56 protein-coding genes and 5 tRNA genes (1 of these 61 running past the window's edge) are annotated in these 57,671 nt (G+C 46.6%); 32 read left to right on the top strand and 29 right to left on the bottom strand.

Annotated elements, in window-relative coordinates:
• The 4 genes in view from lgt to rppH are tightly spaced (at most 38 nt apart) and all read right to left on the bottom strand, a layout consistent with a single transcriptional unit that may run on beyond the window.
• Positions 1-795: the 5' portion of a prolipoprotein diacylglyceryl transferase gene (lgt, locus tag LZU85_RS11320; protein ID WP_237287118.1), read on the bottom strand. 21 nt of this gene lie to the left of the window's left edge; the window shows 795 of its 816 coding nt (coding positions 1-795); its start codon is at positions 793-795; its stop codon lies off the left edge, out of view.
• Between the two features lie 38 nt (positions 796-833).
• Complete coding sequence (locus LZU85_RS11315) at positions 834-1,625, bottom strand: TSUP family transporter (RefSeq protein WP_176298078.1); 792 nt, start codon at positions 1,623-1,625, stop codon at positions 834-836.
• 6 nt (positions 1,626-1,631) lie between these two features.
• Entirely contained in the window at positions 1,632-3,878 is a 2,247-nt protein-coding gene (gene ptsP / locus LZU85_RS11310; protein WP_176298079.1) for a phosphoenolpyruvate--protein phosphotransferase, read from the bottom strand.
• 2 nt (positions 3,879-3,880) lie between these two features.
• Positions 3,881-4,399, bottom strand: a complete 519-nt coding sequence (rppH, locus tag LZU85_RS11305; protein ID WP_176298080.1) for an RNA pyrophosphohydrolase — start codon at positions 4,397-4,399, stop codon at positions 3,881-3,883.
• A gap of 618 nt (positions 4,400-5,017) precedes the next feature.
• On the opposite strand from rppH, the gene mutH reads away from it, so the two are divergent.
• Complete coding sequence (mutH, locus tag LZU85_RS11300; RefSeq protein WP_176298081.1) at positions 5,018-5,701, top strand: DNA mismatch repair endonuclease MutH; 684 nt, start codon at positions 5,018-5,020, stop codon at positions 5,699-5,701.
• Here the strand turns inward: mutH and LZU85_RS11295 are convergent.
• Positions 5,688-5,999 (bottom strand): DUF6482 family protein, encoded by a 312-nt coding sequence (locus LZU85_RS11295; RefSeq protein WP_176298082.1) that lies wholly within the window; start codon positions 5,997-5,999, stop codon positions 5,688-5,690. The two genes, mutH and LZU85_RS11295, sit on opposite strands and share 14 nt — an antisense overlap.
• Before the next feature lie 197 nt (positions 6,000-6,196).
• On the opposite strand from LZU85_RS11295, the gene LZU85_RS11290 reads away from it, so the two are divergent.
• Positions 6,197-7,231 (top strand): NADP(H)-dependent aldo-keto reductase, encoded by a 1,035-nt coding sequence (locus LZU85_RS11290; RefSeq protein ID WP_237287117.1) that lies wholly within the window; start codon positions 6,197-6,199, stop codon positions 7,229-7,231.
• Between the two features lie 39 nt (positions 7,232-7,270).
• Here the strand turns inward: LZU85_RS11290 and LZU85_RS11285 are convergent, their stop codons facing one another.
• From LZU85_RS11285 to xerD, 7 genes are all read right to left on the bottom strand, one after another.
• Entirely contained in the window at positions 7,271-7,522 is a 252-nt protein-coding gene (locus LZU85_RS11285; RefSeq protein ID WP_011078612.1) for a hypothetical protein, read from the bottom strand.
• Between the two features lie 513 nt (positions 7,523-8,035).
• The gene (vpsR, locus tag LZU85_RS11280; protein WP_176298084.1) at positions 8,036-9,370 is read right to left on the bottom strand and encodes a cyclic-di-GMP-binding transcriptional regulator VpsR; all 1,335 of its coding nucleotides are present in this window, start codon (positions 9,368-9,370) and stop codon (positions 8,036-8,038) included.
• A gap of 209 nt (positions 9,371-9,579) precedes the next feature.
• Positions 9,580-11,112 carry a lysine--tRNA ligase gene (gene lysS, locus LZU85_RS11275; protein ID WP_237287116.1) on the bottom strand — a complete coding sequence of 511 codons (1,533 nt, stop codon included), beginning with the start codon at positions 11,110-11,112 and terminating at the stop codon, positions 9,580-9,582.
• A gap of 32 nt (positions 11,113-11,144) precedes the next feature.
• Positions 11,145-12,243, bottom strand: a protein-coding gene (prfB, locus tag LZU85_RS11270) for a peptide chain release factor 2 (protein ID WP_176298086.1) whose coding sequence is annotated in 2 segments (ribosomal slippage) — positions 11,145-12,167 and positions 12,169-12,243 — 1,098 coding nt in all. Because the reading frame shifts where the segments join, the coding sequence is not laid out codon by codon here.
• A gap of 143 nt (positions 12,244-12,386) precedes the next feature.
• Positions 12,387-14,126 (bottom strand): single-stranded-DNA-specific exonuclease RecJ, encoded by a 1,740-nt coding sequence (recJ, locus tag LZU85_RS11265; protein WP_237287115.1) that lies wholly within the window; start codon positions 14,124-14,126, stop codon positions 12,387-12,389.
• A gap of 51 nt (positions 14,127-14,177) precedes the next feature.
• Positions 14,178-14,963, bottom strand: a complete 786-nt coding sequence (gene dsbC, locus LZU85_RS11260; protein WP_193784589.1) for a bifunctional protein-disulfide isomerase/oxidoreductase DsbC — start codon at positions 14,961-14,963, stop codon at positions 14,178-14,180.
• Positions 14,964-14,989: 26 nt separating this feature from the next.
• Entirely contained in the window at positions 14,990-15,907 is a 918-nt protein-coding gene (xerD, locus tag LZU85_RS11255; protein WP_176298089.1) for a site-specific tyrosine recombinase XerD, read from the bottom strand.
• A 159-nt stretch (positions 15,908-16,066) separates the two neighbouring features.
• On the opposite strand from xerD, the gene fldB reads away from it, so the two are divergent.
• The gene (gene fldB, locus LZU85_RS11250; protein WP_011078619.1) at positions 16,067-16,585 is read left to right on the top strand and encodes a flavodoxin FldB; all 519 of its coding nucleotides are present in this window, start codon (positions 16,067-16,069) and stop codon (positions 16,583-16,585) included.
• Positions 16,586-16,696: 111 nt separating this feature from the next.
• Here fldB and brnQ read toward each other — a convergent pair whose 3' ends face one another.
• Positions 16,697-18,010 (bottom strand): branched-chain amino acid transport system II carrier protein, encoded by a 1,314-nt coding sequence (gene brnQ / locus LZU85_RS11245; RefSeq protein ID WP_176298090.1) that lies wholly within the window; start codon positions 18,008-18,010, stop codon positions 16,697-16,699.
• 308 nt (positions 18,011-18,318) lie between these two features.
• Here brnQ and LZU85_RS11240 point away from each other — a divergent pair, with 308 nt between their 5' ends.
• Both LZU85_RS11240 and srmB read left to right on the top strand, forming a co-directional pair.
• The gene (locus LZU85_RS11240; RefSeq protein ID WP_224638735.1) at positions 18,319-19,038 is read left to right on the top strand and encodes a tRNA1(Val) (adenine(37)-N6)-methyltransferase; all 720 of its coding nucleotides are present in this window, start codon (positions 18,319-18,321) and stop codon (positions 19,036-19,038) included.
• A 108-nt stretch (positions 19,039-19,146) separates the two neighbouring features.
• Positions 19,147-20,373, top strand: a complete 1,227-nt coding sequence (gene srmB, locus LZU85_RS11235) for an ATP-dependent RNA helicase SrmB (protein WP_176298092.1) — start codon at positions 19,147-19,149, stop codon at positions 20,371-20,373.
• Positions 20,374-20,445: 72 nt separating this feature from the next.
• Here the strand turns inward: srmB and yaaA are convergent, their stop codons facing one another.
• Positions 20,446-21,222, bottom strand: a complete 777-nt coding sequence (gene yaaA, locus LZU85_RS11230) for a peroxide stress protein YaaA (protein ID WP_043877069.1) — start codon at positions 21,220-21,222, stop codon at positions 20,446-20,448.
• 104 nt (positions 21,223-21,326) lie between these two features.
• Positions 21,327-22,757 (bottom strand): alanine/glycine:cation symporter family protein, encoded by a 1,431-nt coding sequence (locus LZU85_RS11225; RefSeq protein ID WP_224638736.1) that lies wholly within the window; start codon positions 22,755-22,757, stop codon positions 21,327-21,329.
• Positions 22,758-23,466: 709 nt separating this feature from the next.
• On the opposite strand from LZU85_RS11225, the gene LZU85_RS11220 reads away from it, so the two are divergent.
• Positions 23,467-23,652: a DUF3545 family protein gene (locus LZU85_RS11220; RefSeq protein WP_013572406.1), complete on the top strand. Its 186-nt coding sequence runs from the start codon at positions 23,467-23,469 to the stop codon at positions 23,650-23,652.
• 76 nt (positions 23,653-23,728) lie between these two features.
• Here the strand turns inward: LZU85_RS11220 and LZU85_RS11215 are convergent, their stop codons facing one another.
• The 3 genes from LZU85_RS11215 to nfo all read right to left on the bottom strand — a co-directional run bounded on the left by LZU85_RS11215 (position 23,729) and on the right by nfo (position 26,255).
• On the bottom strand, positions 23,729-24,280 hold the full coding sequence (locus tag LZU85_RS11215; protein ID WP_176298094.1) for a hemerythrin domain-containing protein: 552 nt from the start codon (positions 24,278-24,280) through the stop codon (positions 23,729-23,731).
• Positions 24,281-24,391: 111 nt separating this feature from the next.
• Positions 24,392-25,072 carry a uracil-DNA glycosylase gene (gene ung, locus LZU85_RS11210; protein ID WP_045618395.1) on the bottom strand — a complete coding sequence of 227 codons (681 nt, stop codon included), beginning with the start codon at positions 25,070-25,072 and terminating at the stop codon, positions 24,392-24,394.
• A 301-nt stretch (positions 25,073-25,373) separates the two neighbouring features.
• The gene (gene nfo / locus LZU85_RS11205) at positions 25,374-26,255 is read right to left on the bottom strand and encodes a deoxyribonuclease IV (RefSeq protein ID WP_237287114.1); all 882 of its coding nucleotides are present in this window, start codon (positions 26,253-26,255) and stop codon (positions 25,374-25,376) included.
• A gap of 324 nt (positions 26,256-26,579) precedes the next feature.
• Between nfo and grcA the strand changes: the two genes are divergently transcribed.
• A complete protein-coding gene (gene grcA, locus LZU85_RS11200; RefSeq protein ID WP_176298096.1) occupies positions 26,580-26,957 on the top strand; it encodes an autonomous glycyl radical cofactor GrcA in 378 nt (125 codons plus the stop codon).
• Positions 26,958-27,081: 124 nt separating this feature from the next.
• Here the strand turns inward: grcA and mscS are convergent, their stop codons facing one another.
• The 4 genes from mscS to epd all read right to left on the bottom strand — a co-directional run bounded on the left by mscS (position 27,082) and on the right by epd (position 31,814).
• Positions 27,082-27,945 (bottom strand): small-conductance mechanosensitive channel MscS, encoded by an 864-nt coding sequence (gene mscS, locus LZU85_RS11195; protein ID WP_176298097.1) that lies wholly within the window; start codon positions 27,943-27,945, stop codon positions 27,082-27,084.
• 291 nt (positions 27,946-28,236) lie between these two features.
• Positions 28,237-29,313: a class II fructose-bisphosphate aldolase gene (gene fbaA, locus LZU85_RS11190; RefSeq protein WP_011079477.1), complete on the bottom strand. Its 1,077-nt coding sequence runs from the start codon at positions 29,311-29,313 to the stop codon at positions 28,237-28,239.
• Positions 29,314-29,462: 149 nt separating this feature from the next.
• Positions 29,463-30,623: a phosphoglycerate kinase gene (locus LZU85_RS11185; RefSeq protein ID WP_011079476.1), complete on the bottom strand. Its 1,161-nt coding sequence runs from the start codon at positions 30,621-30,623 to the stop codon at positions 29,463-29,465.
• 150 nt (positions 30,624-30,773) lie between these two features.
• Positions 30,774-31,814 carry an erythrose-4-phosphate dehydrogenase gene (epd, locus tag LZU85_RS11180; protein WP_176298098.1) on the bottom strand — a complete coding sequence of 347 codons (1,041 nt, stop codon included), beginning with the start codon at positions 31,812-31,814 and terminating at the stop codon, positions 30,774-30,776.
• A gap of 197 nt (positions 31,815-32,011) precedes the next feature.
• Between epd and LZU85_RS11175 the strand changes: the two genes are divergently transcribed.
• Complete coding sequence (locus tag LZU85_RS11175) at positions 32,012-32,248, top strand: hypothetical protein (protein WP_176298099.1); 237 nt, start codon at positions 32,012-32,014, stop codon at positions 32,246-32,248.
• A gap of 51 nt (positions 32,249-32,299) precedes the next feature.
• Here LZU85_RS11175 and tkt read toward each other — a convergent pair whose 3' ends face one another.
• Positions 32,300-34,294, bottom strand: coding sequence for a transketolase (gene tkt, locus LZU85_RS11170; protein WP_237287113.1), 1,995 nt, complete (start codon positions 34,292-34,294; stop codon positions 32,300-32,302).
• Positions 34,295-34,622: 328 nt separating this feature from the next.
• Between tkt and metK the strand changes: the two genes are divergently transcribed.
• From metK to ruvX, 8 genes are all read left to right on the top strand, one after another.
• Positions 34,623-35,777 carry a methionine adenosyltransferase gene (gene metK / locus LZU85_RS11165; RefSeq protein ID WP_011079472.1) on the top strand — a complete coding sequence of 385 codons (1,155 nt, stop codon included), beginning with the start codon at positions 34,623-34,625 and terminating at the stop codon, positions 35,775-35,777.
• Between the two features lie 252 nt (positions 35,778-36,029).
• Positions 36,030-36,824: a DUF2189 domain-containing protein gene (locus LZU85_RS11160; protein WP_011151188.1), complete on the top strand. Its 795-nt coding sequence runs from the start codon at positions 36,030-36,032 to the stop codon at positions 36,822-36,824.
• A 73-nt stretch (positions 36,825-36,897) separates the two neighbouring features.
• Positions 36,898-37,404: a SprT family zinc-dependent metalloprotease gene (locus tag LZU85_RS11155; protein WP_103200083.1), complete on the top strand. Its 507-nt coding sequence runs from the start codon at positions 36,898-36,900 to the stop codon at positions 37,402-37,404.
• A gap of 100 nt (positions 37,405-37,504) precedes the next feature.
• Entirely contained in the window at positions 37,505-38,200 is a 696-nt protein-coding gene (locus tag LZU85_RS11150; RefSeq protein WP_237287112.1) for an endonuclease, read from the top strand.
• Positions 38,201-38,311: 111 nt separating this feature from the next.
• Positions 38,312-39,043, top strand: coding sequence for a 16S rRNA (uracil(1498)-N(3))-methyltransferase (gene rsmE, locus LZU85_RS11145; RefSeq protein ID WP_237287111.1), 732 nt, complete (start codon positions 38,312-38,314; stop codon positions 39,041-39,043).
• Positions 39,044-39,057: 14 nt separating this feature from the next.
• The gene (gshB, locus tag LZU85_RS11140) at positions 39,058-40,011 is read left to right on the top strand and encodes a glutathione synthase (protein WP_237287110.1); all 954 of its coding nucleotides are present in this window, start codon (positions 39,058-39,060) and stop codon (positions 40,009-40,011) included.
• A gap of 52 nt (positions 40,012-40,063) precedes the next feature.
• Positions 40,064-40,627 carry a YqgE/AlgH family protein gene (locus LZU85_RS11135; RefSeq protein ID WP_176299744.1) on the top strand — a complete coding sequence of 188 codons (564 nt, stop codon included), beginning with the start codon at positions 40,064-40,066 and terminating at the stop codon, positions 40,625-40,627.
• Positions 40,628-40,648: 21 nt separating this feature from the next.
• Positions 40,649-41,071 carry a Holliday junction resolvase RuvX gene (ruvX, locus tag LZU85_RS11130; RefSeq protein ID WP_011079464.1) on the top strand — a complete coding sequence of 141 codons (423 nt, stop codon included), beginning with the start codon at positions 40,649-40,651 and terminating at the stop codon, positions 41,069-41,071.
• Between the two features lie 39 nt (positions 41,072-41,110).
• Here ruvX and tyrS read toward each other — a convergent pair whose 3' ends face one another.
• The 4 genes from tyrS to LZU85_RS11110 all read right to left on the bottom strand — a co-directional run bounded on the left by tyrS (position 41,111) and on the right by LZU85_RS11110 (position 45,573).
• Positions 41,111-42,391, bottom strand: a complete 1,281-nt coding sequence (gene tyrS, locus LZU85_RS11125; RefSeq protein ID WP_237287109.1) for a tyrosine--tRNA ligase — start codon at positions 42,389-42,391, stop codon at positions 41,111-41,113.
• Between the two features lie 108 nt (positions 42,392-42,499).
• Complete coding sequence (locus LZU85_RS11120; protein WP_176299742.1) at positions 42,500-43,297, bottom strand: helix-turn-helix transcriptional regulator; 798 nt, start codon at positions 43,295-43,297, stop codon at positions 42,500-42,502.
• A gap of 113 nt (positions 43,298-43,410) precedes the next feature.
• Positions 43,411-44,517, bottom strand: coding sequence for a PilT/PilU family type 4a pilus ATPase (locus tag LZU85_RS11115; protein WP_176299741.1), 1,107 nt, complete (start codon positions 44,515-44,517; stop codon positions 43,411-43,413).
• Between the two features lie 18 nt (positions 44,518-44,535).
• Entirely contained in the window at positions 44,536-45,573 is a 1,038-nt protein-coding gene (locus LZU85_RS11110; protein ID WP_176299740.1) for a type IV pilus twitching motility protein PilT, read from the bottom strand.
• 24 nt (positions 45,574-45,597) lie between these two features.
• Here LZU85_RS11110 and LZU85_RS11105 point away from each other — a divergent pair, with 24 nt between their 5' ends.
• From LZU85_RS11105 to hemW, 7 genes are read left to right on the top strand one after another with little or no spacing between them, the layout of a single operon-like run.
• Complete coding sequence (locus LZU85_RS11105; RefSeq protein ID WP_237287108.1) at positions 45,598-46,308, top strand: YggS family pyridoxal phosphate-dependent enzyme; 711 nt, start codon at positions 45,598-45,600, stop codon at positions 46,306-46,308.
• Positions 46,309-46,342: 34 nt separating this feature from the next.
• Positions 46,343-47,161, top strand: coding sequence for a pyrroline-5-carboxylate reductase (gene proC, locus LZU85_RS11100; RefSeq protein ID WP_039554700.1), 819 nt, complete (start codon positions 46,343-46,345; stop codon positions 47,159-47,161).
• A gap of 41 nt (positions 47,162-47,202) precedes the next feature.
• Positions 47,203-47,760: a YggT family protein gene (locus LZU85_RS11095; protein ID WP_013571095.1), complete on the top strand. Its 558-nt coding sequence runs from the start codon at positions 47,203-47,205 to the stop codon at positions 47,758-47,760.
• Complete coding sequence (gene yggU, locus LZU85_RS11090; RefSeq protein ID WP_017789833.1) at positions 47,760-48,050, top strand: DUF167 family protein YggU; 291 nt, start codon at positions 47,760-47,762, stop codon at positions 48,048-48,050. Before LZU85_RS11095 ends, yggU begins: the two co-directional genes overlap by 1 nt.
• 42 nt (positions 48,051-48,092) lie before the next feature.
• Positions 48,093-48,524 carry a DUF4426 domain-containing protein gene (locus tag LZU85_RS11085; RefSeq protein ID WP_011079457.1) on the top strand — a complete coding sequence of 144 codons (432 nt, stop codon included), beginning with the start codon at positions 48,093-48,095 and terminating at the stop codon, positions 48,522-48,524.
• A gap of 10 nt (positions 48,525-48,534) precedes the next feature.
• Entirely contained in the window at positions 48,535-49,137 is a 603-nt protein-coding gene (locus LZU85_RS11080) for an XTP/dITP diphosphatase (protein ID WP_047108899.1), read from the top strand.
• Positions 49,138-49,146: 9 nt separating this feature from the next.
• Positions 49,147-50,319: a radical SAM family heme chaperone HemW gene (gene hemW, locus LZU85_RS11075; protein ID WP_237287107.1), complete on the top strand. Its 1,173-nt coding sequence runs from the start codon at positions 49,147-49,149 to the stop codon at positions 50,317-50,319.
• A 133-nt stretch (positions 50,320-50,452) separates the two neighbouring features.
• Here the strand turns inward: hemW and glsB are convergent, their stop codons facing one another.
• Together glsB and trmB are read right to left on the bottom strand one after the other, a co-directional pair.
• Positions 50,453-51,373 carry a glutaminase B gene (glsB, locus tag LZU85_RS11070; protein WP_237287106.1) on the bottom strand — a complete coding sequence of 307 codons (921 nt, stop codon included), beginning with the start codon at positions 51,371-51,373 and terminating at the stop codon, positions 50,453-50,455.
• 126 nt (positions 51,374-51,499) lie between these two features.
• Positions 51,500-52,219: a tRNA (guanosine(46)-N7)-methyltransferase TrmB gene (gene trmB, locus LZU85_RS11065; protein WP_224657194.1), complete on the bottom strand. Its 720-nt coding sequence runs from the start codon at positions 52,217-52,219 to the stop codon at positions 51,500-51,502.
• Positions 52,220-52,384: 165 nt separating this feature from the next.
• Here trmB and mutY point away from each other — a divergent pair, with 165 nt between their 5' ends.
• The 9 genes from mutY to LZU85_RS11020 all read left to right on the top strand — a co-directional run bounded on the left by mutY (position 52,385) and on the right by LZU85_RS11020 (position 57,669).
• A complete protein-coding gene (gene mutY, locus LZU85_RS11060) occupies positions 52,385-53,437 on the top strand; it encodes an A/G-specific adenine glycosylase (protein ID WP_017789828.1) in 1,053 nt (350 codons plus the stop codon).
• Between the two features lie 21 nt (positions 53,438-53,458).
• The gene (locus LZU85_RS11055) at positions 53,459-53,731 is read left to right on the top strand and encodes an oxidative damage protection protein (RefSeq protein ID WP_011079450.1); all 273 of its coding nucleotides are present in this window, start codon (positions 53,459-53,461) and stop codon (positions 53,729-53,731) included.
• Positions 53,732-53,810: 79 nt separating this feature from the next.
• Positions 53,811-54,950, top strand: a complete 1,140-nt coding sequence (mltC, locus tag LZU85_RS11050; RefSeq protein ID WP_237287105.1) for a membrane-bound lytic murein transglycosylase MltC — start codon at positions 53,811-53,813, stop codon at positions 54,948-54,950.
• Positions 54,951-55,051: 101 nt separating this feature from the next.
• Positions 55,052-55,127: transfer RNA gene (locus LZU85_RS11045), tRNA-Phe, on the top strand.
• 51 nt (positions 55,128-55,178) lie between these two features.
• A tRNA-Thr gene (locus LZU85_RS11040) sits at positions 55,179-55,254 on the top strand.
• A gap of 39 nt (positions 55,255-55,293) precedes the next feature.
• Positions 55,294-55,369: transfer RNA gene (locus LZU85_RS11035), tRNA-Asn, on the top strand.
• A 233-nt stretch (positions 55,370-55,602) separates the two neighbouring features.
• A complete protein-coding gene (locus tag LZU85_RS11030) occupies positions 55,603-57,228 on the top strand; it encodes a methyl-accepting chemotaxis protein (protein WP_237287104.1) in 1,626 nt (541 codons plus the stop codon).
• A 234-nt stretch (positions 57,229-57,462) separates the two neighbouring features.
• Positions 57,463-57,538, top strand: a tRNA-Phe gene (locus LZU85_RS11025).
• Between the two features lie 58 nt (positions 57,539-57,596).
• A tRNA-Thr gene (locus tag LZU85_RS11020) sits at positions 57,597-57,669 on the top strand.
• The last annotated feature ends 2 nt before the right edge of the window (positions 57,670-57,671 follow it).

Raw genomic sequence — 57,671 nt, 5'->3', positions numbered from 1 at the left:
TTGATAGTGGCCACGTTTATAAGCCCAAGCCATCAGCGCCAATCCACCAATGATCATTGGTGACGAGAGGATTTGTCCCATCGAAATAAAACCACCAAACAGACCCAGTTGCGCATCTGGCTCACGCACGTATTCAACGAGGAAACGGAATGTACCATATCCCGCTAGGAATAAACCAGATACAGATCCTAAAGGTCTAGGTTTGCGGATAAACCAGTTGAGGATAAAGAACAGCACCACCCCTTCTAATGCCATCTCATACAATTGCGAAGGGTGGCGTGGTAGTGGTCCGCCTGTTGGGAACACCATCGCCCAAGGCACATCGGTCACTCTGCCCCAAAGTTCACCGTTCATATAGTTGCCTAAGCGCCCTACCCCTAAACCAAATGGCACTAACGGAGCAACGAAATCCGCCACTCCGAAAAAGGTTCGACCATTTTTCTTCGCGTACCAGAGCATAGCCGTAATGACACCCAGCAAGCCGCCATGGAAAGACATACCACCAGTCCAGACTTTAAAGAGGTAGATCGGATCGGCGAGGAAGAGATCGAAGTTATAGAACAGTACGTAGCCAATGCGACCACCCAGTACAACGCCAAGAAATCCAGCGAACAGCAAATCCGAAACTTGTTCACGCGTCCAGCCACTGCCCGGTTTGTCTGCTCGACGATTAGCAAGCCACATCGCAAACAGAAAACCAAATAGATACATCAACCCGTACCAACGAACTGAAATCGGTCCTATCGAGAAAAAGACGGGGTCGATATTAGGAAAAGGCAGGTAACCCTGAGACATAATAAGTACTCTTAATCATCAACTTAAAAATAACGCGGCTAGACTAACATGCTGAGCGCGACAAACATTAAAAACAATGCAAAGATTTTTTTCAGCTTTGCCGTTGGAAGCGTGGTGGCCCAGCGAGCACCAATGCGAGTGGTGAGCATAGAAGTGCCAGCAATAGCAAACAAAGCGGGTAAATAAACGTACCCTACACTGTAATCAGGTAATGAAGCGACGCTGTAGCCATGCAGGATGAAGCCCGTCATACCGGCAATCGCAATTACACAACCACAGACTGAGGAGGAACCCACCGCTTTGCGCATTTCAACGCCATGACGATTAAGAAACGGCACGGAAAGTGAACCACCGCCAATTCCTGCAAGACTCGATACGACACCAATGCCTGTGCCATATAGCATGGTGACCGGACTGCTAGGCATATCACGTGTTGCTGTCACGCGAATAGAGCGAAACATTTGCAAAGCGAGGAATAACACAATGATGCCAAACACGCGCGGCAGATATTGTGTCGGGATCCACTCAGCAATATTGGCACCGACAAAGCCACCAATCACCACTCCGGGCATCAACCACTTCACCACGAAGATATCCACATTTCCCAGTTTAAGGTGATTGAATGCCGAAGAACCAGAAGTGACGATAATGCTCGCCAGAGAAGTGGCTAGCGCCATATGCATACTGAGTTCTTGTGGAATACCAGCCCAAGGCAACAAATACAGAAGCGCGGGAACAACAATTAAACCACCACCAATGCCCAGCAAACCAGCCATGACACCCACAAAGCCACCTAATACCAGTAGCACACTCAATAGTTCAATTGTCACAGCAACCTACTTCTTACCTGCACGGATAAATCCGGCAAAATCATGATGAATAAAAAACTCTCGCATCAACTGTTGGATCTCTTTTCCATGAGATAGAGACAACGCTTGCTGCGATAAACTTTGAAGCTCACTGAGCTGACTATGGCGGATGAGATATTTAATGCGCGCAACGTTCGAGGTGTTCATACTCAAACTCCGGTAGCCCAACCCGATTAAGAGCAAAGCGCCAAAAGGATCTCCCGCTAACTCACCACAAATACAAACGGGTAAATTATTGTGCCCACACTGCTGATAGATCTGCTGTAGCGCTTGCAATACCGCCGGATGCAATGACTCATAGACATCCGAAACTCTGGCATTGTTCCGGTCAACTGCCAATAAATATTGCGTTAAGTCGTTCGTCCCCACCGAGACAAAATCCACGCGTTGAGCTATCGATGGAATCAAATAGACCATAGAAGGTACTTCAATCATCACGCCGATTTCAGGCTGCATCACGCGCTCATCCAGCAAAACCACCTCATGGTAAGCCTGCTGAATTAGGCGGATAGCATCCTCCAGCTCTCCAATCCCTGAGATCATCGGCAACAAAATACTGAGGTTATTGTGCTCTGCGCTAGCACGTAGCATAGCCCTCAACTGAATAAGGAAGATATCAGGATGGTCAAGGGTAAAGCGAATGCCACGCCACCCCAAAAATGGGTTGTCTTCTTCTATTGGTAAATAAGGTAAAGGCTTATCTCCACCAATATCCAACGTACGCATCACCACTCTTTGATTTGGGTAGCTACTCAAGATGGCTCGATATTGCTGATACTGCTCATCTTCAGATGGAAAGCGATGTTGCAACAGAAAAGAGATCTCCGTGCGATACAGCCCAACACCATCCACCCCAGAGTTAATGGCTATATTGCTGTCGGCGCTCAAGCCCGCATTGAGTAATACCTCGACATCGACGTTATCCAGAGTTTTCGCTGGCAGAGCAAGCTCCTTGTTCACCATCGCGAACAATTCACTCTCTTCCGTTACAAGGCTGCGGTACTCACGCAAAATCTGGCGATTAGGCTGAACATAAATCTCGCCGGAGTAGCCATCGACGATCCCTTGCTTGCCATGCACCTCTTCCAGATTCAGGTTTGCCCCCATGACCGCGGGCACCCCTAGCGCTCTGGATAAAATCGCAGCGTGCGAATTCGCTGCTCCCTCTAACGCAACCACGGCCAATAGGTACTTTTTCGGTACAGACGCTAAAAGTGAGGCGGTGAGTTCATTGGCAACCAAAATCACAGGGCGCTCTATTCTTGGCTGTTCTTGCTCACTGTTGTGTAAAAAAAACAGTAAACGCTGACCCAACTCACGAATGTCATGCGCTCTTTCTCTCAGGTAAACATCAGACATTCGTGCAAAACGGTTAGAGTAACTCTCCACCACTTGTCGTAATGCCCAATCAGCACGATCACCTCGCTCCACGTGTTTTTTCAGATCGCTGCGCAACATGGGATCGTTCAGCAAGTGCGTGAATAAATCGAAAATGGCCAGCGCTTCTTTATTAATTTCGCTATCGAATTTCTTTCGCATACGACGGAAGTCGGCGAGTGCTGCTTCTATAGCCACCAGCAGCCATTCATGCTCTCGCTCTTTATTGAGTGTCGAGGCAGGGCAAACTTCCGACAATATTGGTTGTGAATTGTCGTACCAGAACTCACCAATCGCGACCCCACTTGAAGCGGCAATGCCCTGCACTGCGGCAGGTTTAGATGCCAATGACCAATGGCCAAGACTTTGTGCATGCGCAATGATGACAGCTAGCTGAGCAGATAAAGTGACCAGGAAGGATTCTTCCATCTCGCTGAAAAGTCGTGGTGTTTTCTGCTGGATAACCAGTACGCCCAATACTTTTTTACGATGAATGATCGGCGCGCCTAAAAACGAGTGATACGTTTCTTCGCCTAACTGAGGAAAATATTTGAACGCGGGATGCTTCGAGGCTTCGGCTAAGTTAAGAGGCTCGGCACTGCGCTTTACCAGCCCAACCAAGCCTTCCTCAAACTGGATGTGAATGCTATCGCCATGAAAGGTCAACCCTTGTGTTGCCATCAACTCAAGCCTTTGCATTTCTTCATTGGCTAAATAGACGGTGCAACACTCGGTATTTAATGCTGTGCAGGTTTCTCGTACTAGGGTGTTCAATGCTTGGTGCACATCCTCGACACGAGAAACTTTTTCAACTATCTCCCTGAGTTGACTCAGCATAGCTATCCTCTTCGTTTAGTCTTTTTACCTTTTAATTTACGTTCGCGAAAAGGCATGGCTAACGATGCAAATTCCTTCATCGCACGACGATATACGTCTCGCTTAAATGAAACCACTTGGCGAACAGGGTACCAATAACTCACCCAACGCCAACCATCAAATTCAGGAGAGCTTCCTTTTTGCATATTGATCTTGGATTCATCACACTCAAGACGCAAAAGAAACCATTTCTGCTTTTGGCCGATACAAACAGGCTTAGAGTCCCAACGAACCAGTCTCTTTGGTAGCTTATATCTTAACCAATGACGACTGCTCGCTATAATCTTAACGTCTTTATGCGTTAAACCGACTTCTTCATACAACTCTCGAAACATTGCTTGCTCCGGAGTTTCCCCATCATCAATTCCCCCTTGAGGAAATTGCCATGAGTGTTGCCCGTATCGCTTAGCCCAGAAGACCTGACCATGGTTATTACAAATCACTATACCAACATTTAGCCGGTAACCATCGCCATCTATCACTGGCTAACCTCTAAAATAAGTTTTTTATTGCAGTGATTTTTCCACATATCCCCAGCAGTAGCAAACTTACTGATGTGATATAGCTAAGATTTATCGTGTTTCAGCATCAATTGAATAACTTTACAGCACAAAAACAGTTATCAACACAAGTTTGAGACATGGACCACATTTATTCACCTTTTCTGTGAATAACTTTGTGAAAAATATTGGCTTTTCATCAATGACAGAAGTGTTAGCTGTCTTCAATACATTACTAAGATTCAAGAAAACAAAATAAAAACATTATTTATCATAGGTATAGTGTTAATTTTCATTTTTTAAAACGATCATTATACTGATGATCTTTTAAGCACAAACAGATCGGTCAAAGATCATACAATGGTTATTTTATCCACACCAAAAATCAAATGATTCAAACAGACCACCAAAAATCAAGCGATAATTCACTTACCATATACTGTTTATTGATCCATGACTTCGAAATTTTGCCCAAAAACCTCTTTCACCTGTGGATAACTCACGAACAGATCAAAGAACCACCAACAAAGATCCTCAAACATATCCTTACTGCGACAATATTTGTTACCATACCACTCTTCAAACACAGTGGTCGGTCTTATGAAACCCATCCCTAAAACGGAACATGAATTACTCCAGCGCGCCCAACAGATATCCGGTTGCAGTTTTGCCGAATTAGCGGAAGAAGCTAGGATGGAAGTGCCCTTTGATCTCAAACGCGACAAAGGTTGGGTGGGACAACTGCTTGAGTGGCACTTGGGCGCCGCTGCTGGCAGTAAGCCACAGCAGGATTTTTCCGAACTGGGCATTGAGCTAAAAAGTATTCCTGTCAGTTATGCCGGAAAACCGCTAGAAACCACCTTTGTCTGCGTAGCACCACTAACGGGAGTGCATGGATTAACGTGGGAAACCAGTCATGTGCGCAATAAACTCTCTCGTGTGTTGTGGATCCCAGTTGAAGGAGAACGAGAAATCCCATTAGCTGAGCGTCATGTCGGCACACCGTTGATTTGGTCCCCTTCTGCCGAAGAAGAACAAGTGTTGAAAAACGATTGGGAAGAGTTAATGGAAATGATCGTTTTTGGTCGCTTTGATCAAATTTCCGCTCGCCATGGTGACGCTTTACACCTGCGACCGAAAGCAGCAAACAGTAAAGCGTTGACCGAAGCCTATAACGCCAATGGTAAACCCATCAAAACCTTACCTCGCGGCTTTTACTTACGAACTCAGTTCACCGATCGCATTTTGCAGCGAGCATTCGATTCATTAATTAGTGAGGTTTAAGCTGCAGTTCTATATCGTAATAAGAAGCCAATCGATCACTGCCAACCTCTTCATAAACGTTATGTAGTCTAAGATAGGCTTTTTCCACTCCAAGTTTCATTAACTCTTCTTTTACCAAATCTAAAGAGTGAAAATGCATTATCTCCTCCCCCTGCTTAATCGGTTCAAGATGATGTTTGTACTCAATAGCGAGTAAATATTCATTCGCATCCGAACAGCCAATCACGAACATTTTTGGGGGAACATAACTCTGCTTATGCTGACCATGTAGCCAAAGATCAAGTTGATGTTTTTGCATATACTACCCTCAACTTCGCTAACGATTTATCCAGATAAAGTGTAAGTGTAGTCCATTCAAGCGTCCCCATTAAAACCGAACTGCGCATTTATTCATCAAATTATCACTAATGATATTGTTCAATATCTTCTTCAACTTACTCTTCACTCGACATAAGATGATTTAACAGCACAATATTAGATAACCAAGGAAGTGCCATGCTCTATACCAAGTTGCCTCATTCGACACTTGAGATCAGTAAGATATGTTTAGGCACCATGACGTATGGTGAACAAAATAGCCAGCAACAAGCCTTTGAACAACTTAACTACGCAATCGCGCAAGGTGTCAATTTTATTGATACGGCTGAAATGTACCCTGTTCCTCCCAAAGCCAACACACAAGGTCTCACCGAGCAGTTTATTGGTAATTGGCTAACGAAAAGTGGCAAACGAGAGAAAGTCGTGCTCGCGACCAAAATTGCCGGGCCACGCAATGTTCCCTATATTCGCGACAACATGAGCTTAAATCGACGCCATATTCACACAGCGATCGATGACAGCCTGACACGCTTGCAAACCGATTATGTCGATCTCTATCAGTTGCATTGGCCTCAGCGTCAAACCAACTGCTTTGGTCAACTCAACTACCCTTATCCCGATACGCAAGAAGAAGTGACGCTCATTGAAACGCTAGAAGCACTGAATGAACTCGTTAAAGCGGGAAAGGTACGTTATATAGGCGTGTCTAATGAAACCCCTTGGGGCGTAATGACCTTGCTGCGTTTAGCTGAAAAGCACGACTTGCCAAGAATTGTTTCGATTCAAAATCCCTACAATTTACTCAATCGCAGCTTTGAAGTTGGCTTGTCCGAAATTAGCCACTACGAAGGCGTTCAACTGCTTGCTTATTCTCCGATGGCATTCGGTACACTGAGCGGTAAGTATCTCGATGGCGCTCGCCCACAAGGCGCTCGCTGCACTCTCTTTGAGCGTTTTCAGCGCTACTTTACCCCACAAGGGATAGAAGCAACCAAAGCGTATGTTTCACTCGCCAGAGATTACGGCTTGGATCCCGCGCAAATGGCACTGGCTTTTGTTAATCAACGTCCATTTGTCGCCAGTAATATCATTGGTGCAACGACTCTCGATCAGCTTAAAGCCAATATCGAGAGTCTCAATGTCAAGTTAGAAGATGAGGTGTTAAATAAAGTACAGCAGATTGGAACCACCTACTCCAATCCATGCCCATAGCATTGCGGGCTGTAACCACAAAGGTTACAGCCCTTTCGATTACGTCGGTATTCGCGCACTAAGCACACGACGAATATGGCGGATTCGACGCGCAACTTTGACTTCATCCGGAGTGGTGTTTGGATTCGCTCGACCACCTTCATCTAAACCAATGTCTCTTAGCAAGAAGGCGTTGTTCCAAGGAATCTCATAACTACTACGACGGACACGTTTCGCCCATTCACGTTCTTCACGTTTTAAATCGGCTTGAACCAAAATAGTGGCTAATTTCAAATAAATAGAGTGACGCATTATTTTTCTCCAAATAAGAATGATTGCTGAGAAAAATGACGTGCTTTTCGGGTAGATCAACTCGTAGAGAGAGACACAAACTAAGCTGCCATTTTCCGCAGCTCAGTTAAATAACAATGAGGGTGCGGATTAACTAACCATCGATAGCGGTATCAGCGCCGATGCTGATAGCCACACTCATCTCAGAGGAATGAGCATCACGAAGAGCACAAACGGGTTGATTTGCATTCAATTTCAACATGTTAGCCCCCTTCAATGGTTTATTAATCCTAAAAAGTTTGATGTGGTATAACTCGAAAGTTATGGCTAAATTGTAAGCAAAGGTGACTATTAATCAATCACTTTTTAGCCTATGCAACAATTACAAAATATCCTACTAAATGTCAGTTGCATATTGATTGGTTATAACATATTCACCTTAGCAATATGAGGTTGCTAGATGATTATCTGAATGTAAAAAGGCCATTCGATAGAATGGCCTCAAGATTTGGGAATTCTTAACAGGATATTCCACTATACCGTTTGTTCTGTAATCAAGTTGTGCTTGTTGAGAAGTCTATACATCGTCGCACGTGAAACCCCCAACTCTTTGGCTGCATTCGAAACCTGACCAGAATGAGACTCAAGCACCAGCAACAGCGCATCGCGCTCACTTTTTTCACGGATATTTTTTAAGCTGCGTTTACTATCACCACGTTTAGGAAGATCCAATTGCGGCACATCGATGATTACACTGTCAGACATCAAGACCGCGCGCTTGATCTGATTCATCAGCTCGCGCACATTGCCAGGCCAGTAGTATCTCATTAGAGCTCGCATCGCTTCTTCTGAATAGCCTTTTGCTTGAGCATTGTACTCTTTTGAATATTCTTGGAGATAGGAACGAGCTAATAGAGCGATATCACTGGCACGCTCTTTGAGGCTTGGTACGTTAATCCGCAGTACATTGATGTAGTGGTATAACTCTTCGCTAAAATCCCCATCGATCAGTGCTTTTTCAATATCAGAAGCATTCGCCGTCAAAATACGAACATTGACCTTCTTCATACCATCGCTGGTTTCTATCGTTCCTTCTTGCAAGAAACGCAATAAGTGCAACTGCTGAGTTTTGGAAATGGTCAAAATATCATTGAGTAAAACGGTTCCACCATCGGCCTGCTCTAGAATCGAAGGGCCAGCCTGCACATCAGCCCCAATGCCAAACACTTCGGATTGAAAGCGTTGTTCACTCATCGCACGACATTTTACAGAGAAGAATGGCTTCATCGCACGAGAAGAGATTTTGTGGATGGCTCGAGCCACGGTTTCCTTACCGGAACCATTTTCCCCATTGATCAGAATACTCACATCGGTAGGACCAATGCGTTTAATTTGATCGCGTAGACGCTTCAAAGGCACCGATTCCCCAATCAGCCCCATATCTTGATTGTTACCAAACGTCGGCCAAACTTTTTTCTCAAGTTTGAGCATGCCCAATTGATGACCTATCGTGCTGAGAAGTTGTGCGTCAGGGATAGGGGCAGTGAAAAAGTCGATGCAGAAGTTAACGATAAACTGGCAAATGGTGTCAGAGCTAAGTTGCTGTTCACGAATGAAAGCAATCCAACGCACATGCTTATGTGTACTGACCAAATTTGCTATGCCATTTAAACTGAACTCATCATGACTGAGATCGACGATACCAATGCACGGGCCGATATCTTCGAGCAATGCGTCGACTTTACGTAAATCTGCACACTGGTGGCATTTCCAGCCTACCTGCTCCAAAACGGACAACCAAGGCTCATAAGTGCCACCAACTACAACCAATGAGCCTGGCACAGAATCCATCTTAAACTGAGTCGCCATATACAACCTTTTCACAATTTCGAACATGAGTGACATTATCGAGACTAATGATCGACAAGTCTGTATCACATTTGAGACAGTGTATTAATTCTAAACTCAATAACCAATAGTTGGAATGCAGTTAGCATTTCGTTGTGTAAATAGAACTATGCTCAGTAAAAAAAACCACCCGAAGGTGGTTTTTTAAGCTTTCTGTTTAAGCTATCTAATTACGCTTGTGGGCGCATTGCAGGGAATAGAATAACGTCACGAATCGTGTGCGTGTTGGTCAGTAGCATCACGAGGCGGTCGATGCCGATACCTTGACCTGCAGTCGGTGGTAGACCGTGCTCGAGTGCCGTTATGTAGTCTGCATCGTAGAACATCGCTTCGTCATCACCCGACTCTTTCGCTTCAACCTGCGATTTAAAGCGCGCGTCTTGGTCTTCTGCATCGTTAAGCTCAGAGAAACCGTTCGCCACTTCACGGCCACCGATGAAGAATTCAAAGCGGTCTGTGAAGAATGGGTTGTCATCGCTACGACGAGCCAGTGGAGAGATATCTGCAGGGTAGCCCGTGATGAACGTTGGCTGCATTAGCTTCGGTTCTGCTGTTTCACCAAAGATCTCTTCAAGAAGCTGACCACATGTCCAGAAAGGTTCGACTTCTACGTGAACCGATTTCGCGATAGAAACCATTAGGTCACGGTTTTGAATGTCTTCTTCTGTTAGCGCTTGGATTTGCGCGTGGTCTGGGTTGTAGTGCTTGATCGCTTCAAACATGCTCATGCGAGCGTAAGTACCACCAAACTCAACAGTATGCTCACCGTAAGGCATTGACGTTGAACCTAGAACTTCTAGAGCAACAGAGCTTAGTAGTTCTTCAGTTAGATCCATCAGATCTTTGTAGTCCGCGTACGCCATGTAGAACTCCATCATCGTGAATTCTGGGTTGTGACGTGGAGAAAGACCTTCGTTACGGAAGTTACGGTTGATTTCGAATACGCGATCAAAACCACCAACAACTAGACGCTTCAGGTATAGCTCAGGCGCAATACGTAGGTACATTGGCATATCGAGCGCATTGTGGTGCGTAACGAATGGACGCGCACTCGCACCGCCAGGGATCACGTGCATCATTGGCGTTTCAACTTCCATGAACTGTTTAGAGATCATGAAATTACGGATTGCCGACATCACTTTTGAACGTACTACAAACGCGTTACGAGAATCTTCATTCACGATGAGGTCAACATAACGCTGACGGTAACGCATTTCTTGGTCAGTGAGACCGTGGAACTTCTCTGGCAGTGGACGAAGTGCTTTGGTCAGCAACTCGTACTCTGTCATATTTACGTATAGGTCGCCTTTGCCAGATTTGTGCAGCGCACCCTTCACACCGATGATGTCACCGATATCAAGACCTTGGTATTTGTCTTTCAGTACTTTTTGTACATCTTTGTCCGCATAAGCCTGGATACGACCTGAAGTCTCTTGGATCACTAGGAATGGTCCACGTTTCGCCATAACACGGCCTGCAATAGCAACCACGTGATTAAGTGCTTCTAGCTCTTCCTTACTCTTTTCACCGAACTCTTTTTGAAGGTCGCCAGCAAGGCTGTCACGACGGAAGTCGTTTGGGTGGCCATTTGCTTTGCAGCTCTTTCGGATTTGATCCAATTTTGCACGGCGTTCAGCAATGAGCTTGTTCTCTTCTGGTGTAGAGGCGTCTTGTACAGTTTCGTTTTGAACAGCATCAGTCATTTTCGATGTATCCTGCTTAGTCGGTGAAAAGCTTAAAGGCCTGATTTCAGGCTAGCTTCAATAAATTTGTCCAGATCGCCATCAAGAACCGCTTGGGTATTACGGTTTTCAATGCCGGTACGTAAATCTTTGATGCGAGAATCATCCAATACGTAAGAACGGATCTGGCTACCCCAGCCAATGTCAGACTTAGCGTCTTCATTAGCTTGTTTTTCCGCATTTTGCTTTTGCAGTTCAAGTTCAAACAGCTTAGCGCGAAGCTGCTTCATCGCTTGATCTTTGTTTTTGTGTTGAGAACGGTCGTTCTGACATTGAACCACGGTATTGGTTGGTACGTGGGTAATACGTACCGCAGATTCGGTGGTGTTTACGTGCTGACCACCCGCACCAGACGCACGATACACGTCAATACGGAGATCGGCAGGGTTAATGTCGATGTCGATGTTTTCATCAATCTCTGGGTAAACAAACGCAGAAGCAAAAGAAGTGTGACGACGACCGCCTGAGTCAAACGGAGACTTACGCACCAAACGGTGAACACCCGTTTCGGTACGCAACCAACCATAAGCATAATCACCGACAATACGTACAGTGACCGACTTAAGGCCTGCAACATCCCCTTCGGAGACTTCGATCACTTCGGTTTTGAAGCCTTTCGCTTCAGCCCAACGAAGATACATGCGAAGCATCATGCTCGTCCAGTCTTGTGCTTCTGTACCGCCAGAACCTGCTTGCAGGTCAATATAGCAATCTGAAGAATCGTGTGCGCCGGAGAACATGCGACGGAACTCTAAGCCCGCGAGCTTCTCTTCTAAGGCTTCAAGCTCTGGACCGATTTCATCAAAGGTCTCTTGATCTTCAGCTTCAATGGCCAGCTCAAGCAAACCTTCAACGTCATCCACACCTTGATCAAGTTGATCAATGGTTTCAACAACCGCTTCCAGTGACGCACGTTCACGACCGAGAGCTTGCGCTCGATCAGGCTCGTTCCAAACGTCCGGTTGTTCAAGTTCTGCGTTAACTTCTTCTAGACGCTCTTTCTTAGCGTCATAGTCAAAGATACCCCCTCAGGACATTTGTGCGCTCAGACACGTCCTGTAGACGGTTTTTAATGGGATTGATTTCAAACATGTTGGCTCAACATTTTAGAGTAGAATTTAACCGAGGAATTCTACTCAAAAATGTGACAGAGATACAGGAAAAATTGGGAAGAAATTTGCCCAATCCTGAAGAGAAAAAAGGAGCGAGATTCGTTCTCACTCCTTTAATGGCGGTTATCGAGCCTCGATGTGTTCAATCATCAATTGCAACGATTGATTGTTGCGAAACTCATTGATGTCCAGTTTGTAGGCAAGGCGAACGGTTTTCACCGAGGCATCTGGCCAGCGACGTAAATCGACGTTGAAGGCGATCCCGTCAATCATGATGTTGGTTGGATGACCTTTGAATAAAGGCTCAAGCATCAATTTTAGATGTTTTTCGCCGACCAATTTCTGGTGCAGCACTTTAAATTCGCCATCAAAAATGGGCTCTGGAAATGCCTGCCCCCAAGGCCCCGCAGATCGCAGCAGCTCCGCAGTATGCATAGAAAACTCTTCAGGCTTGAGTTCGCCATCAGAAAGTACAATGCCTTTCAGTGCGGCTTCATCCAATTCGCGTTTCACCAGTTGATCAAACAGCTGACTAAATCGTTCAAAATCGCACTCTTTGATGGTCAAGCCAGCCGCCATCGCGTGACCACCAAATTTGAGGATCAAGCCGGGATTTTGTGTGTCAATCAAATCCAGCGCATCGCGCATGTGTAGGCTCGGAATAGAGCGACAAGATCCTTTGATATACCCATCGCCACCATCGGCAAATGCGATCACCGGACGATGATATTTCTCTTTGATTCTCGACGCTAGAATACCAATCACGCCCTGATGCCAATCACGCTGGAAAAGAGCCAAACCATAAGGCAACTCGCTGTTTTCGCCAAACTGCAGACGTTCACAAAACGCCATTGCCTCTTGCTTCATGCCCTCTTCAATTTCTTTACGAGTTTGATTGAGCCCGTCCAGTTCATGCGCCATACGACGCGCCGCGTGGATGTTGTTGCACATCAGCAATTCAACCCCAAACGACATGTCATCCAGACGCCCTGCGGCATTGATGCGCGGGCCCAGTGCAAAACCAAAATCTGCCGCCACCAAACGACGAGCATCGCGCTTGGCCACTTCAATCAAGGCTTGAATACCCGGACGCGCTTTCCCGGCGCGAATGCGCTGTAGACCTTGGTGCACCAAAATGCGGTTGTTCTCATCCAGCGGCACAACATCCGCAACGGTGCCTAAGGCCACCAAGTCCACCAGCTCCATCAGCTTCGGCTCTGTCATACCTTGTTCAGCAAACCAACCGCGTTTACGCATGTGGACACACAGGGCCATCATCAGATAAAAAGCCACGCCAACCCCAGCCAGTGCTTTGGAAGGAAAAGCGCAGGTCTGTAAGTTTGGATTGACCATCGCGTCTACCTCAGGCAACACTTGCCCGGGTAAATGGTGATCGGTCACCAACACTTTTAAGCCATGCTCTTTGGCATAACGCACCCCCTCAATGGAGGAGACGCCGTTATCCACGGTCATGATCACTTCAGCACCCAAGGCGATAGCCTGCTCGACCACTTCAGGGCTCAAGCCATAGCCATCTTCAAAGCGGTTGGGCACTAAGTAGTCGACATTGTTGCTACCAAGCATGCGCAGTGCAAGGACCGAGAGTGCCGAGCTGGTCGCGCCATCAGCATCAAAATCCCCGACCACAATAATTCGCTTCTGCTCACGTATAGCCTCAAAAAGCAGCTCAACGGCAAGTTCAATTCCGTGCAATTTTTGGTATGAATGCAGCCCTTTGACGGCGGTTTCCAATTGGCTTACGTCTTGAATACCACGGTTGAGATAGATGCGTTTGAGGATATCCGGCACACTGTCGGGCAAGAGGGAAAGATCGGGTTCTGGTCGTCGTTGTATTTCTATCATTAATTGAATAGAGCCCGCGGGTCAAACGCGCAGGCTCTGCTCCTTGAAGGTTTATTGTTGCTGTAAGCGCTCTAGCAGTTTTTCTGGTGGCAAGTAACCAGCAACCAGTTCACCATTTGGCAAGAAAATCGCAGGTGTGCCTGTAATACCGAGTTGCTGACCAAGTTGGTAATGTTGAGCAACAGTCTGCTTGCACTGCTGTAAATCATTTTTCGCTGGGGCAAATTTGCGGTTCACTTTAGCATCATGCATCGCTTCTTGTGGATTAGCGGCACACCAGATGCCCGCCATTTGTTCTGCCACAGGGCCCGTGCCACCTTGGCGTGGGTATGCCATGTAACGCACGGTGATACCTAAGTCATTGTAGCCCTGCATCTGGCTGTGTAGACGAACGCAGTAACCACAAGTAATGTCGGTAAACACTGTCACCACGTATTTTTCATCTTTGGCTTTGTACTCGATCGCGCTGTCAGCAAATTCGGCAATTTTCTTGGCGTTGAGCGGCGCTTGGCGTTCTGCAATCACATCCTTGTATTGACCATTTTCGTCAATGGCATACAAGGTTCCAGCGATAAAGTGGCTACCGTCGTTAGACGCAAATAACACCCCGCCACTGGTTTGAATTTCGACTAAACCCGCCACATCCGAAGGTTGAATATCCATGATGTTCAGGCCCAGCTTGGAAAAACGAGCTTTGAGAGCCTCGCTATCAAAATGCGTGTTCGCCGCCACTTGTGCCGCTGGCTGAGCTGTTTCGACAGCTTGGCTTTCTTCAGCACCGCAGGCCGTCACAAAGAGAGGAAGAGTTAAAAGAGTTAATCGGCGTAATACGCTCATTAAAATCACCTTGTCGTTATTCCGCTTTAAGCACGCGGATGATGTTGGCTATGAATCTGTTTTAGTCGTTCTGTTGCCACGTGAGTATAAATTTGCGTGGTCGATAAGTCACTATGACCAAGCAGCATCTGTACGACCCTGAGATCGGCCCCATAGTTCAATAAATGGGTGGCGAAAGCGTGCCTCAAAACGTGTGGTGACAAATGATCAGTATCGATACCTGCAATCACCGCATAGAATTTGATGCGATGCCAAAAGGTTTGTCTGGTCATTTGTCTGGCACGCTTACTTGGAAACACCACATCCGAAGAGGTTTCACCCAATAACGCCGGACGACCTTGTTTGATAAAGGTTTCGATCCAGTCGATGGCATTTTCCCCCATGGGCACTAAGCGCTCTTTGCCACCTTTACCCGTCACCCGCACCACACCTTGACGCAAGCTGATGTTTTCCATGGTTAAACTCACCAGCTCGGTAACACGCAACCCCGTGGCATACAGTAGCTCAAGCATGGCTTTGTCACGCAGTTCCACCGGATCATTCGGATCGGGCGCATCCAATAACGCATCGACCTGCTCTTCACTGATGTCTTTTGGCAAACGTTGCGGCAATTTAGGGCTGACCAATAGGGCACTAGGATCATCGGCGCGCACTTTTTCTCGATGGAGATATTGAAACAGACGACGAATCGCTGACAACATCCGCGCTCTTGAAGTCTGCTTGTAGTCTTGATCCACCAAATAGCTTTGGTATTGCTGAAGCCCAGACAGGCTGATGAAATTGAGCCGATAATGATTCGCCTCCATCCACTGCAATAACTTCATCAGATCGTTGCGGTAAGAGGCCAACGTATTCTCTGCGAGGCCTCGCTCCATCCACATCGCATCGAGAAATTGCTCTACGTAGCCAAAATCTTGCATATTAACCGATGCCGTTTGTTGCATGGACACACCTTAAATCATTGTAAATCAACAGTGCTGAGAGTAAGACAGCCACAGATTTAATGCTATAAAAAATCCATTCGGACGCGATATTCGCTGCAATCCTCCGCAGAATCGAGGTAGAATTCGCCATCGCATGGCAAAACAGTACTGATAACGCAGATGAAAATCGGACTTTTTTACGGCTCAACCACCTGTTACACCGAAATGGCGGCAGAAAAAATGCGCGCCATTTTGGGGGATGACTTGGTTGAGATCCATAATGTCAAAGAGTGCGACCTCGCACAAATGGCAGACTATGACCTGCTGCTTCTAGGCATTTCCACTTGGGATTTTGGCGAAATTCAAGAAGATTGGGCCGCCATTTGGCACGATCTCGCCTCCTCGCCTGTGCAAGGTAAAACCATCGCACTGTTCGGTCTCGGTGACCAAGAAGGTTATGGTGAATGGTATCTCGACGCGATGGGATTGCTGCACGATGAGCTTAAAGCGGTAGGTGCGGAGTTTATTGGCTATTGGCCAAATCAAGGCTACCAATTTGAAGCCTCTAAAGCCCTCACTGAAGATGGCAGCCACTTTGTTGGCTTGGCGCTCGATGAAGATTCCCAATACGAATTGAGCGACGAGCGCATTGAAACTTGGATTGAGCAAGTTCTAACGGAATTTCACGACAAGCTGTAACGCTTAAGGCGAATTTTCCGAACCTCGCCGGTTTGTGAATCAGAAGTCAGCAAAAAGCCCGTCACATTGGACGGGCTTTTTATTGTCTTACGCTTTCTTAAAATGCAGCGATTAAGCGGCTTCTTCAGCCAGTTCTTGACGAACAGAGCGGCTGACAAAGAACATACACACAATCGCCGTCATGGTTGGCAGCAACCACGCCATGCCCACTTCAAATAGCGGCAGTACTTTGAATGCAGACACATCCACGCCCGCCACTTTTGCTGCATCAATCAAGGCAAACAACAGTGAAACAAGGATAACCACGCGGTACGCCACTTGTGGGTTTGGTAATTTCTTACGCACGAAAGTCAGTGCCACCAACGCAATGGCCACTGGGTATAGTGCAAACAGGACCGGCACAGACAGAGAGATAAGCTGCGCAAGACCAACATTCGCCACCACAGCACAAGCAACGCCATTGATCACAACCCACGCTTTGTATGAAAGCGGAGTCAGTGAACTGAAGTAATCCGAACACGCTGAGATCAGACCAATTGCAGTGGTTAAACACGCAAGCAGTACAATTACAGACAACACGATTTGACCATAAGGACCAAACAGCGCTTGAACGTATAGGCTGAGAACCACGCCACCGTTGTCTGCACTAGAGGCCACCGCCGCGCTCGTTGCGCCAAGGTAGAACAATGAGATGTAAACAAATGCCAGACCGGCTGCAGCAATGAAACCTGCGTAAATCAGGTATTTAGTCGTTGCAGAACGCTCCGTAATACCACGGCTGCGCAGCGCATCAACGATCAACATGCCGAACATCAGTGAGCCAAACGTATCCATGGTGTTGTAACCTTCAAGGAAGCCTTTGGTGAGTGGCTGTGTTAGGTACTCACCTTTTGCAGCAAGCATTTCACCCTGGGGATCAATAAATACCGCAAGCGCCAAAATAATCAGGCCAACAAACAGCACTGGCGTTAATACTTTACCGATGACGTCAATCAACTTACCTTGCGACCACGAGAAGAACATCGCCACCGCAAAGAAAAGAATCGAGAAAATCGTCAAATGTGACTGAAGCGCATCAGCGAAAAAAGGCTTCACCGCCATTTCATAGGCCACTAGGCCAGTACGTGGCGCAGCAAAAGCAGGGCCGATGATGATAAAGATCAACACCGCCATCAATGTTGCTGCTTGTTTAGGAAGATCTTTGGTTAAGTGATCCCAAGTTCCACCAGCAACGGCAATAGCAATAATGGTGATCAAAGGAAGACCTACTGCCGTCAAAAGAAAACCTGACATCGCTGGTAACAGATGTTCACCAGCTAATTGACCAGCTAGAGGAGGGAAAATAATGTTGCCCGCTCCTAAGAAAAACGCAAACAGCATAAAGCCGACTGCGATAATATCGGTTAGTTTTAAAGTCTGCTTCACAGATAACCCTTAGAATAATTTTGATTGATGTTGTGTATGCATTCGCCGCTCTTTCGACCGACGATTGTGCTAATTTTAGGGGCGCATAATGACGAAACGACCACCAATTGGCAACCTTTAAGCCAAAAAACACTATATTAATTTATATAAATGACAGTATCACAGTGAATGTGACCAAGATCTAATTTGTATTTAGACGGATAAGCTACACAACAACGCATCAAAGTGATAACAGATAGAGAAATAATTCAAACAAATCCTTAACAATGGTTTTTCTATCTAAAAATAGGAAAAATGAAGAGATAAACATGAAGAGTGGCACATTAAAAACTAAAGGGTTCAAATTTAAACAGTTTTCAATCGCCAGCAGCAACTCTGGTATGCCCGTCAGTACTGATGGCGTCTTGCTCGGTGCTTGGGCCGACTTCCACTACTGCCAAAATCTACTCGATATTGGTACAGGGACAGGATTGCTTAGCTTGATGTGCGCTCAACGATACGCACATCTTTCGATCACAGCCGTCGATATTGACGCGCATGCCATGGAAGCCGCACAAGAAAACTTCAGCCACAGCCCTTGGCACTCAAGGCTTCACTTGCAACACGGTGACGTACTTAAGCTCAATTTTACACATCGTTTTGATGGTATTATTTGTAACCCGCCTTATTTTAATAGCGGCGAACAAGCCCAAGCGACACAGCGCGCTACCGCCAGACATACCGATACTCTGGCTCACGATGCGCTGTTATTGCGCTGCAGAGAATTACTCACCTCGAATGGCAAAGCCAACTTTGTATTGCCACTGACCGAGGGAGAACAATTTCTGCAACTCGCTCAACAGCAAGGTTGGCACCTGCACCGGCTATGTCGTGTCAAGCCTAGCCCGAATAAGCCCGTTCATCGTTTACTGTTTGAACTCGGTTTATCCACGGCAACAACGAGTGAAGAGCATCTCACGATCAACAACGGATCGACCTACAGCGATGCGTTCATCGCCCTGTGCCAAGATTTTTATCTCAAGATGTAGAAATAACGTGTGATCAAAATCACCGAACACTCTATAATATTCGCCCTTTTAGACTATTGCTGCCCATCGAACTTTGTATCATTGGGCATTGCTTGTGGAGAACACACTGTGATCAGAACCTTTGCCGATCTTGATCTTGACCCAAACTTGCTGGCTGCCATCGAAGAGATGGGTTACGAGCGCCCAACTCAAATTCAGGCAGAAGCAATTCCACAAGCCCTAGAAGGCCGTGATATTCTTGCTTCCGCTCCGACAGGAACCGGCAAAACCGCTGCATTTGTTTTGCCTGCGCTGCAATACTTGCAAGATTTTCCACGCCGTAAACCTGGACCAGCACGAATTCTGATCCTCACGCCAACCCGTGAACTCGCCATGCAGGTGGCCGATCAAGCTCGTGCGCTTGCCAAAAACACCAGTTTGAACATTTTCACCATCACGGGTGGTGTTCAATACCAAGAACATGCGGATATCCTTGCGACCACACAAGATATCGTGGTAGCGACACCGGGCCGCTTGATGGAGTACATCCAAGCAGAACGCTTTGACTGCAGAGCGATCGAATGGCTGATCCTCGACGAAGCAGACCGCATGCTTGACATGGGCTTTGCTCCAACGGTTGATCGCCTATCCAATGAGTGTCGTTGGCGCAAACAGACCATGCTCTTCTCTGCAACACTGGAAGGCAAAGGGGTGGAAGGCTTTACCGCGGATCTGCTGAACGATCCTGCGGACATTGATGCAGAGCCTTCGCGCCGCGAGCGTAAAAAAATCACCCAGTGGTATTACCGTGCAGATAGCATGGAGCACAAACTCGCGCTACTGAAAGACATCATCAACAACCAAGCGGAACGTACGATTGTTTTCCTCAAAACACGTGAACGTCTGGCGGATCTACGTGCTCACCTCGAAAGCGAACAAGTCAATTGCGCTTGGATTCAAGGTGAAATGCCGCAAGATCGTCGTAACAACGCGATTGCTCGCTTCCGCGATGGCAGTGTGAATGTACTGCTTGCAACGGATGTCGCAGCTCGTGGTATCGACTTGCCTGACGTGTCACACGTTGTAAACTTCGACATGCCACGCAGTGCCGATGTTTACCTTCACCGCATCGGTCGTACCGCTCGCGCAGGTAAGAAAGGCAACGCAATCTCTATTGTAGAAGCCCACGACCAACCAATGATGGATCGCGTAGCTCGCTACGTGAAAGAGGATATTAAAGAGCGCTTTGTCAAAGAGCTTCGCCCTCAACACAAGAAGCCGGTGTTTAAGAAGAAAAAGAAAAAAGACGATAAAAAAACGTCAGTGAAAAAGAAAAGCACCAAAAAGAAAAAGTAATGGTTCGATAACGTAAAAGGGTTGGCACTGTGCCAACCCTTTCTGTTTTCAGACCTTAGCTACAGCCAAATCTCAGTGTTGCTCTTCGCGCTTAAACACCAATTCTGTCGGAGTCGACTCTTCTTCGACAAAGTAGTAACCCGCACTGTCAAATTGAGTCAAATCCGCCACACTCGAAATACGATTTTCAATGATGTAGCGCGCCATCATGCCTCGCGCCTTTTTAGCAAAAAAGCTAATGACCTTGTATTGACCGTTCTTCGCATCTTTAAAAATCGGCGTGATCACTTGCGCGTCCAAGGCTTTCGGTTTCACCGCTTTAAAATACTCATTGGACGCAAGATTGATCAACACGTTATCACCTTGAGCCGCAATCGCCTCATTAAGTTTCTCAGTGATCACATTGCCCCAAAACTGATAAAGATTACTGCCTTTGGGGTTGGCTAATTTTGTGCCCATCTCCAAGCGATAGGGTTGCATCAGATCCAGTGGCTTTAATAGCCCATACAGCCCAGATAGCATACGCAAATGTTTTTGCGCGTAATCAAAATCGTCATCGTTGAGCGTTTCCGCTTCAAGCCCTGTGTACACATCACCTTTAAAAGCCAGAATCGCTTGGCGCGCGTTATCTGGAGTGAATTCTTCGCTCCACTCTTGGAAGCGACCCACATTGAGATCGGCGATTTTATCACTCACTTTCATCAACGAAGCCACATCCGCAGGCGTCAACTGGCGGCAAACTTCAATCAACTGTTTTGAGTAATCCACGAGCTCTGGCTGAGTGAACTTGTGGGTCACGAGTGGTGATTCGTAGTCGAGCGTTTTAGCTGGTGAAACAACGATAAGCATGACGATTCTTTCCCTTATTTTCTTTTTGACTAGGGTACAAAAAAAGCCGCGCATTGTCTGCACGGCTTTTCGAATCACAGTGATAGAAATTCTCGATTTCTACCTTAGTCTTTCTTGTTGTTGTCCCAAATGCCGTCTTCCAGTTGAGATTTCAGCTCAGGGAAATCATCCGGATTGAAGGTTGGTAATTTACCCGCTTTCAACTGACGGTTGTAATCTTTTGCCAGTTTGATCACGATGCCAGATAGCAGCAGGATCGCAACTAAGTTCACAATCGCCATCATGCCCATGGAAACATCAGCCAACGCCCATACCACTGGCAATGGGGCAACTGCACCAAAGCCCACAAGACCTAGCACCACAAGACGGAAGACATTTAAACCGGCTTTGTGGTTGTGCTCCAAGAAGACCAAGTTGGTTTCTGCGTAAGAGTAGTTAGCAATGATGGAGGTGAACGCAAAGAAGAAAATCGCGACTGCCACAAAAATGCCTCCCCAACTTCCCACTTGCGAGCTTAACGCCAACTGAGTCAATTCAATGCCCGTGATCTCACCATGTGGCACGTACTCGCCAGACATTAAAATAATCGCAACGGTCGCTGAACAGATCACAATGGTGTCCATAAAAACGCCCAGCATTTGCACGTACCCCTGAGAAGCAGGGTGCGGAGGATATGGCGTTGCTGATGCCGCTGCATTTGGCGCGGAACCCATACCCGCTTCGTTGGAGAACAAGCCACGTTTGATACCATTAATCATCGCTTGTGCAATCGCATAACCCAAACCACCCGCAGCCGCTTCTTGCAAGCCAAAAGCACTCTTGAAGATCAGCATAAGTACGTCTGGCAATTTCTCCAAGTTAGAGAACATCACAAACAGCGCTAAAGCAAGGTAAGCCAATGCCATCACTGGAACGATAAGCTCAGCGGTACGTGCAATACGCTTAATACCGCCAAAGATGATCACACCAGAAAGCACAACAATAGCGATACCAACAGAAGAAGCTTCCCAGCCAAAGGCGTTTTGCATCGCATTGGCAATCGAGTTGGCTTGCACCGCGTTAAACACCAAACCAAAAGCGATGATCAGGAAGATAGAGAACAATACCCCCATCCAGCGCATTCCAAGGCCTTTTTCCATATAGTACGCGGGGCCACCACGATAGTTGCCATCGTCATCTTTGGTTTTGTAGAGCTGAGCTAGAGTACTTTCAGCAAACGATGTCGCCATACCCAGCATGGCAATGAGCCACATCCAGAAAATCGCACCAGGACCGCCGACGGTCAGTGCAACGGCAACACCCGCCATATTACCCGTGCCAACACGAGCAGCCAAACTGGTACAAAGCGCTTGAAAAGAGGAAATACCAGCACTGTCCGCTTTACGGCTGTTTTTCAGCACAGAAAACATGTGGCCAAAATGGCGGAACTGAATGAAGCCGAGTCGAACCGTGAAATAAATTCCCACCCCGACCAGCAAGTAAACAAGAATGGAGCCCCAAAGCAGGTCATTCATAAGATTGATTAAGTCTGTCATCGTTACCTCAAATTGAGTTGCGCTAGTCTGTGCTTCCGAGCCATCCACCAGATTGCTTAACCAAGTGTCAAATTAGCTTGGTGAATTATTATTTTCTATCTGCAATCCAGAATCGTAAATGTCGCTTCATGCATCCGTTTTACGTACTAGCGTTTTTTGACGGGCGGATAATGCAGCCTAGCCACGTAAAAATCAATATGAAACTGTATACTCATTTTTTTATTTTTCACTATTTTTATACCATTTATTAACATACAAGGCAGAATCAAGAATCAAAAACAGTTACATAAACCAAACAATTCCATTACAACAAAATGTATCGAAATATTTTGTTTTTCATTTCGCGTCAATTCTCTGTTAAGCCAAGAGTGACAAGGCTTTTACTCTTTCCCCACGCCCCCTCGCTCACTTACCTGTTGTGGATGAGAAATTCACAAACGCCTTTTCGGATCCTTACCCGCCTCTCTTTGACTTCGTACTGTATAAACACACACACTGTTAACATTAAAATTCTTTTCATTTAATCGTTTTCGTGAGATCGAACGCTCACTTTTTGAGCGCTCGTTACAAGAAAAATGTGATGCTGTGTTCAGTTTTAATCGAAATCTTCATCATACCGACACAAATGCGAAATCTATCATGGTTATGCTCGAAGAAACTGTGGTACTTAGTGACTGCACAAGCGCTGGTGATTTATGTGAGGTGGCTTATGGATGGCTTTGAACTAGATGACTTACTGGATTTTGAAACAACAAGCACAACGAAAACGCGCTCTAAACCAGTAAAAAGGAAATGGCGTGAAATTGAGGCGATGCTTGACCGTCGTAACTTACTCAAAGAGCTGCGTGATATGGACATGTGTCACGACTACTCACTGGAAGATATTAAGCTCTAACCACATTAACCAACAACAAATAACACTCTTACTCAATGAAAAGGCACCTCTCACAGGTGCCTTTGTTTATTTTGGGCTAGATCATCTCTTTTTCACTTTTCTGCACACGCTCTGCCAGTTGTCGGTAATGATCGGCAATGGTTTCACCAAAGACTGGATCGTCTTCATTAACCAGCCATTGCGATTCCACTTGTTGCCAATCTTGTGTGGTAAAAGACTCGGCGATCAATGGCAAAATCAAGCGCTCTTCAATATCCAAATGTTGCCGTTGTGATGAGATAAACGTCTCTAACTGCTCAATGAACATTGCTTGTGGCACCACAGCATCGTTCAAAATCATATGCACCACATCAGCAAAGGCCGCAGTTTTCTTTGCTAATTCTTTGTGTTCAAGCTCTAGGTTTTCAATGGTTCTCTGCGCGCCGTAGTGCTCTAAATAATGACGATAAAGGATGTCTTCTTTCGGATGGTGCACCTTTTCCGCATGATCAGATAAATAGGCGACAATCTCGGCGACCAAACTGTAGTTAATAGGTTGCTCATTTTTGAGTAACTCCACTTTATGGCGCAATATAGCGAGCATGCGCACAATGTAACCGTGTTCGCGTCTTATCCGTTCAATCATCATAGCGTTTCTCCTTAACACCTCATTTGTTGTAAGTGTATAAGATAGAACGCCATCCGGCTTAGATGCTGCTCAAAAAACCATCGTTTTCTACGAGATTACATTCAAATGTGCTTAGAGCGACAAAGGCAGTTGCCAGTCTATCGCTTGCTTTCCTTGATCAAGTAAATGTTGATTCGCTTGTGAAAAATGCTTACAACCCAAAAAGCCGCGGTGAGCAGAAAGAGGGGATGGGTGTGGCGCGGTGAGAACCACATGCTTATGGCGATCAATAAAGCGGCCTTTTTTCTGTGCGTGCGATCCCCACAATAGGAATACAACACCTTGTTGATGCTGATTGATCGCCTCAATCACTTTGTCAGTGAATGTTTCCCATCCTAATGAAGCGTGTGAATGCGCTTTGCCCTGCTCCACCGTAAGTACCGTATTGAGCAGCAATACGCCTTGTTTAGCCCAAGCTTCAAGGTAACCATGCGCCGGGATCTGAAAGCCCTGGATATCCTGCGCCAACTCTTTGTACATATTGACCAAAGAAGGAGGTGTCTTGATGCCCGGTAACACTGAAAAACACAAACCATGAGCTTGGTTGGGGCCATGGTAAGGATCCTGTCCTAAGATCACCACGTTGACATCTTGAAACTCGGTATAACGAAAGGCATTGAAGACATCCTTTGCTGGAGGGTAAATCACTTTGCCAGCTTGTCGCTCTGCTTCAACAAAGTTGAGTGTCTGTTGAAAATAGCTTTGCTCTTTTTCCGCACCAATTACATCGTGCCAAGTGAGTTGCTGTGTCATGGGGAGAATCCTATTGAAAACCATCAGGCGGTTATTCTATGTCAGGTCACTCCCCTAACCAAATTCATCACAAGCTATTGGTTTTTTTCGTGACTTTGTGGGCTTTTTTGTGGCGTTCTTGCATGCCCCTGCCCGGTAATATGACGGTTCGGTATTGGCCGTCTTGCAACAGAACGCACAACGTAAGTGGAATGGAACATCATGGTTGTAAACATAGTGGCATCCTCCTGTGACAAACTCGATAAACACTATTGTTCTTGTTTGCTATGAAAGAAAGATGCCAATTTGATGACAAAAAGCGCTAAGCGATTGAAGAGAGATGATATTTTCTCAACTGCTCAATTTCTTGCGGCCAAAGTTCAGGTTCAATAGTTTCTAAAATCAATGGGATAGAATCAAAACGGCTGTCTTTCGCAATGTATTCAAAACAGTCCCAGCCAATTTCACCTTTCCCTAGGGCATGGTGCCTATCCACCTTACTGGCTAATTTTACTTTTGAATCATTAATATGCATTGCACGTAAATAGTGCATTCCGACCACACGTTCAAACTCAGCGAAGGTCGCCTCACACGCCTCAGGAGTTCGCAGATCATAGCCTGCGGCAAAGGTGTGGCAAGTATCCAAACAAACCCCAACTCGACTCTTATCTTCAACCTGCTCAATGATTTCTGCAAGGTGCTCAAATCGCCAACCTAAGTTGGAACCTTGTCCGGCCGTGTTCTCTATCACCGCCACCACATCAGGTACCGCTTGATGCGCTAAGTTGATCGATTCTGCGATTAAAGACAAACACGCTTTTTCTGAGATCTTCTCCAAATGGCTGCCTGGGTGGAAATTGAGTAAGTTCAACCCTAGCTGCTGACATCGCTCCATTTCATCAATAAACGCGAGACGAGACTTTTCCAGCTTCTCCGCTTCTGGCGCACCTAAATTAATAAGATAAGAATCATGGGGAAGAATTTGCTGTGGAGAAAAACCCAACAACGCGCAATTGGCTTTGAACGCCGAGATGGTTTTCTCTTCTAATGGCTTGGCAACCCATTGGCGTTGATTCTTCGTGAACAAAGCAAACGCGTTTGCTCCAATCTCACGCGCCCGCAGAGGTGCATTGTCAACCCCGCCCGATGCTGAAACATGCGCGCCAATAAATTTGTTACCAAAACGGTTTTTGCTGTTTGTCATTTAATCACTTAACACTTTCAAGATAAGGGGCTAATTACAACCATTTAGCTTAGTTCAGTCAAATTTCCAACTAATTTTGTAGTAAATTTACAACAAAATTAACGCTTAACTATTTTTGATGTTATCAAATAAATCGTAATTGATAGTTTTTAAAGGGTTTATTGATTTAACTCAATAAAATAACCATCATAAAATTAATGTTTTTAGTTGTTTTTTGACCTAAATCAATACTATTATAATGGATATTAGCTATATAATACTCAGCTCGACAAAATTCGAAAATTAACACCAATAATCACCACGTAAGTGGACTAGGAGATAGTGATGATCCAAGGTATCCAAATTACTAAAGCAGCAAACGATGACCTACTAAACTCAATCTGGCTTCTAGATAGCGAGAAAAATGAAGCTCGCTGTGTAGCGGCAGTTTCTGGCTACGAAGCCGATCAAATCGTTGCAATTAACGAGCTAGGTGAGTTTGAAAGCCGTGAAGTGGCTATCGAAACAGCACCACGCATTGAAGGTGGTCAACACCTAAACGTGAACGTTCTAAAACGTGAAACGCTAGAAGATGCAGTTGCGCACCCAGAGAAATACCCACAGCTAACCATCCGTGTATCGGGTTATGCTGTGCGTTTCAACTCACTAACACCAGAACAACAGCGTGACGTCATTGCTCGTACGTTTACTGAATCTCTATAGTCTATAGAGAGTTCAAGCATAAAAGGCACTGTTTAGTGCCTTTTTTTATGTTAACTGTTTATTCGAGACATACACAAAAGCCACGATATAAATCGTGGCTTTGAGTGGCTTTCGATAACAATCGTTAGTCGACTTTGTTTAGATGGACATCCATTTGTGGGAATGGGATCTCGATACCATTTGCATCTAATGCTTCTTTAATAGCCTGCATCGAATCAAAATACACTGCCCAGTAATCTTCTGTTTTACACCATGGGCGAACCACAAAGTTCACCGATGAATCTGCAAGTGCAACAACACCGATCGTCATGTCTGGATCTTTCAAAACACGTGCATCTTTTTCTAGCGTCTCACGGATCACTTGCTTGGTTTTTTTCAGATCTGATTTGTATGAAACGCCGATAGTTAGATCGACACGACGTGTCGCATGGCGAGAATAGTTAGTGATCGCACCACCGATAACGCCAGAGTTAGGCACTACCACCATCTTATTGTCAGGCGTTTTCAATACCGTTTGGAAGATCTGAATCGCTTCAACAGAACCTGCGACACCGCTAATTTCCACGTAGTCACCCGATTTAAACGGACGGAATGCAACGATCAAAACACCAGCAGCAAAGTTTGATAGAGAACCTTGTAAAGCAAGGCCAACAGCAAGACCCGCCGCACCGATCACTGCAACAACAGAAGCAGTTTCAACGCCAACACGACCTAAAGCCGCAATCAATACGATAACAAACAGCAAGTAACGAACTAAACCGTGGATAAACTCCACTACCGCTTTGTCCATTTCTTTCTTATTGAGAACTTTCGCCACACTGTTCGCAACGGCTTTCACAATGATGTTACCAATGAACAGAATGACGATCGCAGAAATAATGTTTACACCGTACTGAATCAGTAGATCGGAGTTGTTAGTTAGCCAAGTTTCAGCCTGATTTAGACCATCCACTAATGAGGTATCAATCCCCACTGTTTCACCTGCCATAATGTTATTCCTCAAGTTATGACTTTAAAAATGGTACTGGCGACATATACGCCGTTCTTGTTAGTCATCTGAATATGCGTCAGAATTTTGGCACGATATCTTATTTTTGACATTTTGCAAAGTCAGGTTTTTGCAAAAGCTGTCAAAACAGAGATTTACACTCCTTTTAATATCGCAGATCAAGAGTAAGCAATTATTTCAAACTGTGCCAGAGTTTTTCTATCCATTAGCGAGCAGTATAAAAAAACCCGCTCAGAGAGCGGGTTTGTCTGCAAATCATTCTGTTCAGAATTACAGTACGTCAACTGCGTTAAGGTCAGCGAATGCTTTCTCTAGACGAGCAACCATTGACTCTTGGCCAGCACGTAGCCATACACGTGGATCGTAGTATTTCTTGTTTGGCGCAGATTCACCAGTTGGGTTACCGATTTGACCTTGTAGGTAATCGTGGTTCTTCGCTTCGTACTGACGAATACCATCCCAAGTTGCCCACTGAGTATCAGTATCGATGTTCATTTTGATAACACCGTAGCTGATAGACTCTTTGATTTCTGCTTCAGAAGAACCAGAACCACCGTGGAATACGAAGTTTAGTGCGTTTGGAGCGATACCAAACTTCTCAGAACAGTAAGCTTGAGAATCACGTAGGATAGTTGGAGTTAGAACAACGTTACCTGCTTGGTAAACACCGTGCACGTTACCGAAAGATGCTGCGATAGTGAAACGGTGGCTGATTGGGATCAGTTTCTCGTAAGCGTAAGCAACGTCTTCTGGAGAAGTGTATAGCTCAGACTGATCCATGTGAGAGTTGTCTACGCCGTCTTCTTCACCACCAGTACAACCTAGTTCAAACTCTAGAGTCATACCCATTTTTTCCATACGCGCTAGGTACTTAGCACAGATTTCGATGTTCTCTTCTAGAGACTCTTCAGAAAGGTCGATCATGTGAGAAGAGAATAGAGGTTTACCAGTTTGAGCGAAGAACTCTTCACCTGCGTCTAGTAGACCATCGATCCATGGTAGAAGTTTCTTAGCAGCGTGGTCTGTGTGTAGGATTACTGGCACACCGTAAGCTTCAGCAACTGCGTGTACGTATTTCGCACCAGCGATAGCACCAAGGATTTGAGCGCCTTGACCTTCAAGTTTCACGCCTTTACCAGCGAAGAAAGCAGCACCGCCGTTAGAGAATTGAACAACAACTGGCGCTTTCACTTTAGAAGCTGCTTCAAGAACACCGTTGATTGAGTCAGTGTTTACTACGTTTACAGCTGGAAGAGCGAAATTGTTTTCTTTTGCTACTTCAAATACTTTCTGAACGTCATCACCAGAGATAACACCTGGTTTTACGAAATCGAAGATCTTAGACATGGATGTAATCCTATTTATCTGTCGTTTTAAAAATAAAACTCGTTAAGTTTAAATTCTTGCAAACGTTTGCTCACAACTCGCGCTATTCTAGCAAAAATGAGATGTGCCGCAAACAAGAAAGCGGGAGAGTTACCCCCGCCTTCGTTTAATTACTTAGCGCGTGCTTCTAGCATTTCAACCGCAGGAAGTACTTTACCTTCTACAAACTCAAGGAACGCACCACCGCCAGTAGAGATGTAAGATACGTCCGCTTTGATACCGAACTTGTCGATAGCCGCTAGAGTATCGCCACCACCTGCTACAGAGAATGCTGGAGACTGAGCGATCGCTTCAGAAATACCTTTTGTACCCGCTTCGAAGTTTTTGAACTCGAATACACCAACAGGGCCATTCCACAGGATAGTTTTCGCGTTTGCGATGATTTCAGCTAGTGCTGCCGTTGAGTCTGGACCAAGGTCGAAGATCATGTCGTCGTCTTGTACTTCAGAAACATGTTTGATTTCCGCTTCTGCGTTTTCGTCGAATGCTTTCGCACACGCTACGTCAGTCGCGACAGGAATTGCACACTCTTTCATCAGTTTTTGTGCAGTTTCGACAAGATCCGCTTCGTATAGAGACTTACCTACATTGTGACCTTCAGCTGCGATGAATGTGTTCGCGATACCACCACCAACAACAAGTTGGTCAGCGATTTTAGATAGTGACTCAAGAACCGTTAGTTTAGTAGACACTTTTGAACCACCAACGATAGCAACTAGCGGGCGCTCTGGGTTGCTCATTGCTTTGCCTAGTGCTTCTAGTTCAGCAGCAAGTAGAGGACCAGCACACGCTACTTCAGCAAACATACCCACACCGTGAGTTGACGCTTGTGCGCGGTGAGCTGTACCGAATGCATCCATTACGAATACGTCACATAGTGCCGCGTATTTCTTAGAAAGTTCTTCGTCGTTTTTCTTCTCGCCTTTGTTAAAGCGAACGTTTTCAAGAACAACAAGTTCACCAGCGTTTAGCTCAAGACCATCTAGGTAATCTTTAGCCAGTTTCACTTCGCAATCTAGCGCGTCGTTTAGATAGTTAACAACTGGTTGTAGAGAGAACTCTTCTGCGTATTCACCTTCAGTAGGACGACCTAGGTGAGAAGTGACCATTACTTTCGCGCCAGCTTCTAGACATAGCTTGATAGTAGGAAGAGATGCGATGATACGTGCATCAGAAGTTACTTTACCGTCTTTTACTGGCACGTTTAGGTCAGCACGGATAAATACACGTTTACCTGCTAGATCCAGGTCAGTCATCTTGATTACAGACATGATGTGTCCTCTCAAATATTAAAAATAAAGTTTTTGAAAACTCGGCAACCCTGCCAAGCCTGTTAATTCTTCAAACTGGTTATTGATATGGAGTCACTACAAATTTATTTCAAGGCTAAAAATAAATTATCTCCGAGGCTACCGATACGACTATTTGGCAGCTTGCATTGCGAGCGCAGTATCCAGCATACGGTTCGCAAAGCCCCATTCGTTATCGCACCAAACCAGCATTTTCACCAAATGCCCGTTACTGACTCGAGTTTGGCTACCATCGACAATCGCGCTATGGGGATCATGATTAAAGTCGATGGAAACGAGCGGCGCTTCAGTATAGTCAACAATGTCACGTAATGTACACTGAGATGCGTTAACAATGGTTTGATTTACGTCATTAACTTTCACATTTGTATTAATCGTGACACTTAAATCCATTGCAGTGACGTTTACTGTCGGCACTCTCACTGAAATGGCTTCAAATTTGTTGGAAAATTTCGGGAAGATTCTTTCAATTCCCTTATGCAACTTGGTATCAACTGGAATGATGGATTGGCTTGCAGCTCGGGTACGACGTAAATCGCTATGATAGGCATCAATCACTTGTTGATCATTCATCGAAGAGTGAATGGTGGTAATGGTGCCAGATTCAATACCAAATGCCTCGTCCAACACTTTTATGATCGGCACAATACAGTTAGTGGTACACGAACCGTTGGAAACAACGTTGTGATCGGCTTTCAAAGTTTCATGGTTAACACCATAGATGATGGTGTTGTCGAGGTCGCTGGCACCTGGATGCGAAAACAGTACCTTCTTCGCTCCGGCTTTTATGTGTTCTTGCCCATCGGCCTGACAGCCAAATACGCCCGTACAATCGAGAACCAGATCGACCTCAAGGTCACGCCAAGGCAGCAGATTGATTTCGGAAAGGTGCAGAATACGGATAGCATCGAATTCTCCCTTACTTTGAGGGCAAGCGTCATGATGTACGTAGAGATGTTCTTGATCGTGGGAGATTCTCTTGCCAAATCGACCGTGACTGGTGTCATATTGCAGCAAGTGAGCCATGGCTTCTGGCTGAGCAAGCTCATTAACCGCGACCACTTTAATTTGTTGATGCTTACCGCTTTCATACACGGCGCGCAGAACATTACGACCGATACGTCCAAATCCATTGATCGCAACTTTTAGCATCTATCCTCGCCTCACCAAAAAATTCGTGTCACAGATACTACCCGATATGCGAGCTAAGCGCATTAAGTAAGTGATCTCAGTCGAGTTAATCTGTGGCTTCCCTTTTATTATCATTTGGGTTATGAATATATTTCAGATTGATTGAAGGCATTTCGTTGGCATTTTAGTTTATCGTTTTATTACCAAAGGAAATGCGTATGTCTGGTTACCCCGCGACTCACTTTTGTAAAGCGTGCAATAAAGAAACGGCTCACTCTGAAATTCTCGTCAGAAAGCCAAGCCGTTATGATACTGATAAAACGGTATTAGGAACTCTAAAGCTCTGGGCTCACACACTGATTAATGGCGGTCACTATTATGATATGGATCGCTACGTCACATGCAAAGTATGTGGTCAGAAAGAGAAAGATAACTGGGGCAACGAGTTTGAATAGGTACAAAAAAACCGAGCTTTGACGCTCGGTTTTTCTTTTATCCTCTTCAGCTTACGCTAGCAGTTCTTTCGCTGTGTTCACCACATTTTCTACCGTGAAACCGAACATTTCGAACAATTGGTCAGCAGGCGCAGATTCACCGAAAGTCGTCATACCGATGATACGACCGTCGAAGCCAACGTACTTGTACCAGAAGTCAGCAATACCCGCTTCGATAGCGATACGTGCCGTTACGTCTGATGGCAGCACTGCTTCACGGTAAGCCGCGTCTTGCTTGTCGAAAGTATCAGTAGCTGGCATTGAAACCACGCGTACTTTCTTACCTTCAGCCGTGAGTTGCTCAGCCGCTTTCACTGCTAGCTCAACTTCAGAACCTGTTGCGATTAGGATGAGCTCAGGTTTGCCATCGCTGTCTTTCAGGATGTAACCACCTTTGGCGATGTCTGCCACTTGATCAGCGCTGCGTGGTTGCTGTGCTAGGTTTTGACGAGAGAAAATCAGTGCTGATGGACCATCTTTACGTTCAATCGCCAGTTTCCATGCCACTGCAGATTCCACTTGGTCACATGGACGCCATGTGCTCATGTTTGGCGTTAGACGTAGCGATGCGATTTGCTCAACGGGTTGGTGAGTTGGGCCATCTTCGCCAAGACCGATAGAATCGTGCGTGTACACTTGGATGTTTTGTACTTTCATCAGCGCCGCCATGCGCATTGCGTTACGAGCGTATTCCATGAACATTAGGAATGTTGCGCCGTAAGGTACGAAACCACCGTGCAGTGCGATACCGTTCATGATCGCAGTCATACCAAATTCACGTACACCGTAGTGGATGTAGTTACCAGAGAAGTCGTTTGCTTCTAGCGATTTAGAACCCGACCACATGGTGAGGTTAGAAGGCGCTAGGTCAGCTGAGCCGCCCATGAATTCTGGCAGCATTTTACCAAACGCTTCTAGCGCGTTTTGCGATGCTTTACGTGATGCGATGTTCGCTGGGTTTGCTTGAAGATCTGCAATGATTTGGTTTGCTTTCTCTTCCCACTGAGCTGGCAGTTCGCCATTTACGCGGCGTTTGAATTCCGCAGCTTCGACTGGGTACGCTGCTGCGTACGCATCAAACTTCGCATTCCAAGCGGCTTCTTTTGCAGCGCCAGCTGCTTTTGCATCCCACTCTGCGTAAACGTCAGCAGGGATTTCAAATGCTGGGTGCTCCCAACCTAGGAATTCACGTGCCGCTGCGATTTCTTCCGCACCTAGTGGTGCACCGTGACAGTCGTGTGAACCCGATTTGTTTGGTGAACCAAAACCGATGATAGTCTTAGTACAGATTAGAGTTGGGCGAGGATCTGCTTTAGCGGCTTCAATTGCTGCGTTGATCGCTTCAGCATTGTGGCCATCTACTGCAGGGATTACGTGCCAACCGTACGCTTCGAAACGCTTAGGTGTATCGTCAGAGAACCAACCTTCAACGTGACCATCGATAGAGATGCCGTTGTCATCCCAGAATGCGATCAGTTTGCCTAGACCTAGCGTACCAGCAAGAGAGCAAGCCTCGTGCGAGATACCTTCCATCAGACAGCCATCACCCATGAACACGTAAGTGAAGTGGTCAACGATGTCGTGGCCTTCTTTGTTGAATTGCGCTGCGAGCGCTTTCTCAGCCATTGCCATACCAACCGCGTTGGTGATGCCTTGGCCTAGCGGGCCAGTTGTTGTTTCGATGCCCGGTGCGTAGCCGTACTCTGGGTGACCTGGAGTCTTAGAGTGCAATTGACGGAAGTTCTTTAGGTCGTCGATAGATAGCTCGTAACCGCTAAGGTGCAGTAGCGAGTAAATCAGCATAGAGCCGTGGCCGTTAGACAGTACGAAACGGTCGCGGTCAGCCCATTCAGGGTTTGATGGGTTGTGGTTTAGGTGGCCGCGCCAAAGAACTTCAGCGATGTCCGCCATACCCATAGGTGCGCCTGGGTGGCCTGAGTTTGCTTTTTGTACGCCGTCCATGCTGAGTGCGCGGATTGCATTAGCGAGATGTTTACGAGAAGGCATGTCTGCTCCTGAGTGCATTAAGCGAATTGATAACATAGAAAATCGAGTGGCGATTATTTTCGCAAAGCAATCTCTCGACTGCAAACGATTTACCTGAACAATTTGTCGAAATGTAAGCGACTTAATGCCATTTCACTGAGAAAAAAACATTTTCTCACTCGATTAAGCAAACGTTTGGTTTTAGCTAATAATAAAAAAGAGCTTGTAATTCGAGCATTCAAAACTAGAATAGACGTCTAGATGTAGAAACACCTACAAACGTTATTGTATTTCCTACTGCTGGAGCATGCATTCTCACAGCAGAATAGATTAAAAAAGTGGAGCTCTCATGGCTAAGCACCTGTTTACTTCTGAGTCGGTTTCAGAAGGTCATCCAGATAAAATTGCAGACCAGATTTCTGATGCGGTTCTTGATGCGATTCTTGAACAAGACCCAAAAGCGCGTGTTGCATGTGAAACGTACGTAAAAACTGGCATGGTAATGGTCGGTGGTGAAATCACCACTTCAGCATGGGTTGATATCGAAGAGTTAACTCGTGAAACGGTGCGTGAAATTGGTTATGTACATTCAGATATGGGTTTCGATGCAAACTCATGTGCAGTACTGAACACTATCGGTAAACAGTCTCCAGACATCAACCAAGGTGTTGATAAAGCCGATCCTAAAGAGCAAGGCGCGGGCGACCAAGGCATCATGTTCGGTTACGCATGTAACGAAACTGAAGTTCTTATGCCAGCACCAATCACTTACGCGCACCGTTTGATGGAGCGTCAAGCGAAAGTTCGTAAAGATGGCACACTGCCATGGTTGCGTCCTGATGCAAAATCACAGGTTACTTTCCAATACGAGCAAGGCAAAATTGTTGGTATTGATGCGGTTGTTCTTTCAACTCAGCACTGCGATTCTATTTCCACACCGGATCTTCGCGAAGCGGTTATGGAAGAGATCATCAAGCCAGTTCTTCCTTCTGAATGGCTAAACAAAGAAACAAAATACTTCATCAACCCAACTGGCCGTTTCGTTATCGGTGGTCCAATGGGTGACTGTGGTTTGACTGGTCGTAAGATCATCGTTGATACCTACGGCGGCGCAGCTCGTCACGGTGGTGGTGCTTTCTCTGGTAAAGATCCATCGAAAGTAGACCGTTCAGCTGCTTACGCAGCACGTTACGTAGCGAAAAACATCGTCGCGGCGGGTATGGCAGATCGCTGTGAAATCCAACTGTCTTACGCAATCGGTGTTGCTGATCCAACCTCTATCATGGTGGAAACATTCGGTACTGAGAAAGTATCACACGACATCATCATTGAAGCGGTACGTCAGTTCTTCGACCTACGTCCATACGGCCTACAAGAGATGCTGAATCTACTTCAGCCAATCTACAAGAAGACCGCAGCATACGGTCACTTCGGTCGCGAAGAGTTCCCATGGGAAGCGACTGACAAAGCAGCACTACTGCGTGAGTTTGCTGGTATCAAGTAAGATAACCTCACCTCATTCTCCAAAGCCTTCGCTCAATGCGAAGGCTTTTTCATTTGTGCGACGAAAAATTCGCCACGGCATTTGTATTTTTAACTAACTCCAACGATAGTTAAATAAATGTTAAATGAGATTTATCTCTCATCTTAACGACAACAAAACAGATGCTAACGGTAATAAAAGAGAGCTTGCCCCGCATCTGAAACCTACTGACAGTCAACGTCAGTCTGACAGTGAATCGATCAAGGAGGAGCTATGCCTCGTACCGTAGACCCGTCGGATCTGGAGCAAAAACGAAAGGACGTTCCCGATCACGAATACGCTCGCACTATTCCATGTAACCAACTCAGTGTGTCCGCCCCGTTTCACTGGCTAGCACTTGGCTTGCATGACTTCATTCGAATGCCACTTATCAGCGCCTTTTATGGCTTATGCTTCATGGCTGCCGCCATCGGTATTGTGTTGCTGGTTGAGTGGCAAGGGACTCATTTGGTGGTAATGCCCAGCTTAGTGGTTTACATGCTCATCGGCCCATTTCTTGCGCTTGGTTTGTATGATGCCAGTTGGGAAAGAGAACGCGGCCATAGCGCCAGCCTACTCCACTCAATGAAAGCCATTGGCCGCAACTCTTCTTCTCAATGGGCCTTTGCGGTGCTGTTAGCGGTGTGCATGATTTTCTGGATGCGCATTGCCGCTTTACTCCATGCCCTCTACCCTTCTGTGCAAGGAGCACCACTTACAGAGTTTCTTCCTTTCTTAGTGATTGGTTCACTCGTTGGTTTCGTCTTAGCCAGTATCGTCTTTAGCATTTCTGCGTTTTCGATTCCGATGATGATGGAACGCCGAGTCGATATGATGACAGCGGTTTTCAGCAGCTTTAATGCCGTGAAGTCCAACATTCCGGCAATGATTGTTTGGGCAGCCATTATTTGTGGCGGCATTCTAATTGGCTTTGCCACTTATGGCATTGGTATGCTCTTCACCATGCCGATACTTGGCTACGCCACGTGGCACGCCTACCATGAAACCATCAAGAAAAAACACCACTAGGGTCTTTGCCCCTAGAAGCATCAACAGATAATGCTATTATTTGCCCTCATCACACCATGAGGGCAAATTTTTGATGAAAAAGATCGAGTTTGAGCTGCACTACCAAGCCCAAAAAGCACTGCACGCTTGTATCGATAAAGCTAACCGCTACTTTCAGCGCCAATTTCCAATGCCACTTCTTAGCTATCAATTGAGAGGCAAAGCGGCGGGTAAGGCGTATCTGCAACTCAATCAAATTCGTCTTAACCCGATTTTGTTCAAAGAGAACAAAACGGCTTTCTTGGAAGAAGTGATTCCTCATGAAGTGGCTCACTTGCTCACTTATCAGTTATATGGCCGAGTTAAACCTCATGGCGCAGAATGGCAATCCATCATGCAAGGCGCCTTTCTCTTGCCCGCCAACACGACACATCAATTTGCTGTCGCTTCCGTGCAAGGAAAAACCTTCCAATATCGCTGCCAATGTCGCGAGTTTCCGCTAACTATCCGTCGCCACAACAAAGTTCTGCGTAATGAGGCAAGCTATACCTGCCAAAAGTGCCGACAAACCTTGATCTTCACCGGCATCCAACTCTCATAGCTTGGCACTCCCCCCTGCTGCTATTATTAACTTACTTATTACATTGAATAAAATACGCGTGTTAGAATGCTAAAAGTCATACTTTTTAAAGACTTTTAGCATGAAGCGATTATTCATTTTTATTGCCTCGTTCACTGCCTTTGCGATCCAGGCCGCGCCACCCAGCTCCTTCTCTGCCGCCAAACAACAGGCGGTGAAGATCTACCAAGATCATCCCATTAGCTTTTACTGTGGCTGCGACATTGAATGGCAAGGCAAGAAAGGCATTCCTAACTTGGAGACATGTGGTTACCAAGTACGCAAACAGCAAACTCGCGCATCGCGTATAGAATGGGAACATGTCGTCCCTGCTTGGCAATTTGGCCACCAGCGTCAATGCTGGCAAAAAGGTGGGCGCAAAAACTGCAGTAAAAATGATCAACAGTTTCGCTTGATGGAAGCAGACTTACACAACCTCACGCCAGCGATCGGTGAAGTCAATGGCGATCGTTCAAACTTCAACTTCAGTCAGTGGAATGGCATGGATGGTGTCAGTTATGGGCGCTGTGAAATGCAGGTCAACTTCAAACAACGTAAAGTCATGCCGCCAGACAGAGCTCGTGGGTCTATTGCTCGAACCTATCTCTACATGAGTCAAGAGTATGGCTTTAAGCTTTCCAAGCAACAACAGCAACTGATGCAGGCTTGGAACAAATCATACCCCGTTGATGAATGGGAGTGCAGACGAGACGAGCGCATTGCCAAGATTCAAGGCAATCATAATCCGTTTGTACAGCAGTCCTGCCAAACTCAGTAACTCACCGTAATGACAATCAAAGGGAGAAAACTCTGTCTCCCTCTTGTTTTTTGCCCTCGTAGCATCCATGTTAGTCTCTAAATATTCGCGTAGTCAGGAACTTGAATCACCATGCGTATCCCTCGAATTTATCATCCAGAAACCATTCAACATCTAAGTGTTATTGCACTTTGCGACGACGCAGCAGGCCATATTGGCCGTGTATTGCGTATGAAAGAAGGCCAAGAAGTCTTGCTGTTTGACGGCAGTGGCGCTGAATTCCCGGCGGTGATCAGTGAGGTGGGCAAAAAAAATGTGTTGGTCACCCTGAATGAACGCGTCGAGCGCAGCAGTGAGTCACCATTAGATTTGCATCTAGGACAAGTGATCTCGCGTGGTGAAAAAATGGAGTTCACCATCCAAAAATCCGTTGAGCTTGGAGTCAACACCATCACTCCGCTGATTTCTGACCGTTGTGGTGTGAAGCTCGATGAAAAGCGTTTCGAGAAAAAACTGGCCCAGTGGCAAAAAATCGCAATCAGCGCGTGTGAGCAGTGTGGCCGCAATACCATTCCTGAAATTCGCCCAATCATGTCTTTAGAAGCTTGGTGTGCAGAAGAGTATGATGGCTTAAAGCTCAACCTACACCCACGCGCAAAATACTCTATCAACACGCTGCCAGAGCCAATCAACAAAGTGCGTTTGCTGATCGGCCCTGAGGGCGGTCTCTCTTCTGAAGAGATCGACATGACACAACAATATCAATTTGAAGAAACACTGCTAGGTCCACGCGTATTACGCACAGAAACGGCAGCGTTAACGGCAATTACCGCCTTACAAGTTCGTTTCGGCGATCTGGGATAACACGGAGAATAGTGATGATCAAACTTGGCATCGTAATGGATCCAATCTCGTCCATTAACATTAAAAAAGATTCCAGCTTCGCCATGATGCTCGAAGCTCAGCGCCGCGGTTGGGAAATCCATTATATGGAGATGAATGATCTACACTTAGATCAAGGTGTAGCGATTGCCGATACCAAGGTCGTGGAGTTGAAGGAAGATCCAAACGGATGGTATGAATTCAAGTCTGAACACACTCTACCACTATCGGAACTTGATGCGGTTCTGATGCGCAAAGATCCTCCGTTCGATACGGAGTACATTTACGCGACCTACATTCTTGAGCGTGCAGAAGATCAAGGCACCTTGATCGTCAACAAACCTCAAAGTTTGCGCGACTGTAACGAGAAACTGTTCACAGCGTGGTTCCCAGAATTGACACCGACCACCATAGTGACACGTAAAGCAGAGAAAATTAAAGCGTTTCGCCAAGAGCATGGTGACATCATTCTCAAGCCGCTGGATGGTATGGGCGGTGCATCGATTTTCCGTGTCAAAGAAAACGATCCCAATGTCTCTGTGATCATCGAAACACTGACCAACCATGGCCAAAATTACGCGATGGCACAAACTTTCGTGCCAGATATCAGCAACGGTGATAAACGTATTTTGGTGGTGGATGGCGAGCCAATGCCCTATTGCCTCGCGCGTATTCCTGCTAAAGGAGAAACTCGTGGTAATTTGGCCGCGGGTGGCCGTGGTGAGCCTCGACCACTGAGCGAAACGGATCTAAAAATTGCAAACGCAGTGGCTCCGACACTAAAAGAAAAAGGGCTTATTTTTGTAGGCTTGGATGTGATAGGCGATAAACTGACGGAAATTAACGTCACCAGCCCAACCTGTATTCGCGAAATTGAAGCAGCCTTCGATATCTCAATTACCGGTAAATTGATGGACGCAATAGAGCGCCGTTTACAAGCTCAAGCGTAATGTAGTCTAGCAGAGCCCACCATGGCTCTGCTGTAACAGATTGGAGTCCTGTATGAACCTGACAAATCACTTTCTGGTTGCGATGCCAGGTATGAAAGATCCTTACTTTCAACACAGCGTGATCTACATCTGTGAACATAATGAAGACGGCGCTATGGGTCTGATGATCAATGCGCCTATCGACATTACCGTGGGCAAAATGCTTGAACAAGTCGATGTTCAACCAGTACACCCACAACTCAATACCGCAAGTTTAACCAAACCTGTCTACAACGGCGGGCCAGTTGCTGAAGACCGCGGCTTTATCCTCCATCGACCAAAAGATTTTTACGAGTCCAGCTTACAAATGACTGAGCAAATCTCTGTCACCACCTCGAAAGATATTCTTTCGGTGCTAGGGACGGAAGCCGAGCCCTCTAGCTACATTGTGGCTCTGGGCTACTCCGGATGGAGTGCTGGTCAGCTGGAAACCGAGTTGGCAGAGAACTCATGGTTAACAGTAGAAGCAACTGCCGACATTATTTTTGATACCCCTATCGCAATGCGCTGGCAAAAAGCCGTGCAGATGCTTGGAATTCACGCGTCTCAGCTTTCCGATCAAGCTGGTCACGCTTAACCCATTTGATTTAGGTTATTTATGTCACGCACCATCATGGCATTCGATTTTGGCACCAAAAGCATTGGCAGTGCCATCGGCCAAGAAATTACTGGCACCGCATCACCACTCAAGGCTTTCAAAGCCAATGACGGTATTCCAAATTGGGATGAGATTGAAAAGCAAATCAAAGAGTGGCAACCCAATTTATTGGTGGTGGGACTGCCGACAGATTTACACGGCAAGGCCTTAGAAACCATTACCCCACGCGCGAAGAAGTTTGCTCAACGATTACAAGGACGCTTTGGCCTTCCGGTTGAATTGCATGATGAACGTCTATCAACCACGGAAGCGCGTTCTGAACTGTTCTCTATGGGCGGTTACAAAGCTTTAAGCAAAGGCAACGTCGATTGCCAATCCGCGGTGATTATTTTAGAGAGTTGGTTTGAAGCTCAGTGGGGCTAACCCCACTGCTTTTTTCTTGGCCGAGTAGAACCGCTGTAATTACTCAGTTAAGCCTTCCAATTTGATCAAAGCAAACTGCTTCTTACCGCGTTGCAACACATAGTAGCGATCAAACAGTGCAAAGCCGGGTAACACACCTTCTTGCTCTACTCGCTCACCATTGACGCGAATCGCACCATTCTCCAGCCACTCGCGCGCTTGACGCTTGGAACTGGCTAAACCTGAAGTGAGCAGCAAATCGATTAAGGAATCGGTACGTGATGCCGCCACACAAGGCAGACCATCCAACTCTAACTGAGACAACTCACTTAAGCTGAGATCGCTCACATCGCCGCTAAACAGCGCTTGAGTAATACGCTGCGCCGCAGCGAGCCCCTCTTCACCATGCACAAAACGGGTCACGTGCTCCGATAAAATCTGCTGTGCTTTTGGCTTGCCTTCGCATAACGCATCGGCTTGGCGGATTTCCTCAATCTCAGCCGTACTCAAAAAGGTGTAATACGCTAAAAATCGGTATACATCCGCATCATCACTGTTTAACCAAAACTGGTAGAAGCGATACGGCGAGGTTTTGCAACTCTCAAGCCACACGGCGCCACTTTCGGTTTTGCCAAATTTAGTACCATCGGATTTGGTTATGAGCGGCAGAGTTAAACCACCGACTTCAGTGCTATTGAGGCGGCGGGTCAAATCAATCCCGCTGACAATATTGCCCCATTGATCATTGCCGCCTATTTGCAGCGCACAGCCAAACTCACGGTTGAGATGTGCAAAGTCATAGGATTGCAGCAAAGAGTAACTGAACTCGGTAAAGGAGATACCTTGATCCGGGCGCGCCAAACGCTGCTTCACCGATTCACGATTGATCATGGTATTGACTGAAAAGTGCTTGCCCACATCGCGGAAAAAATCGATCAGATTGATCTTGCCGATCCAATCTGCATTATTGACCGTCATCAGCGATGTCGGCTTCTCGCTAGGTGAGGTCATCAGTTGAGTGACTTGCTGACTTAAATCATTCACCCATTGCTGCACGGTTTGCGTACTATTGAGCACACGCTCGTTGGCTTTAAAACTTGGATCGCCAATCATACCTGTTGCACCGCCGATGAGGGCAATGGCTTGATGTCCGGCATTTTGAAAGCGCTTAAGCATCAGCAGTGGGACCAAATGACCAATGTGCAAACTGCCTGCGGTGGGGTCAAAGCCGCAATACAGCACTTGCGGCGTGGCAAAGCGCTCAACCAGCGCTTCCAGAGGTGTGCTTTGTGCGATCAAACCGCGCTGCTGTAAATCATCAAAGAGTTGCTGTGAATTCATTTTGCCTCCCAAAAGTCTTGGCAAGCAGAGTAACTAATTTTAAACCTGAGAAGCGATGTCCCTAAAGGGACAATCTTGGTGATTAATGACCAAAGGAAGAGAGACTGCCTAATCCGCGGCAGCGCCAATCAGATGATTGAGAAACAGTTGGAAAAGCTCACTCAATGAGCTGACACGCAGTTGAGCATAGATGCGTTTGCGATGATTTTTGACTGTGCCGTGGCTAATGGCCAACGCATCGGCAATCTCTTGTGAGTCTAAACCTTGAATGAGCAATGCGGTGATCTCCTGCTCACGCGGGCTTAAACGCTGCGTGCCAAAACTTTGGATCGCCCGCTCAACCCAAATCCGTAACTCTTGGTTTGGCTGCGCACTTTCCGCTAACCGCAGTGGCTGCTGCTGCCAGTGCTGCTGACACAAGGCTTCCAACACCGTAAATCGCTGTTGCAAAGCTGTAATCTGTTCGCGCGGAAAAGAGCCCAACTTAAAGCTGCCGAGATACACTACAATCGACCGCTCGCCATCAAGATTGACCACCAGACTCACTTCATCCTGCCAACCCGTTTGCGCATAAAATTGGTGTTGATAGGCTTTTTGCTGCGGATTGAGCGGCATTAAATCGGAGAAATGAAATACCCCTGAACACGTGTTGTGCTGCAAAGCACTGTAGAAAGGATCATCAAGATAAGCATGAGTCAGATACCGCTGAAACAGCAGCTCACGCTGGCTCGAGAGCGAATCATACAGATAAATAGGATGTTTGTTTGCGCGATAGCCCAAAACAACCGCGCAATCAAAATCAGCAATACAACGCAACACCGCCACGAGGCGAGAAGTAAATTGCGACGTCTTTAACGCCGCAATCGCGTCACCTAATGCGAGATATTCTTGAGCCGAGACCTGCATGCGTACTCCACCAGTTCATCCGAGAAAGTGGCAGTATGCCCAATCAAGACTCGAAGCTCTACATCAAACTCGCTTGAGTTGCAGGGAGTGAAAGCAAAGCGCACAAATCCCCTCTAATCCATATCGATCTTGACGTTTGCCAAAGACCCGGGAGTACTAAGATCGCCTCGTTGTGTCTTCAGCATCAAACGTAAATCGTTGGCTGAGTCAGCACTGTGCAGTGCGTCTTCTTCGCTGATTTTGCCTTTCACCACTAATTTATACAGTGATTGGTCAAAGGTCTGCATGCCGATTTCTTTCGACTTCGCCATGGTCATTTTCAGCTCATGCAAATCGCCACGACGGATCAAATCTGACACGCGCGGGCTGTTTAGTAGCACCTCAAACACACCATGACGGCCTTTACCATTTTTGTCCCGAATCAACTGCTGACCCACCACCCCTTTTAGGTTCATGGAGAGGTCAAACAAAAACTGCTCTTTTTGCTCTTTAGGCACTAAGTGTAAGATGCGCTCCAGTGCTTGGTTGGCGTTATTGGCATGCAGCGTTGCCATGCATAAGTGACCCGTTTCGGCAAAGGTCATCGCGTACTCCATGGTTTCCCGACTGCGAATTTCGCCAATCAAAATCATATCTGGCGCTTGACGCAGCGAGTTCTTTAGTGCGATTTCATAGCTTTCCGTATCCAAACCGACTTCACGCTGGGTGACGATACAACGTTTATGTTCGTGGACAAATTCAATCGGATCTTCCACCGTCAAAATATGTCCACTGCGGTGGGTATTTCGATAGCCGGTCATCGCAGCCATGGTAGTCGATTTACCTGAGCCCGTCGCGCCCACCACCAGCACCAATCCACGCTTGGCAATCGCTAAATCCTGCAACACATTGGGAAGCTTTAACTCTTCAAAGGTTGGAATATTGGTCTCAATACGACGAATCACCGCGCCAGGTAGCTCTCGTTGGTAGAAGGCACTAACACGAAAACGACCAGAATCACGCACAATGGCAAAGTTGGACTCACGCGTTTTACGAAAATCTGCTCGTCGCTCTTCTTCCATTGCGCTATCAAGCAATTTTGCGACTTCACTTTGTGAGAGTTTTTCGCCTTGTGGACGCAGTTCGCCATCGACACGAAAAAGTATTGGCGCTCCGACGGTGATATAGAGGTCTGAAGCTTTAAGCGTAATCATCCCTTCCAAAATTTTATTCAAGTCCATAACGCTCATCACCTTTCGTTAAAACTGGATCGCTTCAATTTCAATTTTGGCGTCGACTTCTTCTTTGGCCACTTTGCCTTGTGCCATCAACTGACGCGCATTCTGTTCCATGGTTTGCATGCCGTGCGCAGCCCCTGTTTGGATAATGGAGTACATCTGTGCCACTTTATCTTCACGGATCAAGTTACGAATGGCCGGCGTTGCCATCATGATTTCATTACACGCCACTCGGCCTCCGCCAATCCGTTTCAACAATTTCTGTGCGATAACGGCGCGCAATGATTCAGAAAGCATTGAGCGCACCATGTCTTTGTCGCTGCCAGGGAACACATCGATAATACGGTCAATGGTTTTGGCTGCACTACTGGTGTGTAGCGTACCAAACACCAAGTGGCCCGTTTCGGCCGCAGTGAGTGCTAGGCTGATGGTCTCTTGGTCACGCAACTCACCCACCAAGATAACGTCTGGATCCTCACGCAATGCGCTGCGCAGAGCATTTTTAAAACTGTGGGTGTCGCGATGAACTTCGCGTTGGTTAATCAAACATTTCTGATTTGGGTGAACAAATTCAATCGGATCTTCAATGGTCAGGATGTGTTTGTTGTAGTTGCGGTTAATGTAATCCACCATCGCAGCCAAGGTGGTGGATTTCCCCGAACCTGTTGGTCCAGTGACCAACACTAAGCCTTTCTCGCTTTTCGCAATTTTTTCAAAGATCTGCGGGCACTCTAGATCTTCCAGTGTCGGTATTGTCGTTGGAATGGTACGAAACACCGCAGAGCAGCCGCGAGATTGGTTGAAGGCGTTAACACGAAAGCGACCAACGTTTGGCAATTCAAAGGAAAAATCGACTTCCAGCTTCTCTTCAAATTCACTGCGCTGTGAGTCATTCATGATCTCAAAAACCAAGCGATGCACATCAGCATGACTAAATGCAGGCACACCAAGCTTTCTTACATCACCATCTATGCGTACCATAGGAGGCACACCTGCAGAAAGATGTAGATCTGACGCATTATGCTTTACACTAAAATCCAGTAACTCAGTGATATCCATTATTTTTCCCTTAAAAGAATTGCGATGAACAGTATTCAACAAAACATTGAACAGATCACCACACAGATTCACGCCTCTACGCAAAAGTGTGGACGAGCTCCAGACTCAGTGCAACTTTTGGCGGTGAGCAAAACCAAACCTGTCGAGGCGATTCTAGAAGCGTTTCAGGTCGGCCAACGAGCGTTTGGTGAGAACTACGTGCAAGAAGGTGTAGAAAAAGTCCGTTTTTTTACCGAAAACCATCCAGAGATGCAAATCGAGTGGCATTTTATCGGTCCCATTCAATCGAATAAAAGTCGCTTAGTGGCGGAGCACTTTGAGTGGGTACACACCATTGATCGTGACAAAATCGCTCAACGTTTAAATGATCAACGCCCAGCCGAGCTCCCACCGCTGCAAGTGCTGATCCAAGTGAACACCAGCGGCGAAGCCTCTAAGTCAGGCGTATCCAGTGAGGAAATATTTGCACTTGCTGAGTTGATTTCTACCCTCCCGAACCTCACGTTAAGAGGGTTGATGTCAATCCCTGAGAACGTCGATGACCACGCATCTCAGCTGGCTGCATTCCAACCGCTTACTGAGCTACAACAACGTTTGGTTCAACGCTATCCAAGCGTGGACACTTTATCGATGGGCATGAGCGGCGACATGGATGCCGCCATCGAATCAGGTTCAACCATGGTGCGTATTGGCACCGCCATTTTTGGCCATCGCGATTACAGCAATAAAGCGTAACTCAGCGACTTTTACTTACTAGCGGAACAGAAATATGGAACATAAGAACATCGCTTTTATCGGTGCTGGCAATATGGTGAGAGCCATTGTCTCTGGCTTAGTGGCAGACGGTTACCCTGCCGATAAAATCACTGCCACCGCACCCAGCGAGACGCGTCGTTTACCCCTTGAGCAGCAGTTTGGCATTCAGACCACCAGCGATAATCTCATGGCAGCAACGCAAGCAGACGTGATCGTCCTTTCTGTCAAACCGCAAATGATGGAAGAGGTGTGCAAACCGCTGCAATCCGTCGATTTCTCCAATAAGCTGGTTATTTCGATTGCCGCAGGCATCAATTGCGCACGATTAAATGACATGCTCGCCACTCAACTCAACTTAGTGCGCGTCATGCCCAATACCCCATCACAACTCGGGTTAGGCATGAGCGGCTTATATGCACCAGTCTCAGTGGCCGAGCAAGATCGCCACTTTGCCGAGCAGTTGATGCAAGCGGTCGGCAAAACCTGCTGGGTCGATGAAGAATCGGGCATTAACCACGTTATTGCGGCGGCAGGCAGTGCTCCAGCGTACTTCTTCCTCTTTATGGAAGCCATGCAAGCTGAAGCGATGGCGCAAGGGTTTGATAAACAAACCGCTCGTTTACTGGTTCAACAATCCGCATTGGGGGCGGCCAGTATGGTGGTGGAAAACCCAGACACCGAACTGGCGACTCTGCGCGAGAACGTCACCTCGAAAGGAGGGACCACCGCCGAAGCATTGCGCACTTTCAATGAACATCAACTCTCTGATATCGTAGCTAAAGCCATGCAAGCGGCAGTGGCTCGCGCGCAAGAGATGGAAAAACTGTTTTAATCACCTGGCTGCTTAGCAGCTCTACGTTTTAAGGGGCATCTATGAATGCAATGAGTTTTCTGATTTCGACGCTGTTTGATCTCTATATCATGGTCGTGATATTACGAATTTGGCTGCAAGCCGCGCGTGCGGATTTTTACAATCCATTTTCGCAGTTTATCGTCAAAGCAACCCAACCCGTGATTGGCCCGCTGCGCCGTGTGATTCCATCCATTGGTAGCCTAGACCTAGCAACCGTGTTGTTTGCCTACGTCTTATGTGTGTTGAAGTTTGTTGCGCTGATCCTGATTGCTTCTGGTGGTTCCGTCACCTTTAGTGCCGATTTCCTCTACCTTGGCCTACTGTCACTGGTGAAAGCCGCAGGTGGTCTGTTGTTCTGGGTGCTATTGATCCGTGCGATTCTGAGCTGGGTGAGTCAAGGTCGCAGCCCTATCGAATACGTGTTCCATCAATTAACTGAACCTATGCTGGCACCGATTCGTCGTATTTTGCCCGCCATGGGGGGCTTTGACTTAAGCGTGCTGGTGCTGTTCATCGCACTGCAATTTGCCAACTTCCTGATGGGCGATGTGATTGGCCCGATTTGGTATCAGTTGTAATGAACCCAGCGGTTTGGCTTGATGGTGAGGATGTGGTGCTTCGTCTCTACATCCAACCCAAAGCAAGTCGTGATAAAATCCTTGGCTTGCATGGTGATGAACTGAAAATTGCCATCACCGCGCCCCCCGTCGATGGGAAAGCAAATGGGCATTTAACCAAGTTACTGGGTAAGTGGTTTAAAGTTGCTAAAAGTCTGGTCACGATAGAAAAAGGAGAACTCGGACGGCACAAACAAGTGCGTGTTCACGCTCCACAACAAATACCAGACGAAGTGAAAGCCATCTTGTGATGGCTTTTTGTTTACCGCCAATAACGAGTAAGGAAGTCTACAATGAACAAATGGATGGTTGCGTTACTGAGTTGTCTGATGGCTCTACCAACATGGGCAGAACAATTCAAAACCATTAAAGATGCGGAAGTGCATTACATCGCATTCAATTCCACCTTTTTAACCGCCAAAGTGGCGAGAAGCTATGGGCTAAAACGTAACGAATACAGTGCCATTATCAACATCAGTGTGTTGGACAAAAGCCGTGTAGGAAAACCAGCACTCGACGCCACAATATCCGGCCAAGCCAAGAATTTACTCGGCCAAATTCGTACTCTGGAATTTAAGCGTGTCCAAGAAGGAAGCGCGATTTATTATTTAGCGGAGTTGCCGATCAGCCACGAAGAGACCCTGACCTTCGATCTGGATGTCAACGCAGGCATCAAAGGCGCAGGCAAACTCAAATTTACCCAAAAGTTTTATGTTGAAGAATAACGAGAACACCATGAAAAAGATCGTATTAGCCACAGGTAACCAAGGCAAAGTTCGCGAAATGGCAGACCTACTTGCCGATTTCGGTTTTGATGTCGTCGCACAAAGCGAATTCAATGTGTCTGAAGTGGCTGAAACGGGCACGACTTTCATTGAAAATGCCATCATCAAGGCGCGTCACGCCGCTAAAGAGACCGGGCTTGCAGCGATTGCGGATGATTCAGGTTTAGAAGTGGATTTTCTTCAGGGCGCTCCTGGGATTTACTCTGCACGTTACGCAGGAGAGAAAGCCTCAGATCAAGAAAACTTAGAAAAGCTCTTAAAAGCGATGGAAGGTGTGCCAGAAGCAAAACGTACCGCGCGTTTCCATTGTGTGTTGGTACTGATGCGCCACGAAAACGACCCGACCCCCATTGTCTGCCACGGCAAATGGGAAGGCCGTATCTTAACGCAAGCACACGGTGACAACGGCTTTGGCTACGATCCAATCTTCTTCGTCCCAGAAGACAACTGCGCTTCTGCCGAGCTTGAACCTGTGCGCAAGAAACAACTCTCTCATCGTGGTAAAGCATTGAAACAGCTTTTTGCTACGCTCCGTGAACAACCTTTAGTATAAGGTGCTCGCATGTTAACGCCCCCAGCACTCAGTTTGTATGTTCACATCCCATGGTGTGTACAAAAGTGCCCTTATTGCGACTTCAACTCTCACGCACTCAAAGAGCAGATCCCAGAGCAGATGTACATCAATGCGCTGCTGGAAGATCTTTACCGTGACATCGAAAAGTATCAGCTTCACCGCGCGCCAAGACCACTGCACTCGATTTTTATCGGTGGAGGCACACCAAGCCTCATCTCAGCAGAAGGCATTCGAGATCTTTTGCAAGGGATCGAAAAACGCATTCCCTTTACGCCTTCGATCGAGATCACCATGGAAGCCAATCCCGGCACCATCGAAGCTGAGCGCTTTGCGGGCTATCGCAAAGCAGGGGTCACGCGCATCTCCATCGGTGTACAAAGTTTTGAGCAGCAAAAACTTGAGCGTTTGGGGCGTATTCATGGCCAAGATGAAGCAGTGAACGCCGCGAAACTGGCTCATCAAATTGGCTTGAACAGTTTTAACCTCGATCTCATGCACGGTTTGCCCGATCAAAGCATCGAACAAGCTCTGGCCGATCTAGACAAAGCGATTGAACTTAATCCGCCTCATCTTTCTTGGTATCAGCTCACTATTGAGCCAAATACCATGTTCTACTACAAACCGCCGGTTCTCCCCGACGACGACCAGTTGTGGGACATCTTTGAGCAAGGCCATCAAAAACTCACACAAGCGGGATACGTGCAGTATGAGATTTCCGGTTACAGCAAACCCGGTTATCAATGTCAGCACAATCTTAACTACTGGCGTTTTGGTGATTACTTAGGGATTGGCTGTGGCTCACACGGCAAACTGAGCTTTACTGACGGTCGCATCATTCGCACCACCAAAATTAAGCACCCGAAGGGCTACTTGGCGGCGCATCAAAATATGGTCAAACCCTATCTTGATAGCGAACAGTTGGTCGAAGAGATCGATCGACCGTTCGAGTTCTTTATGAATCGCTTTAGATTGATGGAAGCGTGCCCTAAACAAGATTTCATTGACACAACAGGGCTACCACTGAGTTTTATCGAGACAACCATTCAATGGGCCGTTGAGATGGGCTATTTGAATGACAACGAAACCAGTTGGCAAATCACAGAGAAAGGTAAGCTGTTCCTAAACGACTTGCTCGAAGCGTTTATGGCTGAAGAGAGTTAAGTAAGGACGCTACGCTTCGAGATGAGAGAAAGGACTTCGTCCTTCGAGAAGCGAAACAACACTAAGCTCGATAAATGACAAAAGGGTTGGCGCACGGACACCAACCCTTTCCTTTTTTCGTGAAATCACTTCTTTAGAAAATCGAACGCCCAATTCGCTCAGAAAGCAACTCTAGCGCTTTCGTACCCGCTAACGAGTTTCCTGACGGGTCTAACTCTGGTGACCAAACCGCAATGGTCATATCCCCCGGCACGATGGCGATGATCCCACCGCCCACGCCCGATTTGCCTGGCATCCCCACACGATACGCAAACTCCCCCGCCCCATCGTACAAGCCACAAGTTGCTAATAAGGCATTGAGCTGTTTGGTTTGCACAGGGCTAATAACGCGTTGGTCTGTGTGTACCGACACGCCTTTATTGGCTAAATAACTAAAGGTCTTCGCCAAATCGACGCAACTCATTTTCAATGCGCAAGCATGGAAGTAGTTGTTCAAAACCGGGATCACTTCGTTCTCAAAATTGCCAAATGAACGCATCAGATAGGCAATGGCCGCATTGCGGTCACTGTGCATCATTTCAGAGGCAGCCACCACTTTGTCGTAACAGATATGCGTTTCACCAGAAAGCTGGCGGACAAATTCCAGCAAACGCTGGCGTGGCGCAGATAAACGGCTGGCGAGCAGATCGGCCACCACAATCGCCCCCGCATTAATGAACGGGTTGCGCGGAATCCCCTGCTCCATTTCTAACTGAATCAGCGAGTTAAACGCCTGTCCAGAAGGCTCCTTGCCCACTCGACGCCAAATTTCGTCCGGCTGATACAGGCCCATGGCGAGGGTTAAACTCAGCGCTTTAGAAATGGATTGAATCGAGAACGCCTCATCGGCATCTCCCGCTTTGATCACCTCACCTTGATTGGTGTACACCGCGATAGCAAGCTTATGTGCCGGCACTCTGGCCAAAGCAGGAATATAGTTGGCGACTTTCCCACGCCCAATCAAAGGGCGAACTTCATGCAAAATTTCGTTGAGCAGTTCTTTTGTTGGCTTCATGACAGACTTTACCAAACCATTATTGTGTTTATTGTAGGGTCAAAAAAGCCAACATTTCTCAATGTTGGCTCTTCTTTTTCGCAGTGTGCTGATTTTATAAAAACCAGTCAAACAATAAATCCGCGATTAGCTCACTCGCTTAAATTTAATATCCCACACACCGTGGCCGAGACGATGGCCACGCGCTTCGAATTTGGTCAGCGGACGCTCTTCAGGGCGTGGAATATAATCACCTTCTTCGGCAATGTTGCGGTAACCTGGCGCTTGGTTCATGATTTCAATCATGTGCTCAGCGTAGTTTTCCCAATCCGTCGCCATATGGAAGATGCCTTCATTCGGGATCAGCTTTTGACGAACCATTTCCGCAAACTCAAGCTGTACGATACGACGCTTGTGATGACGCTTTTTGTGCCATGGGTCTGGGAAGAACAATTGCAAAGTGGCTAGGCTGTCGTTCGGAATCATGTGCTCAAACACTTCAACCGCATCATGACACATCACACGCAGATTGCTGATGCCCGCTTCACGAGCGTCTGACAGACACGCACCAACGCCAGGGCTGTGCACTTCAATACCAAAGAAGTTCTTTTCAGGGGCATTTTTCGCCATTTCAACCAAAGAAGCGCCCATACCAAAGCCAATTTCAAGCACGACAGGATTATCGTTACCAAATACCTCTTTCCAATCAAGAAGTTGCTTTTGGTAATCGATGCCCATTGTTGGCCAGCACTCTTTCATCGCATTTTCTTGACCTTTGGTTAAACGGCCTTCGCGACGAACAAAACTGCGGATTTTGCGGATCAGCTTGCCGTCTTCATTGTATTCGTTAGTGGTGACTTCACTCATGGATTCTGCCTGCACATTGATTAATCAAAGCGGGGATTATCCAAAGAATTTTCTTTGGTGCAAGTGTTATCAATAAAAACCATTATCCCCACACTTTGTCGGTTGTACTTTCATCACAATCTGTGGTGCAATTTTGCCTACAAATAATAGAACACAGAGCATGTCGTGACACCTTTTGCCAGCGCCATTTTGAAATGGTATGACGCCTACGGAAGAAAAAACCTTCCTTGGCAACACAATAAGAGCGCCTACAGCGTTTGGTTATCGGAAATTATGCTGCAACAAACGCAAGTTGCGACCGTGATTCCCTATTACCAACGTTTTTTACAGCGCTTTCCGACCGTGGTTGATCTCGCCAACGCCGAGCAAGATGAAGTGCTTCATCTATGGACGGGGTTAGGCTACTACGCTCGCGCACGCAATCTGCACAAAGCCGCGAAAATGGTGGCTGAGCAATATCATGGTGAATTTCCATTGGAACTGGAGCAGATGAATGCGCTGCCGGGGATTGGCCGCTCTACCGCCGCTGCCGTGCTCTCTTCCGTTCACAAACAGCCACATGCCATTCTTGATGGCAATGTGAAACGCACCTTATCTCGCGCCTTTGCCGTTGAAGGTTGGCCTGGGCAAAAAACGGTCGAAAACCAATTGTGGCAATTAGCGGAAGCACATACCCCCAATACCGATGTCGATAAATACAACCAAGCGATGATGGATATGGGGGCAATGGTCTGCACACGCAGCAAACCCAAATGCACATTGTGCCCTGTGGCCGAGCTATGCCAAGCCAACAAACAAGGTAACCCGCTGGACTACCCCGGTAAAAAGCCTAAAAAAGAGAAACCCGTTAAAGAAACGTGGTTTGCCATGCTGCACTACAACAATCAAGTGTGGTTGGAACAAAGGCCACAAAGTGGTATTTGGGGCGGATTGTTTTGCTTTCCGCAAAATGAGCATGCACAACTTGAAGCACTGCTCGAGAAGCGAGGCATAAAAGAGGGTGACATTCGCACACAAAACACCTTAATTGCTTTTCGCCATACTTTTAGCCATTACCATCTCGACATCACTCCGATTTTGCTGGACCTATCAAAGCAACCTGACATGGTGATGGAAGCCAGCAATGGTCTTTGGTATAACTTAGCCAATCCCGAAGAAGTTGGGTTAGCGGCTCCCGTCAAACAATTGCTGGAGAGCTTGCCCCATGAACTTCGTTAATGCTTTATTTAAGGAGTCATTATGAGCCGCACTGTGTTTTGTGCTCGTCTAAACAAAGAAGCTGATGGTTTAGATTTTCAGTTGTACCCAGGAGAGCTTGGAAAGCGCATCTTTGACAACATTTCTAAAGAAGCTTGGGGTCAGTGGCAGCATAAGCAAACCATGTTGATCAATGAGAAAAAGCTCAACATGATGGATCCTGAACACCGCAAATTGCTCGAAACTGAAATGGTCAACTTCCTCTTTGAAGGTAAAGAAGTCCATATCGAAGGTTACACACCACCGAGCAAATAATCTGGTTTTCTTCATGGTTAATCAATGACATCATAGCCAACGCTTTGGTGTCATTTTTTTAGGTTTGAATGGGTAAACGATGAAAAAGTTTGGGTATTTTTTAGCTGCATTGCTCTTAACCGGTTGTAGCCGCGAATTTATCGAAAACATCTATGACGTCAATTACCAACCGACCAACCGCTTTGCTAAAAATCTCGCAGAGCTGCCAGGACAATTTGAAAAAGACACGGCAGCACTGGATGCTTTGATCAACAGCTTCTCAGGCAATATTGAAAAACGCTGGGGGAGCCGAGAAGTAAAAATGGCAGGCAAAAGTAACTATGTGAAATACATAGACAATTACCTCAGCCGAGCCGATGTCAACTTTAGCAATGGCACCATCCTCATTGAGACGGTTTCACCCACAGAACCCAAACAGCACCTGAAAAATGCCATTATCACTACCTTGCTAACTCCAGATGATCCGGCCAATGTCGATCTTTTCTCCTCCAAAGAGATCCGCTTGGAAGGGCAACCTTTTCTCTACAATCAAGTGTTGGATCAAGACAAACAAGCTATCCAGTGGACTTGGCGCGCCAATCGCTTTGCCGATTATCTGATCGCCAATAAACTCAAGACACGTACGGTTGATTTTAAGAAAGCCTACTACGTTGAAATTCCCATGGTGGCAGACCACGTAGACAAACGCAGTTATAAATACGCCGATATCGTACGCCGCGCCTCAACTAAGTACGACATTCCCGAAGATCTGATTTACGCCATCATCAAAACCGAAAGCAGCTTCAACCCCTATGCAGTGAGCTGGGCCAACGCCTATGGTTTGATGCAAGTGGTGCCCAAAACGGCTGGGCGCGATGTGTTCAACTTGGTTAAAAATCGCAGTGGCGAACCCAGTCCGGAATATCTCTTTAACCCAGAAAACAATATCGACACCGGAACGGCCTATTTTTATCTGTTGAAAAATCGCTATCTGAAAGAGGTCAATCATCCAATATCTCTCGAATATTCGATGATTTCAGCCTACAACGGTGGTACAGGCGGTGTACTCAACACCTTTAATCGCAACGATCGAAAACGCGCAATGCGCGATCTCAACGCATTGCAACCTAATCAAGTTTATTGGGCATTAACCAAAAAACACCCCAATGCGGAAGCTCGTCGCTATCTAGAAAAAGTGACCAAATTTAAACAAGATTTTAACCAAGGTACGTCGCTTTAGTTGACGTGCGTCTACTTTCTCAACACTCGCGTTTTTTTTTGAACTTTTTTCTAAAAATCGGTTGACGAGAGAATCAAAAATCCGTTTAATAGCGCTCCGTTGCCCGGATAGCTCAGTCGGTAGAGCAGAGGATTGAAAATCCTCGTGTCGGTGGTTCGATTCCGCCTCCGGGCACCACAATTTCAAATCGTTGGTGCTAAATGTACGAGCGATAAAAAAATATAGTGTGCCGACTTAGCTCAGTAGGTAGAGCAACTGACTTGTAATCAGTAGGTCACCAGTTCGATTCCGGTAGTCGGCACCATTTACAACGTTGTCTTGCATGCAAGAAACACAGAATAGTTCCTCCTTAGCTCAGTCGGTAGAGCGACGGACTGTTAATCCGCAGGTCGCTGGTTCGAGCCCAGCAGGAGGAGCCACTTTCAAAGCCAAGTCGAAAGACTTGGCTTTTTTCTTTTCTGCAATTTGTTTCCCTGTTAGTTCATTATTTTTCTTCCATTTATACTTTTTTCACGCCATAAATTTAATCGCGATCATGCTTTAAGACTAAGCTGCTATTTGTTTCAGTCGTGCTACATTAATATTTCGTTTCAATTAAACGGACAAACTAAGCATTTGCCGTGTTCATTGTGACTACAATATGAGCATTACTATGAAACTTAAGACACAAGCTTATTTATTATCGGGAATTATCTTAATTGCCCTCCTCGCGTTAACCGCTACTGGCCTTTGGACACTGAGGGTTGCCAGCAATCTAGATAACAAAGCACGAGTAACCGAACTCTTTCGCAGCGCTTATAGCATCCTGACCGAAGTCGAGAAAATGGCTGTTGAAGGCAAAATGCCCGAAGACGAAGCCAAAGCACTGGCCACTCGACTACTGCGTAATAACATCTACAAAGACAATGAGTATGTTTACGTCGCTGATGAAAAAATGATCTTTATTGCCACTCCATTAGATCCACAACTTCATGGCACCAGTTTTCATGATTTTCGTGATGGTAATGGCAACAGTGTTGGCCAGTTAATCCTAGATGTGCTTGGCCGAAAAACAGGCCAACTGGTGGAATATACTTGGACGCAAAAACTGGCCGATGGCTCGATTGAAGAAAAACTCTCGATCGCAGAACGAACGCCGCATTGGGGTTGGGTGGTCGGTACCGGCATCGGCTTCAATGAGGTCAATGCCCGTTTTTGGTCAACGGCTCAATGGCAGCTATTTCTTTGTCTGGCGATTGCTGGCGCAATTCTGGGTGGATTGATTGTATCCATCAACAAAATGCTCAATCTGCTAGGTGGCGAACCAAATGATGTGAGAAACGCGGTGCAAGACGTGGCGAAAGGAAAAATCCAAACCACATTTGATACCCAAGCACCTCAAGGCAGCATATACCAAGCCGTGCAAGAGATGAGCCGATCTTTGGCTGAGATGATCACCAACCTTGAGCGTTCTATGTACGCATTGCGTGGTGAGTTGGCCTCGGTTGAAAGTCGTTCTGACGCGATATCTAACCTGACCACAACTCAGCAACAATCGACCGCGATGATTGCAACTGCGATGACGGAAATGGCATCGTCCGCCAACCATGTCGCTGATTCTGCCAGTGATACTGCCAACAATACGGATGAGGCGGACAAGCAAAGCAAGCATACGCAAGTTTTGATCAGAAATACCGTCACCAATATTCAGGGGCTAGCCCAACAACTTGGTACCGCAAGCCAAGCGGTGGCAGATCTTGATCAAGACGTGAACAATATCGTGAAGGTCCTCGATGTGATCGGAGACATTGCAGAGCAAACTAACTTACTGGCCCTCAACGCTGCCATTGAGGCCGCTCGTGCGGGCGAGCAAGGAAGAGGTTTTGCCGTCGTCGCGGACGAAGTACGTAATCTTGCAGGAAGAACCCAATCCAGCACTAAAGAGATCCAGTTGATGATCAATAACTTGCAACAAGGTTCTCGCAACGCCATCCAAACCATGGAAGTGTGTGCCGAAACAAGTCAAAGCACGGTGGTGGAGTCTCAAAATGCCTCAGAGGCGCTGCAACAAATCGTACTGGCACTCGAGTCAATTAGCACGATGAGTCAACAAATCGCAACCGCTGCCGCAGAGCAGACAGAAGTCAGTGATGACATTGCTAAACGCATAAACATGATCGAAGACAGCGGCAATCAGTTAACAACCGTAGTGACAGAGAGTCATAACAGCACTCGTAGCCTAGCAACGCTGGCAAACCAATTGGAAAATTGGGTTACTAAGTTTTCCGTAAAGCGATAAGCTCACGCTGATTTAACGCAAAGCACGCTTTAAAGCGTGCTTTTTTTATTCGATAGCAACGCAAACTCACTTGCTAATATGAGAAATTCGCATCGCTCAGATGTCTATATACTGTACTTCGATCGTTTAAAACGAATAAAAACACCTCATTGCGGGCATAAAATCAGCAAACGATATTTTTTTTCTATTTTTATATTGACCTAGAAAGCGAAAAACCGTTTAATACACCTCGTCGCCCGGATAGCTCAGTCGGTAGAGCAGAGGATTGAAAATCCTCGTGTCGGTGGTTCGATTCCGCCTCCGGGCACCACGAATTTAAAGTCGTTGGTGCTTAACGTACGAACGACAATTTAAAAAGAATATAGTGCGCCGACTTAGCTCAGTAGGTAGAGCAACTGACTTGTAATCAGTAGGTCACCAGTTCGATTCCGGTAGTCGGCACC

It is taken from the genome of Vibrio floridensis, assembly GCF_021852965.1.
GTDB lineage: Bacteria > Pseudomonadota > Gammaproteobacteria > Enterobacterales > Vibrionaceae > Vibrio > Vibrio floridensis.
This window is presented reverse-complemented; position numbering and strand designations above follow the sequence as displayed.

Excerpts from the sequence above, each read along its gene's own strand:
- LZU85_RS11160 (WP_011151188.1), top strand. The coding sequence starts at position 36,030 with ATGCCTCGTACCGTAGACCCGTCGGATCTGGAGCAAAAACGAAAGGAC.
- glsB (WP_237287106.1), bottom strand. The coding sequence starts at position 51,373 with ATGAAGCCAACAAAAGAACTGCTCAACGAAATTTTGCATGAAGTTCGC.
- epd (WP_176298098.1), bottom strand. The coding sequence starts at position 31,814 with ATGCTAAAAGTTGCGATCAATGGATTTGGACGTATCGGTCGTAATGTT.
- LZU85_RS11105 (WP_237287108.1), top strand. The coding sequence starts at position 45,598 with ATGAACAGTATTCAACAAAACATTGAACAGATCACCACACAGATTCAC.
- LZU85_RS11120 (WP_176299742.1), bottom strand. The coding sequence starts at position 43,297 with ATGCAGGTCTCGGCTCAAGAATATCTCGCATTAGGTGACGCGATTGCG.
- grcA (WP_176298096.1), top strand. The coding sequence starts at position 26,580 with ATGATCCAAGGTATCCAAATTACTAAAGCAGCAAACGATGACCTACTA.
- LZU85_RS11295 (WP_176298082.1), bottom strand. The coding sequence starts at position 5,999 with ATGCAAAAACATCAACTTGATCTTTGGCTACATGGTCAGCATAAGCAG.
- LZU85_RS11290 (WP_237287117.1), top strand. The coding sequence starts at position 6,197 with ATGCTCTATACCAAGTTGCCTCATTCGACACTTGAGATCAGTAAGATA.
- hemW (WP_237287107.1), top strand. The coding sequence starts at position 49,147 with ATGTTAACGCCCCCAGCACTCAGTTTGTATGTTCACATCCCATGGTGT.
- LZU85_RS11030 (WP_237287104.1), top strand. The coding sequence starts at position 55,603 with ATGAAACTTAAGACACAAGCTTATTTATTATCGGGAATTATCTTAATT.
- LZU85_RS11215 (WP_176298094.1), bottom strand. The coding sequence starts at position 24,280 with ATGATGATTGAACGGATAAGACGCGAACACGGTTACATTGTGCGCATG.
- ptsP (WP_176298079.1), bottom strand. The coding sequence starts at position 3,878 with ATGCTGAGTCAACTCAGGGAGATAGTTGAAAAAGTTTCTCGTGTCGAG.
- metK (WP_011079472.1), top strand. The coding sequence starts at position 34,623 with ATGGCTAAGCACCTGTTTACTTCTGAGTCGGTTTCAGAAGGTCATCCA.
- LZU85_RS11095 (WP_013571095.1), top strand. The coding sequence starts at position 47,203 with ATGAATGCAATGAGTTTTCTGATTTCGACGCTGTTTGATCTCTATATC.
- LZU85_RS11135 (WP_176299744.1), top strand. The coding sequence starts at position 40,064 with ATGAACCTGACAAATCACTTTCTGGTTGCGATGCCAGGTATGAAAGAT.
- LZU85_RS11150 (WP_237287112.1), top strand. The coding sequence starts at position 37,505 with ATGAAGCGATTATTCATTTTTATTGCCTCGTTCACTGCCTTTGCGATC.
- mutH (WP_176298081.1), top strand. The coding sequence starts at position 5,018 with ATGAAACCCATCCCTAAAACGGAACATGAATTACTCCAGCGCGCCCAA.
- rsmE (WP_237287111.1), top strand. The coding sequence starts at position 38,312 with ATGCGTATCCCTCGAATTTATCATCCAGAAACCATTCAACATCTAAGT.
- proC (WP_039554700.1), top strand. The coding sequence starts at position 46,343 with ATGGAACATAAGAACATCGCTTTTATCGGTGCTGGCAATATGGTGAGA.
- LZU85_RS11115 (WP_176299741.1), bottom strand. The coding sequence starts at position 44,517 with ATGGACTTGAATAAAATTTTGGAAGGGATGATTACGCTTAAAGCTTCA.
- fldB (WP_011078619.1), top strand. The coding sequence starts at position 16,067 with ATGAAAATCGGACTTTTTTACGGCTCAACCACCTGTTACACCGAAATG.
- LZU85_RS11085 (WP_011079457.1), top strand. The coding sequence starts at position 48,093 with ATGAACAAATGGATGGTTGCGTTACTGAGTTGTCTGATGGCTCTACCA.
- ung (WP_045618395.1), bottom strand. The coding sequence starts at position 25,072 with ATGACACAGCAACTCACTTGGCACGATGTAATTGGTGCGGAAAAAGAG.
- nfo (WP_237287114.1), bottom strand. The coding sequence starts at position 26,255 with ATGACAAACAGCAAAAACCGTTTTGGTAACAAATTTATTGGCGCGCAT.
- yggU (WP_017789833.1), top strand. The coding sequence starts at position 47,760 with ATGAACCCAGCGGTTTGGCTTGATGGTGAGGATGTGGTGCTTCGTCTC.
- dsbC (WP_193784589.1), bottom strand. The coding sequence starts at position 14,963 with ATGAGCGTATTACGCCGATTAACTCTTTTAACTCTTCCTCTCTTTGTG.
- LZU85_RS11185 (WP_011079476.1), bottom strand. The coding sequence starts at position 30,623 with ATGTCTGTAATCAAGATGACTGACCTGGATCTAGCAGGTAAACGTGTA.
- LZU85_RS11055 (WP_011079450.1), top strand. The coding sequence starts at position 53,459 with ATGAGCCGCACTGTGTTTTGTGCTCGTCTAAACAAAGAAGCTGATGGT.
- vpsR (WP_176298084.1), bottom strand. The coding sequence starts at position 9,370 with ATGGCGACTCAGTTTAAGATGGATTCTGTGCCAGGCTCATTGGTTGTA.
- xerD (WP_176298089.1), bottom strand. The coding sequence starts at position 15,907 with ATGCAACAAACGGCATCGGTTAATATGCAAGATTTTGGCTACGTAGAG.
- tyrS (WP_237287109.1), bottom strand. The coding sequence starts at position 42,391 with ATGAATTCACAGCAACTCTTTGATGATTTACAGCAGCGCGGTTTGATC.
- LZU85_RS11155 (WP_103200083.1), top strand. The coding sequence starts at position 36,898 with ATGAAAAAGATCGAGTTTGAGCTGCACTACCAAGCCCAAAAAGCACTG.
- mltC (WP_237287105.1), top strand. The coding sequence starts at position 53,811 with ATGAAAAAGTTTGGGTATTTTTTAGCTGCATTGCTCTTAACCGGTTGT.
- LZU85_RS11285 (WP_011078612.1), bottom strand. The coding sequence starts at position 7,522 with ATGCGTCACTCTATTTATTTGAAATTAGCCACTATTTTGGTTCAAGCC.
- recJ (WP_237287115.1), bottom strand. The coding sequence starts at position 14,126 with ATGATAGAAATACAACGACGACCAGAACCCGATCTTTCCCTCTTGCCC.
- lysS (WP_237287116.1), bottom strand. The coding sequence starts at position 11,112 with ATGACTGATGCTGTTCAAAACGAAACTGTACAAGACGCCTCTACACCA.
- LZU85_RS11110 (WP_176299740.1), bottom strand. The coding sequence starts at position 45,573 with ATGGATATCACTGAGTTACTGGATTTTAGTGTAAAGCATAATGCGTCA.
- ruvX (WP_011079464.1), top strand. The coding sequence starts at position 40,649 with ATGTCACGCACCATCATGGCATTCGATTTTGGCACCAAAAGCATTGGC.
- fbaA (WP_011079477.1), bottom strand. The coding sequence starts at position 29,313 with ATGTCTAAGATCTTCGATTTCGTAAAACCAGGTGTTATCTCTGGTGAT.
- trmB (WP_224657194.1), bottom strand. The coding sequence starts at position 52,219 with ATGAGTGAAGTCACCACTAACGAATACAATGAAGACGGCAAGCTGATC.
- LZU85_RS11225 (WP_224638736.1), bottom strand. The coding sequence starts at position 22,757 with ATGACAGACTTAATCAATCTTATGAATGACCTGCTTTGGGGCTCCATT.
- mscS (WP_176298097.1), bottom strand. The coding sequence starts at position 27,945 with ATGGCAGGTGAAACAGTGGGGATTGATACCTCATTAGTGGATGGTCTA.
- LZU85_RS11220 (WP_013572406.1), top strand. The coding sequence starts at position 23,467 with ATGGATGGCTTTGAACTAGATGACTTACTGGATTTTGAAACAACAAGC.
- LZU85_RS11080 (WP_047108899.1), top strand. The coding sequence starts at position 48,535 with ATGAAAAAGATCGTATTAGCCACAGGTAACCAAGGCAAAGTTCGCGAA.
- LZU85_RS11175 (WP_176298099.1), top strand. The coding sequence starts at position 32,012 with ATGTCTGGTTACCCCGCGACTCACTTTTGTAAAGCGTGCAATAAAGAA.
- tkt (WP_237287113.1), bottom strand. The coding sequence starts at position 34,294 with ATGCCTTCTCGTAAACATCTCGCTAATGCAATCCGCGCACTCAGCATG.
- LZU85_RS11240 (WP_224638735.1), top strand. The coding sequence starts at position 18,319 with ATGAAGAGTGGCACATTAAAAACTAAAGGGTTCAAATTTAAACAGTTT.
- yaaA (WP_043877069.1), bottom strand. The coding sequence starts at position 21,222 with ATGCTTATCGTTGTTTCACCAGCTAAAACGCTCGACTACGAATCACCA.
- gshB (WP_237287110.1), top strand. The coding sequence starts at position 39,058 with ATGATCAAACTTGGCATCGTAATGGATCCAATCTCGTCCATTAACATT.